At 73.1% G+C, this 54561-nt stretch carries 57 protein-coding genes (2 of these 57 only partly in view); 30 read left to right on the top strand and 27 right to left on the bottom strand.

All coding sequences use genetic code 11. From position 1 onward, the window contains the following. The 7 genes in view from ACQSSQ_RS02990 to ACQSSQ_RS02960 are tightly spaced (at most 55 nt apart) and all read left to right on the top strand, a layout consistent with a single transcriptional unit that may run on beyond the window. Positions 1-334, top strand: partial view of an NRAMP family divalent metal transporter gene (locus ACQSSQ_RS02990; RefSeq protein ID WP_431325548.1) — the 3' portion only. It extends 899 nt beyond the left edge of the window; only the last 334 of its 1233 coding nucleotides appear in the window; its start codon lies off the left edge, out of view; its stop codon occupies positions 332-334. Positions 335-350: 16 nt separating this feature from the next. Then, complete coding sequence (locus ACQSSQ_RS02985) at positions 351-743, top strand: hypothetical protein (RefSeq protein WP_431325547.1); 393 nt, start codon at positions 351-353, stop codon at positions 741-743. Beyond that, positions 727-1083 carry a PRC-barrel domain-containing protein gene (locus ACQSSQ_RS02980; RefSeq protein WP_431325546.1) on the top strand — a complete coding sequence of 119 codons (357 nt, stop codon included), beginning with the start codon at positions 727-729 and terminating at the stop codon, positions 1081-1083. Before ACQSSQ_RS02985 ends, ACQSSQ_RS02980 begins: the two co-directional genes overlap by 17 nt. Positions 1084-1138: 55 nt before the next feature. Beyond that, positions 1139-1666, top strand: a complete 528-nt coding sequence (locus tag ACQSSQ_RS02975; protein WP_431325545.1) for a hypothetical protein — start codon at positions 1139-1141, stop codon at positions 1664-1666. Beyond that, complete coding sequence (locus tag ACQSSQ_RS02970) at positions 1666-2697, top strand: iron-containing redox enzyme family protein (protein WP_431325544.1); 1032 nt, start codon at positions 1666-1668, stop codon at positions 2695-2697. Before ACQSSQ_RS02975 ends, ACQSSQ_RS02970 begins: the two co-directional genes overlap by 1 nt. Further along, on the top strand, positions 2694-2942 hold the full coding sequence (locus tag ACQSSQ_RS02965; protein ID WP_431325543.1) for a CDGSH iron-sulfur domain-containing protein: 249 nt from the start codon (positions 2694-2696) through the stop codon (positions 2940-2942). The genes ACQSSQ_RS02970 and ACQSSQ_RS02965 overlap by 4 nt, the downstream gene beginning before the upstream one ends. Next, positions 2939-4117 carry an alcohol dehydrogenase catalytic domain-containing protein gene (locus ACQSSQ_RS02960; protein WP_431325542.1) on the top strand — a complete coding sequence of 393 codons (1179 nt, stop codon included), beginning with the start codon at positions 2939-2941 and terminating at the stop codon, positions 4115-4117. The genes ACQSSQ_RS02965 and ACQSSQ_RS02960 overlap by 4 nt, the downstream gene beginning before the upstream one ends. Positions 4118-4139: 22 nt before the next feature. On the opposite strand, the gene ACQSSQ_RS02955 is transcribed toward ACQSSQ_RS02960, so the two are convergent. After that, positions 4140-4556 (bottom strand): CBS domain-containing protein, encoded by a 417-nt coding sequence (locus tag ACQSSQ_RS02955; protein WP_431325541.1) that lies wholly within the window; start codon positions 4554-4556, stop codon positions 4140-4142. Positions 4557-4706: 150 nt separating this feature from the next. Here ACQSSQ_RS02955 and ACQSSQ_RS02950 point away from each other — a divergent pair, with 150 nt between their 5' ends. Continuing rightward, positions 4707-5177 (top strand): DUF6328 family protein, encoded by a 471-nt coding sequence (locus ACQSSQ_RS02950; protein ID WP_431325540.1) that lies wholly within the window; start codon positions 4707-4709, stop codon positions 5175-5177. Between the two features lies 1 nt (position 5178). On the opposite strand, the gene ACQSSQ_RS02945 is transcribed toward ACQSSQ_RS02950, so the two are convergent. Continuing rightward, complete coding sequence (locus ACQSSQ_RS02945; RefSeq protein WP_431325539.1) at positions 5179-5865, bottom strand: GAF and ANTAR domain-containing protein; 687 nt, start codon at positions 5863-5865, stop codon at positions 5179-5181. Positions 5866-5944: 79 nt separating this feature from the next. Then, entirely contained in the window at positions 5945-7162 is a 1218-nt protein-coding gene (locus ACQSSQ_RS02940) for a glycosyltransferase (protein ID WP_431325538.1), read from the bottom strand. A gap of 130 nt (positions 7163-7292) precedes the next feature. Here ACQSSQ_RS02940 and ACQSSQ_RS02935 point away from each other — a divergent pair, with 130 nt between their 5' ends. The 7 genes from ACQSSQ_RS02935 to ACQSSQ_RS02905 are packed head-to-tail and all read left to right on the top strand — an operon-like array spanning position 7293 to position 14221. Then, entirely contained in the window at positions 7293-8363 is a 1071-nt protein-coding gene (locus ACQSSQ_RS02935) for a glycosyltransferase family 9 protein (RefSeq protein ID WP_431325537.1), read from the top strand. After that, complete coding sequence (locus ACQSSQ_RS02930; protein WP_431325536.1) at positions 8360-9559, top strand: glycosyltransferase; 1200 nt, start codon at positions 8360-8362, stop codon at positions 9557-9559. The genes ACQSSQ_RS02935 and ACQSSQ_RS02930 overlap by 4 nt, the downstream gene beginning before the upstream one ends. Further along, a complete protein-coding gene (locus ACQSSQ_RS02925; RefSeq protein WP_431325535.1) occupies positions 9556-10161 on the top strand; it encodes a D-sedoheptulose-7-phosphate isomerase in 606 nt (201 codons plus the stop codon). The genes ACQSSQ_RS02930 and ACQSSQ_RS02925 overlap by 4 nt, the downstream gene beginning before the upstream one ends. Then, positions 10158-11540, top strand: coding sequence for a PfkB family carbohydrate kinase (locus ACQSSQ_RS02920; protein ID WP_431325534.1), 1383 nt, complete (start codon positions 10158-10160; stop codon positions 11538-11540). The genes ACQSSQ_RS02925 and ACQSSQ_RS02920 overlap by 4 nt, the downstream gene beginning before the upstream one ends. A gap of 31 nt (positions 11541-11571) precedes the next feature. Beyond that, complete coding sequence (locus ACQSSQ_RS02915) at positions 11572-12255, top strand: SDR family oxidoreductase (RefSeq protein WP_431325533.1); 684 nt, start codon at positions 11572-11574, stop codon at positions 12253-12255. Continuing rightward, a complete protein-coding gene (locus ACQSSQ_RS02910) occupies positions 12252-13232 on the top strand; it encodes a glycosyltransferase family 9 protein (RefSeq protein WP_431325532.1) in 981 nt (326 codons plus the stop codon). Before ACQSSQ_RS02915 ends, ACQSSQ_RS02910 begins: the two co-directional genes overlap by 4 nt. Further along, positions 13229-14221 (top strand): GDP-mannose 4,6-dehydratase, encoded by a 993-nt coding sequence (locus tag ACQSSQ_RS02905; RefSeq protein WP_431325531.1) that lies wholly within the window; start codon positions 13229-13231, stop codon positions 14219-14221. Before ACQSSQ_RS02910 ends, ACQSSQ_RS02905 begins: the two co-directional genes overlap by 4 nt. Here the strand turns inward: ACQSSQ_RS02905 and ACQSSQ_RS02900 are convergent. Further along, positions 14193-15737: an HAD-IIIA family hydrolase gene (locus ACQSSQ_RS02900; RefSeq protein WP_431325530.1), complete on the bottom strand. Its 1545-nt coding sequence runs from the start codon at positions 15735-15737 to the stop codon at positions 14193-14195. The two genes, ACQSSQ_RS02905 and ACQSSQ_RS02900, sit on opposite strands and share 29 nt — an antisense overlap. Beyond that, complete coding sequence (locus tag ACQSSQ_RS02895) at positions 15734-17416, bottom strand: carbamoyltransferase family protein (protein ID WP_431325529.1); 1683 nt, start codon at positions 17414-17416, stop codon at positions 15734-15736. Before ACQSSQ_RS02895 ends, ACQSSQ_RS02900 begins: the two co-directional genes overlap by 4 nt. A gap of 80 nt (positions 17417-17496) precedes the next feature. On the opposite strand from ACQSSQ_RS02895, the gene ACQSSQ_RS02890 reads away from it, so the two are divergent. Both ACQSSQ_RS02890 and ACQSSQ_RS02885 read left to right on the top strand, forming a co-directional pair. After that, positions 17497-18801 carry a UDP-glucose dehydrogenase family protein gene (locus tag ACQSSQ_RS02890; RefSeq protein ID WP_431325528.1) on the top strand — a complete coding sequence of 435 codons (1305 nt, stop codon included), beginning with the start codon at positions 17497-17499 and terminating at the stop codon, positions 18799-18801. Then, positions 18789-19751 (top strand): glycosyltransferase, encoded by a 963-nt coding sequence (locus ACQSSQ_RS02885; protein ID WP_431325527.1) that lies wholly within the window; start codon positions 18789-18791, stop codon positions 19749-19751. Before ACQSSQ_RS02890 ends, ACQSSQ_RS02885 begins: the two co-directional genes overlap by 13 nt. Before the next feature lie 3 nt (positions 19752-19754). Here ACQSSQ_RS02885 and ACQSSQ_RS02880 read toward each other — a convergent pair whose 3' ends face one another. From ACQSSQ_RS02880 to ACQSSQ_RS02845, 8 genes are all read right to left on the bottom strand, one after another. After that, positions 19755-20030, bottom strand: coding sequence for a DUF4235 domain-containing protein (locus tag ACQSSQ_RS02880; RefSeq protein WP_431325526.1), 276 nt, complete (start codon positions 20028-20030; stop codon positions 19755-19757). Further along, positions 20030-21433 carry a cytochrome P450 gene (locus ACQSSQ_RS02875; protein WP_431325525.1) on the bottom strand — a complete coding sequence of 468 codons (1404 nt, stop codon included), beginning with the start codon at positions 21431-21433 and terminating at the stop codon, positions 20030-20032. Before ACQSSQ_RS02875 ends, ACQSSQ_RS02880 begins: the two co-directional genes overlap by 1 nt. Positions 21434-21473: 40 nt before the next feature. Then, the gene (locus ACQSSQ_RS02870) at positions 21474-21890 is read right to left on the bottom strand and encodes a DUF6098 family protein (RefSeq protein WP_431325524.1); all 417 of its coding nucleotides are present in this window, start codon (positions 21888-21890) and stop codon (positions 21474-21476) included. A 5-nt stretch (positions 21891-21895) separates the two neighbouring features. Then, on the bottom strand, positions 21896-22915 hold the full coding sequence (locus ACQSSQ_RS02865) for a DNA topoisomerase IB (protein WP_431325523.1): 1020 nt from the start codon (positions 22913-22915) through the stop codon (positions 21896-21898). Between the two features lie 9 nt (positions 22916-22924). After that, positions 22925-23740 carry a sigma-70 family RNA polymerase sigma factor gene (locus tag ACQSSQ_RS02860; RefSeq protein ID WP_431325522.1) on the bottom strand — a complete coding sequence of 272 codons (816 nt, stop codon included), beginning with the start codon at positions 23738-23740 and terminating at the stop codon, positions 22925-22927. A gap of 130 nt (positions 23741-23870) precedes the next feature. Then, positions 23871-24629, bottom strand: coding sequence for an MBL fold metallo-hydrolase (locus ACQSSQ_RS02855; RefSeq protein WP_431325521.1), 759 nt, complete (start codon positions 24627-24629; stop codon positions 23871-23873). Continuing rightward, the gene (locus tag ACQSSQ_RS02850) at positions 24626-25207 is read right to left on the bottom strand and encodes a hypothetical protein (protein ID WP_431325520.1); all 582 of its coding nucleotides are present in this window, start codon (positions 25205-25207) and stop codon (positions 24626-24628) included. The genes ACQSSQ_RS02855 and ACQSSQ_RS02850 overlap by 4 nt, the downstream gene beginning before the upstream one ends. 106 nt (positions 25208-25313) lie before the next feature. After that, positions 25314-25880 carry a MarR family winged helix-turn-helix transcriptional regulator gene (locus ACQSSQ_RS02845; protein ID WP_431325519.1) on the bottom strand — a complete coding sequence of 189 codons (567 nt, stop codon included), beginning with the start codon at positions 25878-25880 and terminating at the stop codon, positions 25314-25316. 56 nt (positions 25881-25936) lie between these two features. Between ACQSSQ_RS02845 and icmF the strand changes: the two genes are divergently transcribed. The 5 genes from icmF (at position 25937) to ACQSSQ_RS02820 (ending at position 33407) form a co-directional block, all read left to right on the top strand. Continuing rightward, positions 25937-29158, top strand: a complete 3222-nt coding sequence (icmF, locus tag ACQSSQ_RS02840) for a fused isobutyryl-CoA mutase/GTPase IcmF (RefSeq protein WP_431325518.1) — start codon at positions 25937-25939, stop codon at positions 29156-29158. Between the two features lie 117 nt (positions 29159-29275). Next, a complete protein-coding gene (locus ACQSSQ_RS02835; protein WP_431325517.1) occupies positions 29276-29827 on the top strand; it encodes a hypothetical protein in 552 nt (183 codons plus the stop codon). Between the two features lie 12 nt (positions 29828-29839). Continuing rightward, complete coding sequence (locus ACQSSQ_RS02830; protein ID WP_431325516.1) at positions 29840-30619, top strand: helical backbone metal receptor; 780 nt, start codon at positions 29840-29842, stop codon at positions 30617-30619. 53 nt (positions 30620-30672) lie between these two features. Continuing rightward, complete coding sequence (locus ACQSSQ_RS02825; protein WP_431325515.1) at positions 30673-32007, top strand: M20/M25/M40 family metallo-hydrolase; 1335 nt, start codon at positions 30673-30675, stop codon at positions 32005-32007. A 53-nt stretch (positions 32008-32060) separates the two neighbouring features. Continuing rightward, complete coding sequence (locus tag ACQSSQ_RS02820; RefSeq protein ID WP_431325514.1) at positions 32061-33407, top strand: anaerobic C4-dicarboxylate transporter family protein; 1347 nt, start codon at positions 32061-32063, stop codon at positions 33405-33407. A 1-nt stretch (position 33408) separates the two neighbouring features. Here ACQSSQ_RS02820 and ACQSSQ_RS02815 read toward each other — a convergent pair whose 3' ends face one another. The 5 genes from ACQSSQ_RS02815 to ACQSSQ_RS02795 form a co-directional block, all read right to left on the bottom strand. Then, on the bottom strand, positions 33409-33741 hold the full coding sequence (locus ACQSSQ_RS02815; RefSeq protein WP_431325513.1) for a hypothetical protein: 333 nt from the start codon (positions 33739-33741) through the stop codon (positions 33409-33411). Then, the gene (locus ACQSSQ_RS02810; protein WP_431325512.1) at positions 33710-33874 is read right to left on the bottom strand and encodes a hypothetical protein; all 165 of its coding nucleotides are present in this window, start codon (positions 33872-33874) and stop codon (positions 33710-33712) included. The genes ACQSSQ_RS02815 and ACQSSQ_RS02810 overlap by 32 nt, the downstream gene beginning before the upstream one ends. After that, on the bottom strand, positions 33871-34032 hold the full coding sequence (locus ACQSSQ_RS02805; RefSeq protein ID WP_431325511.1) for a hypothetical protein: 162 nt from the start codon (positions 34030-34032) through the stop codon (positions 33871-33873). Before ACQSSQ_RS02805 ends, ACQSSQ_RS02810 begins: the two co-directional genes overlap by 4 nt. Positions 34033-34045: 13 nt before the next feature. Further along, positions 34046-34978: a coiled-coil domain-containing protein gene (locus tag ACQSSQ_RS02800; protein ID WP_431325510.1), complete on the bottom strand. Its 933-nt coding sequence runs from the start codon at positions 34976-34978 to the stop codon at positions 34046-34048. A gap of 62 nt (positions 34979-35040) precedes the next feature. Next, positions 35041-35868 (bottom strand): isocitrate lyase/PEP mutase family protein, encoded by an 828-nt coding sequence (locus tag ACQSSQ_RS02795; RefSeq protein ID WP_431325509.1) that lies wholly within the window; start codon positions 35866-35868, stop codon positions 35041-35043. Positions 35869-35938: 70 nt separating this feature from the next. On the opposite strand from ACQSSQ_RS02795, the gene ACQSSQ_RS02790 reads away from it, so the two are divergent. The 3 genes from ACQSSQ_RS02790 to ACQSSQ_RS02780 all read left to right on the top strand — a co-directional run bounded on the left by ACQSSQ_RS02790 (position 35939) and on the right by ACQSSQ_RS02780 (position 37691). Continuing rightward, complete coding sequence (locus ACQSSQ_RS02790) at positions 35939-36409, top strand: MarR family winged helix-turn-helix transcriptional regulator (protein ID WP_431325508.1); 471 nt, start codon at positions 35939-35941, stop codon at positions 36407-36409. Beyond that, the gene (locus ACQSSQ_RS02785) at positions 36406-36744 is read left to right on the top strand and encodes a hypothetical protein (protein ID WP_431325507.1); all 339 of its coding nucleotides are present in this window, start codon (positions 36406-36408) and stop codon (positions 36742-36744) included. Before ACQSSQ_RS02790 ends, ACQSSQ_RS02785 begins: the two co-directional genes overlap by 4 nt. Positions 36745-36833: 89 nt before the next feature. Continuing rightward, the gene (locus tag ACQSSQ_RS02780) at positions 36834-37691 is read left to right on the top strand and encodes an SDR family oxidoreductase (protein ID WP_431325506.1); all 858 of its coding nucleotides are present in this window, start codon (positions 36834-36836) and stop codon (positions 37689-37691) included. A gap of 13 nt (positions 37692-37704) precedes the next feature. Here the strand turns inward: ACQSSQ_RS02780 and ACQSSQ_RS02775 are convergent, their stop codons facing one another. Together ACQSSQ_RS02775 and ACQSSQ_RS02770 are read right to left on the bottom strand one after the other, a co-directional pair. Continuing rightward, positions 37705-38724, bottom strand: a complete 1020-nt coding sequence (locus tag ACQSSQ_RS02775; protein ID WP_431325505.1) for a P1 family peptidase — start codon at positions 38722-38724, stop codon at positions 37705-37707. 18 nt (positions 38725-38742) lie between these two features. Then, complete coding sequence (locus ACQSSQ_RS02770) at positions 38743-40545, bottom strand: acyl-CoA dehydrogenase (protein WP_431325504.1); 1803 nt, start codon at positions 40543-40545, stop codon at positions 38743-38745. 217 nt (positions 40546-40762) lie between these two features. On the opposite strand from ACQSSQ_RS02770, the gene ACQSSQ_RS02765 reads away from it, so the two are divergent. Beyond that, entirely contained in the window at positions 40763-42022 is a 1260-nt protein-coding gene (locus ACQSSQ_RS02765; RefSeq protein WP_431325503.1) for an exonuclease domain-containing protein, read from the top strand. Here the strand turns inward: ACQSSQ_RS02765 and ACQSSQ_RS02760 are convergent. Both ACQSSQ_RS02760 and ACQSSQ_RS02755 read right to left on the bottom strand, forming a co-directional pair. Beyond that, entirely contained in the window at positions 41973-43625 is a 1653-nt protein-coding gene (locus ACQSSQ_RS02760; protein ID WP_431325502.1) for a thiamine pyrophosphate-binding protein, read from the bottom strand. The genes ACQSSQ_RS02765 and ACQSSQ_RS02760 overlap by 50 nt on opposite strands. Further along, positions 43625-44395 carry a cyclase family protein gene (locus ACQSSQ_RS02755; RefSeq protein ID WP_431325501.1) on the bottom strand — a complete coding sequence of 257 codons (771 nt, stop codon included), beginning with the start codon at positions 44393-44395 and terminating at the stop codon, positions 43625-43627. The genes ACQSSQ_RS02760 and ACQSSQ_RS02755 overlap by 1 nt, the downstream gene beginning before the upstream one ends. A gap of 87 nt (positions 44396-44482) precedes the next feature. Between ACQSSQ_RS02755 and ACQSSQ_RS02750 the strand changes: the two genes are divergently transcribed. Both ACQSSQ_RS02750 and ppk2 read left to right on the top strand, forming a co-directional pair. After that, complete coding sequence (locus ACQSSQ_RS02750; protein WP_431325500.1) at positions 44483-45160, top strand: GAF and ANTAR domain-containing protein; 678 nt, start codon at positions 44483-44485, stop codon at positions 45158-45160. Positions 45161-45188: 28 nt separating this feature from the next. Further along, positions 45189-46082, top strand: coding sequence for a polyphosphate kinase 2 (gene ppk2 / locus ACQSSQ_RS02745; RefSeq protein ID WP_431325499.1), 894 nt, complete (start codon positions 45189-45191; stop codon positions 46080-46082). Between the two features lie 3 nt (positions 46083-46085). On the opposite strand, the gene ACQSSQ_RS02740 is transcribed toward ppk2, so the two are convergent. Genes ACQSSQ_RS02740 through ACQSSQ_RS02720 form a run of 5 tightly spaced genes read right to left on the bottom strand, consistent with a single transcriptional unit; the run spans position 46086 to position 52793 of the window. After that, complete coding sequence (locus ACQSSQ_RS02740) at positions 46086-46982, bottom strand: hydroxymethylglutaryl-CoA lyase (RefSeq protein WP_431325498.1); 897 nt, start codon at positions 46980-46982, stop codon at positions 46086-46088. Then, a complete protein-coding gene (locus ACQSSQ_RS02735) occupies positions 46979-47605 on the bottom strand; it encodes an isochorismatase family protein (protein WP_431325497.1) in 627 nt (208 codons plus the stop codon). The genes ACQSSQ_RS02740 and ACQSSQ_RS02735 overlap by 4 nt, the downstream gene beginning before the upstream one ends. Beyond that, the gene (locus ACQSSQ_RS02730) at positions 47602-49473 is read right to left on the bottom strand and encodes a hydantoinase B/oxoprolinase family protein (protein ID WP_431325496.1); all 1872 of its coding nucleotides are present in this window, start codon (positions 49471-49473) and stop codon (positions 47602-47604) included. Before ACQSSQ_RS02730 ends, ACQSSQ_RS02735 begins: the two co-directional genes overlap by 4 nt. Before the next feature lie 3 nt (positions 49474-49476). Continuing rightward, positions 49477-51564, bottom strand: coding sequence for a hydantoinase/oxoprolinase family protein (locus ACQSSQ_RS02725; protein ID WP_431325495.1), 2088 nt, complete (start codon positions 51562-51564; stop codon positions 49477-49479). Between the two features lie 26 nt (positions 51565-51590). Then, the gene (locus ACQSSQ_RS02720; protein WP_431325494.1) at positions 51591-52793 is read right to left on the bottom strand and encodes a CaiB/BaiF CoA transferase family protein; all 1203 of its coding nucleotides are present in this window, start codon (positions 52791-52793) and stop codon (positions 51591-51593) included. A gap of 135 nt (positions 52794-52928) precedes the next feature. On the opposite strand from ACQSSQ_RS02720, the gene ACQSSQ_RS02715 reads away from it, so the two are divergent. Continuing rightward, on the top strand, positions 52929-53618 hold the full coding sequence (locus ACQSSQ_RS02715) for a GntR family transcriptional regulator (protein WP_431325493.1): 690 nt from the start codon (positions 52929-52931) through the stop codon (positions 53616-53618). 169 nt (positions 53619-53787) lie between these two features. Further along, positions 53788-54561 carry the 5' portion of an acyl-CoA dehydrogenase family protein gene (locus tag ACQSSQ_RS02710; RefSeq protein ID WP_431325492.1) on the top strand. It continues 375 nt past the right edge of the window, so only the first 774 of its 1149 coding nucleotides appear in the window; it begins with the start codon at positions 53788-53790; its stop codon lies beyond the right edge, outside the window.

Raw genomic sequence — 54561 nt, 5'->3', positions numbered from 1 at the left:
GTACTTCGGGTGGCAGTGGGGCAAGTACGTCCGCCCGCTCACCGCCGCGCGCTTCCACGCCGTGCTGCTCCTGGCGGTCGTCGCCGCCGTGCTCGTGCTGATGACGACCGTCGACCCGATCACGGTGACCGAGTTCTCGGTCGTGTTCTCCGCGATCGCCCTGCCGCTCACGTACCTGCCGATCCTCGTCGTCGCGAACGACCGCACCTACATGGGCGAGCACGTCAACGGCCCGGTCGCCAACACGCTCGCCACCGTCTTCGCGGCGGTCATCGTCGTCGCCGCCGTCGCCGCGATCCCGCTCATGGTGATCACGCGGATGGGTCAGGGATGAAGGGAAGGAGACCACCATGAGGACCACGGACGTGCACCTCGACACGCTCCTCTCGCTGATGGACCGCCAGATCCTCGACCGCCGGGGCCGGATGGTCGGCAAGGTCGACGACGTCGTGGTCGAGAAGCGCCCGGACGGCCGCTGGATGGTCACCGGTCTCCAGACCGGACCCGGCGCGCTCGGACCCCGGCTTCCCGGCTGGATCGCGCGCCCGATGGTGGGTGCCTGGCGCCGGCTCTCGCACCGCGACGATCCGGCGACGATCCCGATGGGCCTCGTCGCCGACCTCGGCTCCGCGGTGACGCTGTCGATCACCCGGGCCGAGACCGACGTCGACGGGTTCGAGGACTGGGTGCGCGAGCACGTCGTACGACCGATCCCGGGAGCGAGCGATGACCCAGAGCACTGAGCCCGTACGCCGCCGGCTCTCGCAGCTGCTCGGCCTCGAGGTGGTCGGACCCTCGGGAGAGCACCTCGGCTGGGTCAACGACGTCCGCGCCGTGCTCCCCGCGGGCACGACGGGCTACACCGCGATGGCGCTGGAGGGTCTGGTGGTCTCGCACCGCACCGCCGGCTCGCTGCTCGGGTACGACCGGCGTGCCGAGCAGGGACCCGCGCTCCTGCGCGCCCTGGTGTTCGCGCTGCACCGCCACGCGACCTACGCAGCGTTCGACGACGTGGACGAGATCGACCTGGAGGCGCGGCAGATCCGGCTGAGCCGCGCGCCCGTGCCGCTGCGCCAGGCCTGACGGCCGCAGGTGTGAGCGGTACGACCCGGGGGTACATGGCTGCCAGGAGGTGCCCATGCCCGGTTCCCGCGAGGTCGTTCTTCTCGACCCCCCGGACCTCGTCGACGACTACCTGACCGTACGACTCACCGCCCTCGGGCGCGTGGCCCGCGTGACCAGCCGTGCCTTCGACGACACCGTGCGGCTGGAGGAGCTCCTCGACCGCACGGTCGTCACCGACCTCGTCGTGTGGCTGCCCAGCACCGGCGACGACACGCTGGTGAGACGCGCCGTCGAGGCCCTGATGGCCGGGGTCGCGACGAGCGGGGGGTCGGTCGTCGCGCTGGCGGGACCGACGGTTCCCCCGGAGCGCGTCGACTGGTTCCGCTCGCTCCACGACGCCTACCCGGCCGTGCAGCTCCACCTGCTCCGCCACGACCCGCTCGCCGGGGCGTTCTGGGACTGCCGCGGCGAGCTCCAGACCCTCGCCACCCAGGGCAACGTCCCGCTGCCGGTCCTCGCGTCGGCCGTGGCCGACGTGATGACCGAACGGACGCCCGGCTTCGCAGAGACCACGCTGACCGCCACGCAGGAGATCGCCTGATGCTGCTCCCACGACCTCGAGGGCCCCTGAGCGCTCGCCTCCGCCACCTCCTCCTCGAGGGGACCGAGGAGCTGGAGGAGCTCGACCGTGCCGCGGGCCGTGCGGCCATGACGCCGCCCGGCTCCGTGCTCGACGACGAGGACCTGCAGCTGAGCCTCTGGATGATCTACGAGCTGAGCTTCCGCGGCTTCGAGGACGTCGACGACCGCTGGGAGTCGGCACCTGAGGTCGCGGGGCTCCGCGCGGTGCTGGAGCGCCCGTTCGAGGAGGCGCTCCGCGACGCGACCGAGGGCTGGGTCGACCGTGCGCTCGCCGTCGAGGGAGACGTCGCGGACCAGGTGTTCGCGCTGACCGAGGGTTTCGACGAAGGACCCGACCTGTCGCGGTTCGTCCGCCGAGACGCGACGCCGGAGCAGGTGTGCGACTTCCTGCGCCAGCGCAGCATCTACCACCTCCGGGAGGCCGACCCGCACACGTTCGTGATCCCGCGGCTGACCGGTCCGGCCAAGGCGCACCTGGTCGAGCTCCAGTACGACGAGTACGGCGGTGGACGGCCCGGGTTCCTGCACCACGAGCTGTTCGCTGTCACGTTGCGCGAGGCCGGTCTCGACGACGCGTTCGGCGCGTACCTCGACGAGGCCGACGCCCCCACGCTCGCGGCCACGAACGCGATGTCGCTGTTCTGCCTGCACCGTCGCCTCCGGGGAGTGGCGATGGGGCACCTCGCCGCCTTCGAGGCCACCAGCTCCATCCCCTGCCGACGGATCGCCGCGGGTCTGCGTCGTACCGGCTTCAGCGACCTCGCGGCGCGCTACTACGACGAGCACGTCGAGGCCGACGCGGTCCACGAGCAGCTCGCCGCCCGCGAGATCTGCGGCACGCTCGTCGACGCGGGCGACGTCACCGCACGGGACGTGATCATGGGCGCGGCCGCGTGCCTGGTCCTCGACGCCCGGCAGTCGGAGGCGCTGATGGCGCGGTGGGACGAGGACGGCGCCGGCAAGGCCGAGGCGATGGAGGCGGTCCGATGAGCGCCGACCGGCTCGGCGGCCCCGTGCCCGAGGTCGTGCTCTGCCCCGGCGGCCCGGCGCTGATCCGCAGCGACGTCCCCGCGGTCGACGTCGTCGTCCCCGACGACCAGCCCGCCGTGAACCGTCCGGTGGTCGCGTTCTGCCGGTGCGGGCGGACCGGGCGCGAGCCCTGGTGCGACGGCACCCACAAGCTGGCCCGCGGGTCGGCCTCCAAGCAGCTCCCCACGAGGAAGGACGAACGATGAAGGCAGTCACCTGGCAAGGACGACGTGACGTGCGCGTCGAGGACGTTCCCGACCCGCGCATCGAGGAGCCGACCGATGCGGTGATCCGCGTGACGAGCAGCGGTCTGTGCGGCTCCGACCTGCACCTCTACGAGGTGCTCGGACCCTTCATGACCCCGGGCGACATCCTCGGGCACGAGCCGCTCGGGGTGGTCGAGGAGGTCGGCTCCGCGGTCACGGACCTCTCGGTCGGCGACCGGGTCGTCGTCCCGTTCCAGATCTCGTGCGGGAGCTGCTGGATGTGCGACCGCGACCTGTACAGCCAGTGCGAGACCACGCAGGTCCGCGACCAGGGCAAGGGTGCCGCGCTGTTCGGCTACTCCGCGATGTACGGCCAGGTGCCCGGAGGGCAGGCCGAGTACCTCCGCGTCCCGCTCGCCTCGTCGACGGCGGTCCGCGTGGAGCACGGCCCGTCCGACGACCGGTTCGTCTACCTCTCCGACGTGCTGCCCACCGCGTACCAGGCCCTCGAGTACGCCGCGGTGCCCGACGGCGGGACGCTGCTCGTCCTCGGCCTGGGGCCGATCGGGCAGATGGTGTCGCGGCTCGCGGTCCACCGCGGCGTCCGCGTGATCGGCGTCGACCTCGTCGACGACCGGCTCGCCCGTGCGGCCGCGCACGGGGCGGAGGTGATCGACTCGCGGGAGGGCCACGTCGGCGACCGGGTCCGGGACCTCACGGCCGGTCGGGGGCCCGAGAGCGTGGTCGACGCCGTCGGGATGGAGGCCCACGGGTCACCGGTCGCCCAGGCGGCCCACACCGTGGTCGGTGTGCTGCCCGACGTCCTCTCGAAGCCACTGATGGAGCACGTCGGCGTCGACCGGCTGGCGGCGCTCACGACCGCGATCGACGCGGTGCAGCGCGGAGGCACGATCAGCCTGTCGGGCGTGTACGGCGGAGCCGCCGACCCGCTGCCGATGCTCGAGCTCTTCGACAAGCAGGTGCAGCTGCGCATGGGCCAGGCCAACGTGCGCCGCTGGATCCCGGACCTGCTCCCGCTCGTCCAGGACCCGTCGGACCCGCTCGACGTCGAGGGCTTCGCCACGCACCACGTGCCGCTGGACGAGGCGCCGTCGGCCTACGCGATGTTCCAGCGCAAGGCCGACGGCGCCCAGAAGATCCTCTTCCGACCGTGACCGAGGCGACGGCCGCGAGGGGTCATTCCTGGGAGATCTCGTGCAGCACCCGGCCCACCGCCTCCGGGTCGAGCGACCGTGCGACGTCGGCCTGAGCGACCATGCCCACCAGGTCGTGGCCGTCGATCACCGGCAGGCGTCGGATCTCGTGCTGCGCCATCGTGCGCAAGGCCTCCTCGGCGGAGTCGTCGGCCCCGATCGTGACCGGCTTGCCCTGCGCCAGCGAGCCCGCGGTGACCGAGGACGGGTCGCCGCCGTCGGCGATGCAGCGGACCACGATGTCGCGGTCGGTCAGCATCCCCTTCAGCCGCTGGTCCTCGCCGCAGATCGGCAGCGCGCCCACGTCGAGGTCGCGCATCTTGCGGGCCGCGTCCTGCAGGGTCTCGTTCTCCTGGACGCACTCGGCGCCCTCGGACATGAGGTCTCGTGCCGTCGTCATCGTCGTCTCCGTTCCTCGTGGCGGCTCGTTCCGGACGTCGGGATCGGTACCCGGCGCCGGGGGCGACCATTCGCGCCCTTGCCGACGGTCGCGTGCGTCCTCCAAGGTGGACGGGGACGGGGCTGCGCCGGCCCGGGGACGAGGACGTCGATGACCGAGGACCATCGGGTGCAGGGTGAGACGCGCGACGAGCGGCTCACGAGGAACTGGAACGAGCTGCTGCAGGAGCTGCGGGTGGCGCAGACCGGTGTCCAGATCCTCACCGCGTTCCTGCTGACGATCCCGTTCACCTCCCGCTTCGACGACCTCAGCGACGGGCAGGAGCACGTCTACCTGGCCGTGCTCTCCGGGTCGGTGGCCGCCACCGCGCTCCTGGTGGCGCCGGTGGCCATGCACCGCGCCCTGTTCCGGAAGGGGCAGCGGCCCTGGCTCGTGAGCGCGGCGCACATGTGCGCGATCCTGGGCCTGACGGCTCTGGCCGTCACGGTCTCCGGCGTCATGTGGCTGGTCTTCGACGTCGTGGTCGGGCCCGCCTGGGCCTGGGTCGCCTTCGGCTGCTCGGCCGTCCTCTTCGGCTCGTTGTGGATCGCTCTGCCGCTGCTCAACCACCGCGCGCGGTGACTCAGGGGTCGGACGGGAGGCGCCGCGTGGCCACCAGGCTCTCGGCGACCACCCGCAGCTTGAGGTTGTGGTTCTGCGAGTAGCGCTTGAGGACCTCGAACGCGCGGACCTCGTCGAGACCGAACCGCTCCATCAGGATGCCCTGCGCCTGACCGATGAGCTTGCGGGCGTCGAGGGCGAGGCCGAGCTGGGCCTCCTGCTCGGCGCGCGCGAGCGCGATCGCGGCATGGCGTGCGAACAGGTGGGCCAGAGCCGCGTCGTCGTCGCTGAAGAAGCGGGGTGACCTCGAGTAGAGGCAGACGACACCGATCCGCCGGTCGTCGTGGACCAGAGCGACCGCGAGCATGCTCTTGAACCCCAGCCCGACGACCGCGTCCGCCCACCGGGGCCAGTGCACGTCGGAGGTGAGGTCGCCCGAGCGCAATGTCTGGTCCCAGCTGTCGCTGAAGCACGGGCCCTCGCCGAGCTCCTGCTGGAGGGCGTCGGCCTGGGTGACGGCCTCGCTCGTCGCCGCCACCGTGTCCAGCTGACGGCCGGCGCGGATCATCGTGACGCCGGCATGATCCATCTCGAGCGTGTCGCGCAGATAGTTGATGACCTGGTCTGCCGTCGCGCGCGGCGACTCGGCCGCGTGGAGCTCGACGGCAAGGTCGGTCAGCTCCTGGGGGTCGATCGTCTCGTCCGCCATGTCGTCCCTCGTTCCTGGAGAAGCAACACGTATGACGGCAGAAGATTAGACCGGCCTCGGCCCGTCCCGCCAGAGTGGATCAGGCACGATCGGCGACCTCGGCTCCTGTGGCCTCGCGGGCGCAGTGGGCGCAGCAGAACATCTGCTCACCGACCTGCTGCCCGTGGCCGATCACGCGGCAGCCGCAGTGCGCGCAGCGTGGTGCCAACGCATGGATCGCGCACTCGAAGCTGTCGAACACGAGGGTCTCGTCGTCGGCGGTGGTGATCGTGAACGCGCGGTCGTACCGGTTGCCGCACACGCTGCAGGTGGCCATGGGTCTCACTGTTCCTTCCGGTGCGGGAGACATCTCCTGCTTCCCGCGGGGCAGGGGCACGGTCGGGCGCCGCGGCGGTGGCTCTGGCACGTCTGGCGCCTGCGGCCCGTCGACGAGATCGACGATCCGCGACTGGATCTCGACGTCGTGACCGACCGGGCGACGCACCGCGAGCGCGCCTGGGAGCTGCGTGAGGGCATCGACGACCCCGAGCACCCCCGCGCGCCCTTCGCGGACGTGCCGCGCGACCCGCCGGGCGACGGTGCGCGCCGGGAGCCGCATGACCGCCGTCAGGACGTCGTTGCGCGCGAGGCGGCGTCGCCGCGCGGCCTTCGCACTCGGGGGCGCGGGGACGTGGCGGACGACGACGTCGTCGAGGTAGCACAGCCGGTGCCCCGCCTCGGCGAGGTCGAGAGCCACCCGCTCCTCCTCCCCGTAGATGTGGACGAGGGAGTCGAACCCGCCGACCTCGAGGAGCGCGTCCCTGCGCACCACGACGGCGCAGGCCATGAAGCCCAGCACCGTCGTCCCGGGCTGCGACGCCGGCCTCGGGAGCGGCGAGCGGGCCAGCACCTCGCAGAACGGATCGGGCGTCGCGTCCTTGCCGACCAGGACACGGGCCGCGACCAGGCCGATGGAGGGGTGCGCGTCCAGGACGTCGGCCGCCAGGGACAACGACCCGGGCGTCCACCACGAGTCGTCGTCGGCGAAGGCGACGTACGGCGACCGGGCGGCCCGCGCCCCGATGTTGCGGGCCACCGCACCGGCGTTCTCGACGAGCTCGATCACGCGCGCGTCGGGCGCGATCCGGCGCGCCGTCGCGGGCGAACCGTCGGTGGAGGCGTTGTCGACGACGATGAGGGGACGGGAGCTGCGGGCGAGCGAGCGCTCGAGGCGGGACCGCCCGTCATGGGTGATCACCACCGTCGTGACCCGGTCGTCCGTCTCGGGCTCGCGTCGCGCTGCGGAGGACGTGGTCATGCGCGGACAGTTCCCAGCCGAGCCCCGACCATTCGAGCGCAGGACCGACTTCCCTGCCAGCACCTCCTGAGGTCGAGGCGTTTGTCCGGCGAACCGTTTCTCGCGGGACCTTTGGGGGAACCGAGACGCCATGGACGACTCGACGCGCGGCGCACCCCGCCTGCTCGCCGTCCGGCTCGACAGCGCCGGCGACGTGCTCGTCTGCGGGCCTGCGATCCGGGCGATGGCAGCGGCCGGCGAGGTCGACGTGCTCGCCGGGCCGGCCGGGGCCGACGCAGCCCGCCTTCTCCCCGGGGTGCGCGAGGTACACGTCTGGACCTGCCCGTGGATCGTCGCCGACGCCCCGTCGACCGACGCTGCGTCGATCGACGCCGTCGTGGCGTCGCTGTCCGCAGGTTACGACCACGCGGTCGTCTTCACCTCCTTCCACCAGTCGGCGCTCCCGACCGCCCTCGTGCTGCGGCTCGCCGGCGTGGACCGGGTCACCGCCTACAGCGAGGACTACCCGGGATCCCTGCTCGACGACCGGGTGGCCCCGCTCGGCGACGTACCGGAGGCGGAGCGTGCGCTGCACCTCGCCGCCCGCGCCGGTTTCGCGCTGCCGGCCGACGACGACGGGCGTCTTCGCGTCCGCCTGGGACGACCGCCCCAGGCCCTCGACAGGAGCCGGTTCGTCGTCGTCCACCCGGGGACCAGCGCCCCTGCCCGGGCGTGGGACCCTGACCGCTGGCGTACGTGCGTCCAGGCGCTCACCGCCGCCGGCCGCCGCGTCCTGGTGTCCGGCAGCCCGTCGGAGCGGGACCTGACGGCGTACGTCGCCGGGGACGACGGCGTCGACCTCGGCGGCCGGACCACCCTCGCCGAGCTCGCGGAGCTGCTGTCGCGCGCCGACGCGCTGGTCGTCGCGAACACCGGGCCGGCCCACCTCGCGGCCGCCACCGGGACACCGGTCGTCTCGCTCTTCGCCCCCACGGTGCCGCTGCGCCGCTGGGCGCCGTACGGCGTGCCGCTCGCCGTGCTCGGCGACCAGCACGCCCCGTGCCGCGGCACGCGTGCCGTGCAGTGCCCGGTCCCCGGCCACCCGTGCCTCGGATCGGTGACTCCGGACGACGTCGTCGAGGCCCTCGAGGACCTGCTGCGCGAGACCTCCGGGTCCCGTTCGACGAACCCCCCTCCGACGAAGGATGAGGTGACTGCATGAGGATCGCCATGGTCTCCGAGCACGCCAGCCCGCTGGCGACGCTGGGAGGCGTCGACGCCGGCGGGCAGAACGTGCACGTGGACGCGCTGGCCGCGGGACTGACCGCTCGGGGGAACGACGTCGTCGTCTACACCCGCCGCGACTCGCCCCGGCTCCCCGAACGGGTGACGGCCCCGGCCGGCTACACCGTCGAGCACGTCCCGGCCGGCCCTCCGAGCGAGGTGCCGAAGGACGAGCTGTGGCCCTTCATGGGCGACTTCGCGGCGTACCTCGCCCAGCGGTGGGGAGAGGACCCGCCCGACGTCGTGCACGCGCACTTCTGGATGAGCGGTGCCGCGGCGACGTGGGCGGCGCACCGCGTCGGGGTCCCGATGGCCCAGACGTTCCACGCCCTCGGCTCCGTCAAGCGGCGTCACCAGGGCGGGGCCGACACGAGCCCTGCGGACCGCATCGCCGTCGAGACGGAGCTCTGCCGCTCCGTCGACCTCGTCGTCGCCACCTGCACCGACGAGGTGCGCGAGCTCGTCGCCCTCGGGATCGACACGGCGCACGTCCGGGTCGTCCCGTGCGGGGTCGACACCACGCTCTTCCGCCCGGTGCCGCCCGTCCCTCACGACCGGCCGCGGCTGCTCAGCGTCGGCCGTCTCGTCGAGCGCAAGGGGGTCGCCGACGCCGTCGTGGCCCTCGGGGACCTTCCGGGCGTCGAGCTGCACGTCGTCGGCGGCCCGTCCCGCGACGCGCTCGACCTCGACCCCGAGTTCCAGCGCCTCGAGGCGATCGCCGACGAGCACGGCGTCCGCGACCGGGTCGTCTTCCACGGCGGTGTCGCCCGCGAGGAGATGCCCGAGGTGTTCGCCGCGACGGACGTCGTCGTGGCGACGCCGTGGTACGAGCCGTTCGGCATCGTCCCGGTCGAGGCGATGGCCTGCGGCCGTCCCGTCGTCGGCAGCGCCGTCGGCGGCCTCCTCGACACGGTCGAGCCCGGCGTGACCGGCGAGCTCGTCCCGCCTCGCGACCCGGGCGCTCTCGCCCGCGTCCTCGGCGACCTCCTCGCCGATCCCGAGCGGCGTGCCTCCTACGCCGAGGCAGGCGCCCGCCGCGCCGCGGCGTACGCCTGGGAGGACGTCGCACGACGGACGGAGGACGCCCTGCGCGACCTCGTCCTCGCCGACCGCAACGAGGTGGTGCCCCGATGAGCACGACACAGCACGTCGCCCGGCTGCACGACGCCCTCGCGGGCTTCGACCAGGGTTGCACGGTCCTGGAGAGCTGGGGCGCGGCCCTCACGCAGGTGCTGACCGCTGGTGGCCGCCTGCTCGCCGCCGGCAACGGCGGCAGTGCGGCGCAGGCCCAGCACCTCACGGCCGAGCTCGTCGGCCGGTACCAGGGTGAGCGCCGTCCGTTCTCCGCGATCTGCCTCAGCGCGGAGACGTCGAGCCTCACCGCGATCACCAACGACTACCCGCCGGAGGAGCTCTTCGCCCGTCAGGTCGAGGCTCACGGTCGACCGGGCGACGTCTTCGTCGGGCTGTCGACGAGCGGGTCGAGCGCGAACGTGGTCAACGCCGCGCTGCGCGCCCGCGCCTGCGGGCTCGACGTCTGGGCGCTCACCGGCCCGGCGCCCAACCCGCTGGCCGATGCCGCCGACTCGTACGTCGCGATCGACGCCCCGTCCACGGCGACGGTGCAGGAGATGCACCTCGTCGCCCTCCACCTGCTGTGCGAGGTGTTCGACGAGCACCTGCGTCAGGAGGAGCCCTCGACCCTCGTCGCCGATCTCGCCGAGGCGCGTCGGTGAGCCCGCGCGTCCTCGTCCTGGGTGAGGCCCTGCTCGACGTCGACGTCAGGGGGCGGGCGTCGCGGCTGTCGCCTGATGCTCCGGTGGCCGTCGTCGACGACCCGGTGGAGCGCCCGCGACCCGGCGGCGCGGCCCTGGCGGCGGCGCTGGCCGCCGCCGACGGCGCCGAGGTCGTCCTCGCCACCCCGCTGGGCGACGACGCGGACGCGCAGGTCCTCCGTACGCTCGTGCCGGCGGGTGTCGAGGTGGTGCCGTTGCCGGCCGAGGGGGGCACGCCCGTCAAGCGACGGGTGCTCGCGACCGGCCAGGTCCTCGTCCGGCTCGACACCGGCGGGACCAGCGGCACCTGGGACGAACCGCCCGCGGAGCTCGAGGCGGCCGCCAGCGCCGTCGACGCCGTGCTGGTCGCCGACTACGGACGCGGCCTCACGACGCAGCCGGCGTTCCAAGCGCTCGTGTCGCGTCTGGCCGAGCGGGTGCCGGTCGTCTGGGACCCGCACCCGCGCGGAGCCGCACCCGCCGCGGGGACGTGGCTGTTCCTCCCCAACCAGAGCGAGCTCTCGGCGCTCGAGGGAGCCGACCTTTGCGGCATCAAGGACGTCGGAGACGCCGCCCGGCGGGTGCTCGGGCGCCTCGGGCCGCGGGCGCTCGCCGTGACGCTCGGCGATCGCGGCGCCCTGCTCGTGCAGGGCGACGCGCCGTCCGCCGTGTACGCCGTCGACGCGGTGGACGGGCACGACACCTGCGGCGCCGGGGACCGCTTCGCGGCCGCCGCGACCGTGCGGCTCGCGCGCGGAGACCTGGTCTCCGAGGCCGTCGAGCACGCCGTCCACGCCGCGGCGGCGTTCGTGGCAGGCGGTGGTGCGGCGGCGTACGGGAGCTCGGGTGAGGCCGCTGCGGCTGCGGGCGAGCGCTCGACCGGCGGTGGCGACGGGCACGAGGTGGTCGCGCGGGTCCGGGCGGACGGCGGCGTCGTCGTCGCCACCGGGGGATGCTTCGACCTGCTCCACGCCGGGCACGTCGCGACGCTGGAGGCCGCGCGCCGCCTCGGCGACTGCCTCGTGGTGCTGCTGAACTCCGACGACTCCGTCCGCTCCCTGAAGGGACCCGGACGTCCGCTCGTCCCGGCGCGCGACCGCGCCCGGGTGCTCGCCTCGCTCGCCTGCGTCGACGCGGTCGTGGTCTTCGAGGAGGATCGGCCGGACGACGCGCTCCGCGACCTTCGCCCCGACCTGTGGGTCAAGGGCGGCGACTACGCCGGCGGACCGCTCCCGGAGCAGCAGGTCCTCGACACCTGGGGCGGGCGGAGCGTGGTGCTCCCGTACCTGAGCGGCCGGTCGACGACCCGCCTGGTCGCGGCCGCCAACGGGCACGCGTGAGCGCGGCCCGACCGACACGAGAGGAGACACGATGAGTGTGGGGACCGTTCTGGTCACAGGAGGTGCGTCGGGGCTCGGCGCCGCTGTCGCCGAGGCTGTCGACAAGGCCGGCGGACGGCCGTACGTCCTGGACGTGGTCGCACCCGACAGCGCGTACGACCGCACGGTGGTCGATCTCGCCGACACCGCTGCGGCGACGCGGGCGGTGGAGGAGGCGATCGAGCGGACCGGCGGGCTCCAGGCCGTCGTGACGTGCGCCGGCACCGATGCGTGCGGCAAGCTCGAGGACGTCCCGCGCAGCCAGTGGGAGCACGTGGTGGCCGTCAACCTGCTGGGCACCGCCGCGGTGATCCGGGCCGCGCTCCCCTCGCTGCGGGCCGAGGGCGGCCGCATCGTGACGGTCGCCTCGACGCTCGGGCTGCGGGCGCTGCCGGACGCGACGGCGTACTGCGCGTCGAAGTTCGGCGTCGTCGGCTTCACCCGCGCCCTCGCCGCGGAGCTCGCCGGCGACGTCGGGGTCACCATGCTCGTGCCGGGCGGCATGCAGACCGCGTTCTTCGACGGCCGCACCGAGCAGTACCGGCCGCCCGCCGACGCGATGCTGAACGCTCCCGAGGACGTCGCCCGAGCGGTCGTCTTCGCGTTGGAGGCGCCTGCCGGGTGCGAGGTCCGCGAGATGGTGGTGACCCCCGCCGTCGAGCCCTCGTGGCCGTGACTCCTCCATCCCCGCGGCCGCGGGTCGTGGTGCTGCGCGGGCTCGGCCTCGGCGACGTCCTCGCCGCCGTGCCCGCGCTGCGGGCCCTGCGCACGGCGCTCCCGGACGCCGAGATCGCGCTGGTCGGCCCGCGCGACCCGGCTGCCCTGCTGCGCGACGCCGGTCTCGTCGACACGGTGGTCGCGCACCAGGGTCTCGGCCCGCTCCCTCGGGCGGTCCACGGCGCCGACGTCGCGGTCAACCTGCACGGACACGGACCCGAGAGCCACCGACTGCTGCTCGCGACCGGCCCTCGCCGGCTCGTCGCGTTCGGCGACGCAGCGTCCCGCACGGCCGGACCCACGTGGGAGTCCGACGAGCACGAGCGGGCGCGGTGGTGCCGGCTCGTGGCGTCGGCGTTCGACGTCGCGGCCGACCCCGACGACACGCTCCTCGCCGTGACGCTCCCCGAGCCGTCGGTCCGCGACGCCGTGGTCGTCCATGCCGGTGCCGCCGCAGGATCGCGGCGCTGGCCCGCCGAGCGGTGGGCCGCGGTGGCCGCACGTCTCGACGCGGACGGGCCGGTCGCCCTCACCGGCTCCCCCGCCGAACGTGGCCTCGCCGAGCAGGTCGCCACCCTCGCCGGGCTCCCGCCGGGGTCGGTCGTGGCCGGGACCACCGACGTACGGGCGCTCGCCGCCCTGGTCGCCTCGGCCCTGCTCGTCGTCTCCTCCGACACCGGGGTCGCGCACCTGGCGCCCGCGTTCGGGACGCCGTCGGTGACCCTGTTCGGCCCGACGTCCCCCGCCGCCTGGGGACCTCCCGAGGGCGGCCGGCACCACGTGGTCTGGCACGGCGCCGGCCACCGCGGCGACCCGCACGGCGCCGCACTCGACCCGGCCCTCGGGGCGATCGGGGTCGACGAGGTCGTCGCAGCGGCCCGTGCGGCTCTGCGGGCGGGATTGCCCCCTGCGGGCCTGGGTACCGCTCGCGCATGACCGACCCGTCCCTCTCCGGCGCCCACGTGCTCGTCACGGGGGGCGCCGGGTTCCTCGGTTCCGCCCTGTGCGAGACGTTGCTCGCCGGGGGTGCGCGCGTCACGTGCGTCGACGACGAGTCCACCGGCACCGTCGCGAACCTCGCGTCCGCCGTGGCGGACCCCGGTCTCCGGGTCGTGGTGACCGACGTCGCCGACCTCGACCTCGCCACCGCCCGAGGCGACCACGGCCGCGTCGACGTCGTCCTGCACCTCGCTGCCACGGCGTCGCCGGTGCACTACCTGCGGATGCCCGAGCACACCTTGCGCTCGGGGAGCGCGGGGACCCTCCGTGCTCTAGAGGTGGCCGCCGCCGACGACGCCCGTTTCGTGCTCGCCTCGACGTCGGAGGTGTACGGCGACGCCGAGGTGAGCCCTCAGCCGGAGGCGTACTGGGGCAACGTGAACCCGATCGGCCCGAGGGCGGTCTACGACGAGTCGAAGCGCTTCTCCGAGGCCGCGGCGTTCGCCTTCCGGCGCTCGCGCGGGGTCGACGTCGGGGTCGTCCGGATCTTCAACACCTACGGTCCGCGGATGGGTCTCGACGACGGGCGGGTCGTGCCGACGTTCCTCGCGCAGGCGTGGCGCGGCGAGCCGCTGACGGTGCAGGGGGACGGCGCGCAGACACGCTCGTTCTGCTACGTCGACGACACGGTCCGGGCGCTGGTCGCGATGGCGACGGCCGACGAGCCGGGGCCCGTCAACGTCGGCAACCCGCACGAGCTCACGATGCTCGAGCTGGCCGAGCGCGTCCTGTCCGTGACGGGCTCGCGCTCGGAGATCGTCCACGTCGACCTCCCGCAGGACGATCCCGCACGGCGCTGCCCGGACATCTCCCGGGCACGCGAGACGCTGGGCTGGAAGCCCGAGGTGGACCTCGAGGACGGGCTGGCGCGGACCGCCACCTGGGTGCGCGACCAGATCAGCGTGCCTGTGCCGCCCAGAGGATGACCGCCTCGACCGCGGACCGCAGGTCGGGTCGGACGAACGGGGCCGCCGCGACCTCCTCGGGACGGGTGGCGTCGTTCGGGACGAGGATTCCCCGCGCACCGGCGGCCCGGGCGGCGTCCACGTCGGCGCCGATGTCCCCGATCACGACGCAGCGCTCCGGGGGCACGTCCAGCTCGGCGCACGCCTCGAGCACCATCCGTGGAGCCGGCTTGCGGCAGGTGCAGCCGTCCTCGGGCGCGTGCGGGCACATCTTCACGACGTCGAACGGACCGAGCAGCTCCTCGACCCGGGAGTTCACGGCGTCGACCTGCGCACGCTCGAGGAAGCCGCGCCCCACGCCCGACTGGTTCGTGACGACGCCGACGTACGCTCCCGCGCCGCGCAGCCGTGCCACGGCCTCCTCGGCCCCGTCGACCGGCTCGACCTTCTCCGGGTCGCCGTTGTAGGGGACGTCGCGGACGAGCGTCCCGTCCCGGTCGAGCAGCACGAGCCACCGGTGCGACGGCCACGGCTCCGCCTGACGGTGCACCACCGCTCCGCGGGCCGCGTGCCAGGTTGCGGCCGGAGGGATCGCCGCGCTGGTCCAGAGCATGCGTGCGGTCTCGCGTCGCGAGCGCGACCCGGGGAGCCAGCGGGCCAGGAAGAGCTCGACCGTCCCCGCGGCCCACCCGGCGAGGGCGACCCAGGCGGTCCGACGGCGGCGTGCGGCGAGCGCGACCACACCGACCGCGCCGAGGGCGGTCACCGCGGCGTGGCGCCGCAGGCGGCCGTGCGGGGCCTCCGCTCGCGCACGCCAGTCGGGTCCGTGCAGCGCGCGCATCAGCCGGTCGTCGGCGTTGCCGCGCTGGGCGCGGACACTGACGCCGGCCCGCTCGGAGCGGACCGGGTGGACCACCCGCCGCCGGCCGGTGACGAGCCGCGCGCCGGTCGCCGCGACCCGCAGGGCCAGGTCGGCGTCCTCGCGGTAGGCGCGGGTGAACCGCTCGTCGAAGCCGCCGGCCGCGACCAGCGCGACCCGGCGGTAGGTCATGTCGGCGGTGATCCACCGCGACGTCGCCAGGGCCGCCGTCGACCGCGCGAAGTCGTCAGGACGCCGGTCCGTGGGCAGCGGCACCTCGACCCGTCCCTGGATCCCCGCCACGGCCGGTCCTGCGGACTCCAGGTCGTGCACCAGGTGCGCGGCCCAGCCGGGCTCCGGCTCGACGTCGTCGTCGAGGAACGAGATCCACGGCGTCCGGGCCCCGGCCGCCCCGAGGTTGCGCGCCGCGGCCGGACCGCGGCCGTACGACCGCACGACGCTCAACCACGGACGCGTCCCGTCGAGCGGCAGCGCCGGGACGAGGGAGTGCAGCGGGCGCTCGTCGTCGGCCGGCCGGTCGTCCACCACGACGACCGCCTCGACGCCGGGGTGCGACGGCGCGAGGAACGTGGCGAGGACCCTGGCGAGCGAGGGCCGGCCGACGGTAGGGACGACGACGGTCGTGTCGGCGGTGACCACGCCGGCGGGCGCCCTCATGCGCCGGCCCCGCGGCCGTCTGCCCCGCGGCCGTCTGCCCCGCGACCGTCCGCCGACGGGCGCGTGAGGACGTACGGGCCCATCACGAGCATCTCGACCGGAGCGGACCCGAACAGCTCCAGCGCGTCGCGCGGCGAGTCCACCATCGGGCGGCCCGCCGTGTTGAGGCTGGTGTTCACGAGCACCGGGACGCCGGTGCGCGCCTCGAACGCGTCGAGCAGCGCCGCGACACGGGGCTCCGACGCCCGGTCGACGGTCTGCACCCGCGCGGTCCCGTCGACGTGCACCACGGCGGGGATGCGGTCACGCCACTGCGGCCGGACGTCGTGGACGAAGAGCATGTGCGGCGACGGGAGCGGGCCACGGGTGAAGATCGCCGCGGCCTTCTCCTCGAGGACCATGGGGGCCACCGGCCGGAAGCTCTCGCGTCCCTTGACCGCGTTCAGCCGGTCGAGGTTCTGCGGGTCGCGCGGGTCGGCGAGCAGCGAGCGGTGGCCCAGCGCCCGCGGGCCGAACTCGCTGGCGCCCTGGAACCACGCGACGATCCCGCCTGCCGCCAGCCGGTCGGCCACCGTCGACGCGAGGTCCGCAGGGCGCTCGACCGGCCAGTGCGCGGTCCGCAGCGCGGCTTCGATCTCCTGGTCGTCGAACCGGCTCCCGAGGTCGGCCCCCGGCATCGGCGTGGTCGGGCCGTTCCCGGCCGCGACGGTGAGCGCGGCGCCCAGGGCGGTCCCGGCGTCGCCCGCGGCGGGCTGCGGCAGGATCGCCTCGTACGGGGTCTCGGCGTGCAGACGCGTGTTGGCCACGCAGTTGAGCGCCACGCCGCCGGCCAGTGCGAGCCGCTCCCCACCGGTCTGGTCGTGCAGCCACCGTGCGAGGTCGAGGAGGGTGTCCTCCAGCACGCGCTGGGCGCTGGCGGCGAGGTCCGCGTGGTCGCGCGTCCACGGCTCGCCCGCGGCGCGCTGCTTGGCCAGCGCCGACCAGTGGACCGGCTCGGTGACGAAGCCGCCCGCGCCGTCGGCGTGGATCCGCTCGCGCAGCGCGTCGGCGTGACGGGGCGTGCCGTACGACGCGAGGGCCATCACCTTGTACTCGTCGCTGCTGCGCAGGAAGCCGAGATGCTCGGTGAGGTCCTCGTACAGCAGACCGAGCGAGTGCGGGAGACGCTGCCCGGCCAGCGCGTGGAGGCGACCGCCCTCGTACCGTCCCGCGAGGTGGCTGGTCGCCTCGCCCCGCCCGTCGAGGACGAGGACGTCGGTGTCGCGGTCGGTGAGCCCGAGCCCCGCGGAGGCGGCGTGCGCGACGTGGTGCGCCACGAACTGCACCGCTGCCGGGTCGAGACCGGGCAGCGCGGTGGCGAGGAAGCCGGGGACGTGGTCGGCGTAGGTCTGGCGCAGCCCGTCCCACGGGTCGTGCAGGCCGAGCGCGTCGATGGGCTCGGCGAGCGCCGGGTCGTACGCGTAGACGACCGCGTCCAGGTCCTCGGCGTCGAGGTCCGCCTGCGCGAGGCACCAGCGCATCGCCTGCTCGGGCAGCTCCCACGCCGCGAACGGCACCGGTCGCTTGCCGTGCTTGCGACGGCTGAACCGTTCCTCCTCCGCGGCACCGACGACTCGTCCGTCGACGACCAGGGCCGCCGACGGGTCGTGGAACAACGCGTTCACTCCGAGCACCTTCATGGTGGTCCGTTTCCCCGCTGGCGGTCGGCGAAACGCTGCGCCCACGCATGAGCGCCCCACCTCTCGGGCACCGCAGGGCCGTGAGAGCTTCGGTGATCGGGACGGGATACCTCGGCGCGACGCACGCGGCGTGCCTCGCTGCGGCGGGGCACGACGTGGTCGCCCACGACGTGGACCGCGACCGCCTCACGGCTCTGGCCGAGGGCCGACTGCCGTTCCACGAGCCGGGCCTGGCCGAGCTGCTCCGCGAGGGCGTCTCGAGCGGGCGGCTGCGGTTCACCACCGACGTCGCCGACGTCGCGGACGCCGAGGTGCACTTCCTCTGCGTCGGCACGCCGCAACGACGCGGAGGGCGCGGCGCCGACCTCGACGCGCTCCGTACGGCGGCGGCCGACGTGGCGCGCCACGCGCGGCGGGAGTGCCTGGTCGTCGGACGCTCCACCGTCCCGGTCGGGACCGCCGACGACCTCGCCGAGATCCTCGAGGCCGAGGCACGGGTGCCGGTCTCGCTCGCGTGGAACCCCGAGTTCCTGCGCGAGGGCCGCGCGGTTGCCGACTCCCAGCATCCGGACCGGCTTGTGCTCGGCGTGCGCGACGACGCGTCGTACGCCGTCCTCACCGAGGTGTACGCGCGCTGGGTCCGGCAGGGCACCACGGTGGTGCGGACCGACCTGCGGACCGCCGAGCTCGCGAAGGTGTCGGCGAACGTGATGCTGGCGGCGCGGATCTCCGTGGTCAACGTGCTCGGCGAGGTGTGCGAGCGCTCCGGCGCCGACATCGACGACCTGGTCCGCATCCTCGGCGCCGACCCCCGCATCGGGACCGACGTGCTCGACCCGGGCCTCGGCTACGGCGGGAGCTGCCTCCCCAAGGACACCCGCGCGTTCGTCGCGCGAGCGGGCGAGCTCGGCGTCGAGTCCGCCGCGCTGCTGCACCAGGTCGACCTGGTCAACATGCGTCAGCGGTCCCGGACCGTCGACCTCGTGCGCGGCCTGTGGGGCGAGCATCGCCGCGTGGCCGTGCTCGGCATCGCGTTCAAGCCCGGCTCGGACGACGTGCGCGACTCCCCCGCGCTCGACGTCGCGACGACGCTGCAGCACCTCGGTGCGCAGGTGCGGGTCCACGATCCCCGGGCGCTGCCGTCGGCGGCACGGGTCGCCGACGGCCTCGGGTACGCCGCCACGGTGGAGGAGGCCTGCTCCGACGCGGACGTCGTCGCGGTGCTGACGGCGTGGGAGGACTACGCCGGGCTGGATCCCGTGGCGCTGCGCGAGGGCGTGGCCTCACCGGTCGTCGTCGACGCGCGCACGTGCCTCGACGCGGACAAGTGGAGAGCCGCCGGATGGTCGTTCCACGGCCTGGGGAGGTCGGCGTGCGCGTCCTGATCTGGCACGTCCACGGCTCGTGGGCGACGTCCTTCGTCCAGGGCCCGCACGACTACCTCGTCCCCGTGAACGCGGCCCGCGACGCCGACGGCCGCGGCCGCGCACGGACCTGGGACTGGCCGTCGTCGGTCCGGGAGGTGACGGCCGAGGAGCTGGCGGACGTCACGCTCGACGCGGTGGTGCTGCAGCGCCCGCACGAGGAGGGGCTGCTCCGGGCCTGGACGGGGCTGCGGGCCGGTGTCGACCTCCCCGCCGTGTACGTCGAGCACAACACGCCTCCCGGTGACGCCGTCCGTGCCCGGCACCCGTACGCCGACCGGCCCGACGTGCCGGTCGTGCACGTCACGCCGTTCAACCGGGCGTACTGGGACTGCGGCAGCACACCGACGTACGTCGTGGAGCACGGCATCCCCGACCCGGGCCACCGCTTCACCGGCGAGTGGCCCCGTGCGGCGGTCGTGATGAACGAGCCCGTACGACGCACCCGCGTGCTCGGGACGGACCTGCTCCCGGCGATCGCCCCCGCGGTGCCGCTCGACGTGTTCGGGATGGGCGTCGCGCCGCTCGCCGAGGCCGACTGGGCCGCAGGGCGGGTGTGGGCGTTCGAGGACCTTCCGCAGGAGAGGATGCACGAGGAGGTCGCGCGCCGGCGCGTCTACGTGCACACGGCACGCTGGACCTCGCTCGGGCTCTCGTTGCTCGAGGCGATGTTCCTCGGGCTGCCGGTGGTCGCGTTCGCCGGGACGGAGGCGCCCCGTGCGGTCGGCGACGGCGGCGTCACGTCGACCGACCCTCGTACGCTCCGCGAGGCGGCCGCCCGCTTCGTCGCCGAGCCCACCCTCGCCGAGGAGACGGGAGCGGCCGCACGCGAACGCGCTCGAGCCCGGTTCGGGCTCGAGCGCTTCCTCGCCGACTGGGAGGCCGTCCTCGACGAGGTCCGAGCCGCGTGAGGCTCAGCTGCCGGGCCACTCCCCGGTGACCCGCTGGAACCCCTTGGCGCCCGCACGGTCGATCGACGCCTTGACGACGGAGTAGATGACGCCCTGGATGGCCGAGGCGACCAGGATCTCGCGCCAGCTGTACGAGTCCGCCGCGAGCGGGTTGGGCGCCTCGTCCTCGTCGGAGAACCTCTTCCAGACCTGCTTGAAGAGCGCTCCGGCGATCAGACCGCCGGCGATGCCGGTCAGGAGTCCGATGGGGCGGTAGGCCAGCTTCGCTGCCTTGGGCATCAGGTGTTCCTCTCGTCGTCGTTGTCGCCAGGTGCGGGACCCGGTTCTCCGGGGTCGCTCGGGTACGGCTCGTTGGGACGCGGGGCGCCGGGATTGGTCCGCGGGTCGGTCCCGGGATCGGTGACGGGGTCGTCCCCGCCCGGCTCCGTCTTCGGGTCCTTGCCCCCGCCCCCGGACCCGGGCAGGCCGACGAGCACCGCGCAGCGCGGCTCGGGAGGCATCCGGCGGGACGCCACCCCTGTCTCGAGCACGACGGGGACGTCCTCGGCGATGCGCGGCACCAGCAGGGTCAGGCAGGCCAACGTGACGTCCTCCCCGGGGCAGCGGTGGCCCCTCTCGCGGTCGCCCCCGCCCTGGGGCACGAGCTCGTACGGCCCGACGTCCCGCCGCGCGAAGCGCTCCGGTCGGAACGCGTCCGGGTCGTCCCACAGCCTAGGGTCGTGGTCGGTCCCCCACAGGTCGAGGACGACCAGCGACCCCTTGGGGATCTCGTGCTCCCGGTACGCCAGGTCCTCCGTGGCCACGGAGCCGAGGAACGGCGCGAACCGACCGTGCCGGCGGACCTCCTGCGCGACCCAGAGCGGGTCGAGGTCGCCCGAGCGGATCCCGGACCGCACCTGCGGCCACAGCGCGAGAGCCCGCGCCGTCGCCGCGGCGAACCAGGCCACCGCGACCGTCGGACGGACGACGTTGAGCGCCTCCACCGTCGCGACCTCGAGCGGGAGGAGCACACCGTCGTCCCCGCGCCAGCGCGCGACCTCGCCGAGCGGCGCCGCCGTCTCCGTGGCGCGGGCGGCACGGACCTGCGGCAGCATCCACCGCTCGGCACGCCGCCGCGCCAGCCGCGCCCGGACCTGCCTGCGGCCGACCGAGCCGAAGCCGTCGACCATCGCGACCATGTCCGCGGCGCGGGCGTCGAGGTCGTCGACCTCGACGCCCGCCCACCGGCACACCGCGGCGAGCTGGAGCCGGGCGACCTCCTCGAAGAGGTCGACGGTCCCGGTCCGGCCGCGGACGGCGGCCTCCCACCCGCGCCCGACGTCCTGCGCGATCGCGAACGCGGCGGCGCTGTCGAGGAGTGTCGCGAAGCCGTGCTTGCGGCGGCGGTGGGACGGCCCGTCCAGCGTGTGGACCGCCGCCTTCCCGAACAGCGACGCGACGATCGGCGGGGGCAGCGCTCCCTTGCGCCGCAGACCGGACGTCTCGTAGAAGAAGCGGGCGCCGTCCTCGCCGCGCAGGCACGTCACGCGCCGGCCCATCACACGGGTCCGGACGACCTCCGACCCGTTCGACCGCCGCTGTCGGTCCCAGAAGGGATAGCCCGCCGCGAGCAGCTGCGCAGAGTGGTCGAGCAGCCCGAACCGGGCCTGGTCACGAACCTTCTCCATCACGGTGGCAGTCATGTGCTGCGGGTGCCCGGCCGCCTGCGAACCATGCGCACGGTCAGGTCTCGTCGCGCGAGTCGTTCCCCACGTCGAAGGTCGCCTCGTACCGCTCCCGCGCCTCGTCCACGGCGGACTTCCCGATCGCGGCCACCGCCGACATCTCGTTGACGAGCGGCTCGTGGTCCGGCCCCGTGCCGACGCGGCGACCCCGCAGGAGCCACGGGAAGCGCCCCTCCTCCCCGAGCTCCGCGTACTTGCAGAGACGGCGCGCGATCCAGTCCGCGGGCGCCCGGTCCCACCACGGCTCGGGATCGACCGTGGTCACCGACCACCCCGGCATGTCCTGGCCGCTCTCGTAGTCACGGCTGGGCCCCTCGTCCAGGTCGTGCTCGGGGCCCTGGGAGTAGCGGAGGTACAGGCCGGGGTTCTCCTCGACCAGCGTCACCACGCGGTCGAAGTCGTCGATCTCGTCCATCGGACTCACTCGCTCCTCCCGTCGGCCAGCAGGGTCAGCACCGCCTGCTCGAGCGCGGGACGATCACGCTCCTCGTCGATCGCCGGTCCGATCCGCCGCAGGGTCGGAGCGATCGTCACGCCCTCCTCGAACAGCTCGACGACGCGGGGGTTCACGTACGACGCCCGGGCCACCGCCGGGGTGTTGCCGAGCACGTCCGACACCTCCCGCATGGTCGCGGCGACAGCACGACGGCGCGCTGTGACCGACGCAGCCCCCTCGTCCCTCGACGCGAGCGAGACCGCGGCCAGCACGGTCGCGTGCCAGGTGCGGAAGTCCTTGGCCGTCATGTCGGCGCAGACGCGCTCCTGCAGGTACGCGTTCACGTCCGCGCTCGACAGCTCGCTCCACCGCCGCCGCTCCTGGAAGGCGAGCAGCGTGTCGCCCTCCCGTCGGCGCCGCATCGGTCCGACGACCTCGTACGCGAGGGGGTCGGCGACCACGACGCGCTGCGCGACGCCCGCCTTGCCCTCGTACGCGAACTCCATCGTCGACCGGTCGCGCCGCAGCGTGACGTGGTCCTTGCGCAGGGTCGCGAGCCCGTACCCGCCGCCCTGCGCGGCGTAGCGGTCGTTGCCGACCCGGAAGAGGCCGCGGTCGAGGAGGCGGAAGGCCGCGCCCAGGGCCCGGTCCCGGGGCACGCCCTTCTCCGCGAGGTCGCGCAGCACCCGTTCGCGTCCTTCCGGGAGCCGGTGCGCGACCTCCAGCACGCGCTCGTGCTTCTGCTCCTCCATCCGCTCGCGCCACAGGGGGTGGTAGAGGTACTGGACGCGCCCCGCGGCGTCGCGCCCCGTCGCCTGGAGGTGCCCGGACGGCCAGCGGCAGATCCACACCTCCTCCCAGGCAGGCGGGATCGCGAGCGCGACGCACCGCTCACGGTCGGGGCCGACGAGAACACCGCCACGCTCGTCGAGGTACTGGAAGCCCCGCCCCGCGCGCCGGCGGGTCCATCCCCGCTCGGTGCGCGAGACCGTCCGGAACCTCATCCCTCGACGCTAGGCCGCGAGCATGCCGTCACCGAGCTGCTCACGCAGCTGCGCCGTGATGCGGCTCAGGATGCGCGAGACCTGCATCTGCGTGACGCCCAGCTGGCCCGCGATCTGCTCCTGCGTCCACTCGTGGAAGTACCGCAGGGCGAGCGTCTGCCGGTCGCGCTCGCTCAGCCCGCGCACGAGCGGCGCCAAGGACGCCTTCTGCTCGGCGCGCGTGAACGCGTCGTCGACGTCGCCGAGGACGTCGGCGAGGGTGCCGACGCCGCTGCTCCCGGGGGCGTCGAGCGACGAGGGGTGGTAGCAGCCGTCGGCCGCCAGCGCCTCGTCGACCTCCTCGACGGGGAGCCCGAGACGATCGGCGATGTCGTCGGAGGTCGGCGTGTCGCCGAGCTCCTGGACGAGCTCCTCGATGCAGGCGGTGACCTGCGCGCGGGTCTCCTGGACCCGGCGCGCCGGACGCACCATCCAGCAGCTGTCCCGGAACCAGCGGCGAACCTCGCCGCGGATGGTCGGGACGGCGTAGGTGAGGAAGTCGTGACCGCGTTCGGGGTCGAACCCGCGGGCCGCCTTTGCGAGCCCGACGTAGGCGACCTGCTCGAGGTCGTCGATGTCGACACCGCGGTTGCGGTACTGAGAGGCGACCGCACGGGCCACACCCATGTTGACCTCGACCAGGCGTGCCCTGAGCACGTCGACGTCTGCGTCGTCGCACGCGGCGAGGTCGTCGCAGAGCGCGGTGGTGACGACCCTTCGGTCTTCGCGACTGAGGTCGCGGGAGGGGTCGTGCGGGCGCTCGAGAATCGGGTCGGAAACTGACATGCCACGCTCCGATGAAAGTGCTGGAGAGTGGCGCGCTGTTTGACCACCAAGGTCGTTCACCTCCTTCCTAGCAGGGTTCACCCCCGCTGTCGACCCAACCTCGGTCGAGGGAGACCCGGCGGCGGACCGCTCAGGGGCGCCAGAAGCCTGCGGTTGCAGCCGCCTGAGCCGCTGCGTCACGCATGCTGCCGGTCCAGACGGACCCGTGACCTGGGAAGAGCGTGCCGGCGTCGACCTCCGCGATCACGTCGAGCGCGTCGGTGGTGGCACCGCGGTCGTGGGAGAACGGACGCACGATGAGCTGGGGTCCGTGCAGCCGCGACACGGCGTGCCCGGTGATGACGGCGTCCCCGCTCACGAGCACGCCTGAGCCCGGGATCGCGTACGCGGTGTGGCCGTCGGTGTGCCCGGGGGTCGGAACCGCCACCGGAGCGCCCGGGAGGTCGAGCCGCGCGGCGTCGTACGACTCCACCTGCGCGAGGCCTGTGCGGTCGGTGCCACCGAGACGCGTGATGTCGAGGACCCAGCCGACCGCTCCGCGTCGCCACAGGACGAACGGGATCTGCGCCGGGGAGAGCTGCTGCAGGTAGTCACGCCGCGCGTGCGGGACCTCGACCGCCCCGGTGTACGCATCGATCCCGTGAGCGGCCGCGATCCGCGCCGCGCCACCGAGATGGTCGACGTGGGCGTGGGTGAGCAGGATCGCGCGGATGTCGCCCATCTGGTGGCCGATCTCGCGGACGGAGCGCTCGACGTCGACGACGTTGCCCGGGTAGCCACCGTCGATGAGCGTCAGGTCGTGGCCGTCCTCGACGAGGACCCAGTTCACGTGGTGGGTGGAGACGAGGTACGCGTCGCCGACCCGCGTGATCGTGTACGGAGTGGTCATCGGTGCTCTCCCCGCTCGTCGGTCACTGCGGTACCGGGCACGTCCCCGGCCACGGGGGCACGCTCCGAGCGGGCGCGGACCATCTCGTAGCGGGCCACGCCCCACGCTACGGCGTCGCGGAGCCACGACGTGGCCGCCGGATCGGTCACCGCGACCCGCATCGACCGGGACATCCGCGTGGCCGACCAGAAGCAGAGCGGGACGGGACCGAAGGCGCACGCGAGGACCACGAGGATCAGCCCGATCACCACGCCGTCCCCGGCATCCCCCATCAGGACGACGGGAGTGATCCACAGCGCGGCCGCGAGGACCGCGCACGACACCAGCGCGATCTCCGCGCGCGTCCAGCGCTCCTGGACGCGGAGCACGAGGACGGTCACGCCGGCGACCGCGAGCAGCGCCACGAGCAGCGAGACGGGCTGGAACGCCATCGGGACCAGGAGCACGACGAAGGCCGGTCCGGCCACGTAGAAGGACGCGATGAGGACGCCGAGCCCCCAGGACGGACCGATCACCGCACCGGCGAACGCGAGCGCCTCGAGTGCCGTCACGGGCTCGCTGGTCCGTGCAGAACTCACCCCGACGCCTCCGTCACCCGCACCCCGACACAGTGCCGAGCCCCCGCTCACGGCGCGGCACCAGGGCTGAACCCGCGGCGAACTTAGTGGGTCGCGGCGCGGACCGTCAACCGACGATCGAGGGTTCTGGACGCGGTTGCGCAGGGCCCTGCGCGTCGGGGCTCTGCTCTTCAGGAAAATCACCCGCGGCGGCGCGCAGCCGCTGCAGCAGCGCGAAGGTGTCGTCCTGCTCGGCCGCGCTCAGGCCGGTGATCGCGAAGTCGATCGCGGTCAGCGCCGCCGTGGCCTCGGCGACGAGCTCGCGTCCGGCCGGGGTGAGCGACGCCAAGGTCCGTCGCCGGTCGGCCGGGTCGGACTCGCGGCGCACCAGTCCCTGGGCCTCCAGCCGGTCGATCGCGTTGGTGACCGAGGTCGGGTGAACCATCAGGCGCTCACCGATCTTGCTCAGCGGGAGCGCACCCGTCTGGCTGAACGTGAGCAGCACCAGCACCTCGTACCGCGCGAAGGTGATCGCGTACGGCTTCAGGGCGGCGTCGAGCTCGGCGAGGAGCAGCTGTTGGACGCGCATGACGGAGGTGGCCAGCCGCATCGCCGTGGCGTCGCCGAAGTGCGACTCCCACAGGTCGCCGGCGCGCTCGACGGGGTCGAACGGCAGTCGGGGCTGGGCTGGCATGACGCTCACCCTACCGGCGCTCGACATTATTAGGAAGTCCAACTATTTTATGTCCTATGGAATCTGAGGACGCCCTCCGCGTACGGATCGTCACCGCCTCCAGCCTGTTCGACGGTCACGACGCGTCGATCAACATCATGCGCAGGATCCTGCAGTCGCAGGGGTGCGAGGTGATCCACCTCGGGCACAACCGCTCGGTCGCCGAGGTCGTGGACGCGGCGATCGAGGAGGACGCCCACGGTGTCGCGGTGTCGTCCTACCAGGGCGGCCACGTCGAGTACTTCGAGTACCTCGTGCAGCTCCTCGCCGAGCGGGGCGCCGGCCACGTGAAGGTCTTCGGCGGCGGTGGCGGGGTCATCGTCCCCGCGGAGATCGCGCGGCTGCGCGAGAGCGGCGTGCTCATCTTCTCCCCCGAGGACGGCCAGCGGCTCGGGCTGCCGGGGATGATCGCCGAGGTCGTCGAGGCGTGCCGTGCCGACCTCTGGGCGCAGGCCCGCCCGGAGCCCGACGCCGTGCTCGCGGGCGACCGCGTCGCCCTGGCGCGCGCCCTCACCGGCGCCGAGCAGGGCCGCCTCGACGGCGCGCTCGCCGACGCCGTACGCGCCGCGGCGGAGGCGTCCTCGGCTCCCGTCCTCGGCATCACCGGCACCGGTGGGTCCGGCAAGTCCTCGCTCACCGACGAGCTCGTCCGACGCTTCCGCACCGACCAGCAGGACAAGCTGCGCATCGCGGTGCTGGCCGTCGACCCGACCCGCCGTCGCGGCGGCGGGGCGCTGCTCGGCGACCGGATCCGGATGAACGCCCTCGACGGCGTCCACACCTTCTTCCGTTCGCTGGCGACGCGCGGCGCCCACGAGCTTCCCAGCACGCTCGACGACGTCCTGGCCGTGGTGAAGGCGGCCGGCTTCGACCTCGTGATCCTCGAGACTCCTGGCATCGGTCAGGGCGACGCCGCCGTCGTCCCCTACGTCGACGCCTCGCTGTACGTGATGACGCCGGAGTTCGGCGCCGCGTCGCAGCTGGAGAAGATCGACATGCTCGACCTGGCCGACGTCGTCGCGATCAACAAGTACGAGCGCCGCGGCGCGGCCGACGCCCTGCGCGACGTGGGCCGACAGCTGGTCCGCAACCGCGAGGCCTTCGTCAGCCGCCCCGAGGACATGCCGGTGTTCGGCACGTCCGCGGCCACCTTCAACGACGACGGTGTCACGGCGCTCTTCCAGGAGCTGGTCCGGCTCCTCGGCGAGCACGGGCTCACGCTCGACGACGGCGCCCTCCCGCGCGTCGACGTCCGGCACTCGACGCGGTTCGCGCAGGTGGTCCCCGCGGCACGCGTCCGCTACCTCTCGGAGATCGCCGAGACGGTGCGCGACTACCACGCCGCCACCGAGCGGATCGCCGACACGGCACGGCGCGCCCAGGCGCTCGCGTCGGCGGCCCACGACCTCGACGCCGCAGGCCTGTCCGCGGACGACGCACGCGCGCTCGCCGAGCAGACCCGTGCCGACCTCCCGGACGACGTCCGTGCGCAGATCGACGGGTGGCCGTCGGTCGTGGCGTCGTACCAGGGCGACGAGCAGGTCGTCACGGTGCGCGACCGCGAGATCCGGACGACGCTGGTGCGCGAGTCGCTGTCGGGCACCCGTGTCCCGCGGGTCGCCCTGCCTCGTACGACCGACCACGGCGACCTCGTGCGCTACTGGCGCCGCGAGAACCTGCCGGGCCAGTTCCCGTACACGGCGGGCGTCTTCCCGTTCAAGCGCGACGGCGAGGACCCGGCACGCATGTTCGCCGGCGAGGGCGACCCCTTCCGCACCAACCGCCGCTTCAAGCTGCTCTCGGCCGACGGCGAGGCGACTCGGCTGTCGACCGCGTTCGACTCCGTCACGCTCTACGGGCGCGACCCCGACGAGCGGCCCGACGTCTACGGCAAGGTCGGCACGTCCGGCGTCTCCGTCGCCACCCTCGACGACATGAAGGCGCTGTACGACGGCTTCGACCTCGTCGCGCCCACCACGTCGGTCTCGATGACGATCAACGGACCTGCACCGACCGTGCTCGCGTTCTTCCTCAACACCGTCATCGACCAGCAGCGCGACCGCTTCCGGGAGGAGCAGGGCCGCGAGCCCTCGGCGGAGGAGGACGCCGAGCTCGTCGCGTACGCCGTCGGCACCGTCCGCGGCACGGTGCAGGCCGACATCCTCAAGGAGGACCAGGGCCAGAACACCTGCCTTTTCTCGACCGAGTTCAGCCTGCGGATGATGGCCGACATCCAGGAGTGGTTCATCCAGCACCGGGTGCGCAACTTCTACTCGGTCTCGATCTCGGGCTACCACATCGCCGAGGCCGGGGCGAACCCGCTGAGCCAGCTCGCGTTCACGCTCGCCAACGGCTTCACCTACGTCGAGTCCTACCTCGCGCGCGGGATGGACGTCGACGACTTCGCCCCCAACCTGTCGTTCTTCTTCTCCAACGGCATGGACCCGGAGTACTCCGTGATCGGCCGCGTCGCCCGCCGCATCTGGGCGGTCGCGATGCGCGACCGGTACGGCGCCAACGAGCGTTCGCAGAAGCTGAAGTACCACGTGCAGACGTCGGGCCGATCGCTGCACGCGCAGGAGATGAGCTTCAACGACATCCGCACCACGCTGCAGGCAGTGATCGCGATCTACGACAACGCCAACAGCCTGCACACCAACGCCTACGACGAGGCCGTCACGACACCGACGGAGGAGTCGGTGCGCCGCGCGCTGGCGATCCAGATGATCATCAACAAGGAGTGGGGTCTCGCGATGAACGAGAACCCGCAGCAGGGGTCGTACGTCATCGACGAGCTCACCGACCTCGTCGAGGAGGCGGTGCTCGCGGAGTTCGACCGGATCACCGAGCGCGGCGGGGTCCTCGGCGCGATGGAGACCGGCTACCAGCGCGGACGGATCCAGGACGAGTCGATGCTCTACGAGCAGCGCAAGCACGACGGGTCGCTCCCGATCATCGGTGTCAACACCTTCCGGAACCCGCGCGGCGAGGAGGAGCACGGCCCGCTGGAGCTCGCCCGGGCGACCGAGGACGAGAAGCGCTCGCAGCTCGCCCGCGTCCGCGCGTACCAGGAGGCCCACCGCGAGGAGGCGGAGGCAGCGCTCGCGCGGCTCAAGGAGGCGGCCGCCTCGGACGAGAACGCGTTCGGCGTGCTCATGGACGCCGCACGCGTGTGCTCGCTGCAGCAGGTCACCGAGGCGTTCTTCGAGGTCGGTGGGCAGTACCGGCGCAACGTCTGACGGTGCGCCGACGGATCGTCCCGCGCGTCGTACCGCGCATGACGACGCGCCAAGTGGGTACACGAACCGGCAGTGCGGCCGCACCCCCGAGCGGCCTTAACCGATGAGGAGCGCGTCATGGACTGGTGGGTATGGGTGATCATCGCGGTGGTCGTCGTGCTGATCGCGATCGCGATCTGGCTGGGCATGCAGAGCTCACGCAAGCGCACCGCCGAGCGGCACCGCCAGGAGGCTGCCGAGCTGCGCGAGAAGGCTGAGGCGACCCGTCTCGAGGCCAGCCGCCGCGACGCCGAGGCGTCGCGTGCCCGTGCCGATGCCGAGGAGGCGCGCGTCGCGGCCGAGGAGCGCGAGCGTGAGGCGCGCGAGCACCAGGAGCACGCGCAGCGCACGCGCTCGGAGCTGGACGACCAGCTGGCGAAGGCCGACGAGCTCGATCCCGACGGCGGCCGTGACGCACGGACGACCGCCGACGACGGCCAGGGGTGGGACGACCGAGGCGCGGACGACCGCGGTGCCGACGACCGCGGTGCCGACGACCGTGGTCTGCGTCCCGACCGCACCCGCGCGACCGACGACACGGTCGACGTGACCGAGACCTACGAGGTCCCGCGCGACGACCTGCGCACCGACCCGCGCCGCGGCGATGCCGGCGGCACGCGCCAGGGCTGAGCGACGGAGGTCATGAGCCGCGACGACCTGGGGGCGGAGGTGCGTGTCACGCACCCCGCCCGCAGGGTCGTCTCGCTCGTGCCCTCGCTGACCGAGGCGGTCGCCGCCACCGGGGACGCCGCACTGGTCGGTGCGACGGACTGGTGCACGCGGCCCGCCGACCTGGACGTCACCCGGGTCCGCGGCACCAAGAACCCCGACGTGCAGGCCGTGGTCGACCTCGCGCCCGACCTCGTCGTCGCCAACCAGGAGGAGAACCGGGCGCTCGACGTGCGCCGCCTGCGCGAGGCGGGTGTGCCCGTCTGGGTGACCCGGATCGAGACCGTGGACGAGGCCTTCACCTCGATGCGCCGGCTCTTCACCGACGCGCTCGGGTGGGAGGTCCCGCCGTGGCTGGTGGAGGCCGAGCAGGCCTGGGCGCCGCCCGCCGCGCCGGCCGACGCCGTACGCCCGCGGGTGGCCGTCGCCGTCTGGCGCGACCCGTGGATGGTGGTCGGACGCGACACCTTCACCGGGGACCTGCTCGGCCGGCTCGGGTGGGACCACGCGTACGCCGCCGCGTCCGACCGCTACCCGCACGTCGCCCTCGCCGACCTCGACCGAGGCGACCTCGACCTGGTCCTGCTCCCCGACGAGCCCTACGTCTTCGGGCCGGACGACGGCCCTGAGGCGTTCGAACGCGTGCCGACGGCGCTGGTCTCCGGACGCCTGCTCACCTGGTACGGCCCCGCGCTCCTCGAGGCCGCCAGGGAGCTCCCGGCGGCCGTCCGGGCCCACGGCACGCGCGCGTAAATCACCCGGCCGGGGTGACACCTCGACCACCCTCCCGGGTCTACCGTCTCGCCATGGACGATTCGACGTTGCGCCCGAAGATCGCCTCGGTGATGCCCCAGATCAAGGACGACCTCGAGGCGATGGTGGCCATCCCTTCGTGCGCGTTCCCCGGATTCCCGTCGGACCCGGTCCACGCCATGTCGCAGTACGTGGTCGACGCGTTCGGTCGCTACGGGGTGCAGGCACAGGTCACCCCGATCACCGGCGGCTACCCCGCGGTGACCGCGGAGATCCCGGCTCCCGAGGGCAAGCCGACCGTGCTGCTGTACGCGCACTACGACGTGCAGCCCGCACCGAAGGAGCAGGGCTGGGACACCGAGCCCTTCGTCCCGACGTGGAAGGACGGCCGGCTCTTCGGGCGCGGCGCCGCCGACGACAAGTCCGGCATCGCGATCCACCTCGCGACCCTCGCGGCCTTCGACGGAAAGCCCCCCGTCGGCGTCCGCCTCGTGATCGAGGGCGAGGAGGAGACGATCAGCCACCTCGAGGCGTGGGTGGAGGCCAACCCGGACCAGGTGCAGGCCGACGTCATGGTCGTCGCCGACATGGGCAACCTCACCGTGGGCGAGCCGGTGCTGAGCATCGGGCTGCGTGGCCACGTCAAGGCCGTCGTCGAGGTCCGTACGCTCGCTCAGCCGGTGCACTCCGGGCTCTTCGGTGGCGCGGCGCCCGACGCCTGGATGGCGCTCATCAAGATGCTGGCCACCCTCATCGACGACGAAGGCAACTGCCTCGTCGAGGGCATCGCGTCGGGCGCGTGGGAGGGCGCCGACTACTCCGAGGAGATGCTGCGCACCAATGCCGGCGTCCTCGACGGAGTCGACCTGGTCGGTTCCGGGACGGTCGCCTCGCGGCTGTGGTCGAAGCCGTCCATCAGCGTCCTCGGCATGGACGCGACTCCGGTCGCCGAGGCGTCGAACGTGCTGCAGCCGACGGCGCGCGCCGTCGTCGCCATGCGGATCCCGCCGGGCCAGGACGAGAAGGAGGCGGTCGAGAAGCTGATGGCGCACCTGCGCGCGGCCGCCCCGTGGAACGTCCAGGTCGACGTCCACCAGGACAAGGTCTCGCCGCCGTTCTCCCAGGAGACCGACGGTCGGGCGTTCGGGCTGATGCGCGACGCCCTCGCCACCGCGTACGGGCGCGAGGTCGAGTCCGTCGGCTCCGGCGGCTCGATCCCTCTGCTTGACACCCTGCGCGACGCCGCGCCTCAGGCCGACTTCGTGCTGATCGGCGCCGAGGACGCCGCACTTGCCAACATCCACGGTCCCAACGAGTCCGTCGACCCCTCCGAGATCGAGAACATGGCCCTCGCCCAGGCACTGCTGATCCAGGCACTCGCCGAGTAGTCGCTCCCATCCCCCACCGGCCGCCGGGCGGCCGGCGTACGAAAGGCACGTGCGTGGACACCTTCCTGCTGATCCTCCAGGCACTCGTCGTCGTCGGCGCCATCTACATGGGCGTCAAGGTCGGCGGCGTCGGGCTCGGTCTCTGGGGCGCCGTCGGCGTCCTGGTCCTGGTGTTCATCTTCGGTGCGCCTCCGGGCAGCATCCCGAGCGACGCGATCATGGTGATCATCGCCGTAATCACGGCGGCGTCGGCGATGCAGGCGGCCGGCGGCATCGACTACCTGGTGTTCCTCGCGGAGAAGGTGATCCGCGCACGGCCCAAGCTCGTGAACTACCTCGCGCCGCTGATCACCTTCGCGTTCTGCGCCGGCGCGGGCACCGGCAACATCATCTTCCCGCTGCTGCCGGTCATCTACGAGGTCGCGTACGAGCGTGGCATCCGCCCGGAGCGTCCGCTCTCGACCTCGGTCGCGGTCTCCGGCTTCGCCCTGGCGGCCAGCCCCGTCGCGGCGGCCATGGCGGCGTTCGTCGGGCTCACCGGCAACCAGCCCGACGCGTTGAGCCTCGGCGAGATCCTGCTCATCACGTTCCCGGCCGTGCTGCTCGGCACCATCGTGGCGGCGGTGATCCAGAGCCGCGTCGGGCACGACCTCAAGAACGACCCCGAGTACCAGCGCCGCCTCGCGGCCGGGCTGATCCATCCCCCCGCCGCGGAGACCGGAGAGGTGAAGGGCGCGGACGTCCCGGTCACCGCCAAGCGTGCCGCGGGCGTCTTCTTCGCGGGCGTGTTCGTGGTGGTGCTCCTCGGGGCGTTCGACGAGCTGCTCCCGTCGTACGAGGTCGACGGCGAGACGGTCACCCTCTCGCTCACGACGCTCCTCATCATGGTGATGCTCGCCGTGGCCCTCGCCGTGATGTACGTCGGCAAGGTGAAGCCGGGCGCCGTGCTCGACGCCCCGCTCACGAAGTCCGGGCTCACCGCGATCATCGCGCTGCTCGGCATCGCCTGGCTCGCGAACACCTTCATCACCGGGAACGAGGAGACCGTCATCGGCGGTCTGACCGACATCGCGAAGGAAGCCCCGTGGTTCCTCGCCATCGGGCTGTTCCTCGTCGCCGCCGCGACCACCAGCCAGTCGGCCGCGGTGAACACGATGATCCCGCTGGGCATCAGCCTCGGGATCGCGACGCCGACCCTCGCGGCGTACCTGCCCGCGATGGGCGGCGTGATGACGCTCCCCGCCAACGGCTCTCAGCTCGCGGCCGTGGAGATCGACCAGACCGGCTCGACGAAGATCGGCAAGTACGTCCTGAACCACTCGTTCATCCTGCCGACCCTCGTCATGGCGATCGTCTCGGTGCCGACCGCCCTGCTCATCTCGCGGCTCTTCCTCGAGTAGGTCACCCGCGGCGTCGCGCGGCGAGGGTCGTCCGCGCCTCCCGGAGGAGGAGCTCCGCCTCCGGGAGGCCGCCGTCGCGCGACAGGACGACACCCGGCACGACGGGCAGAGCACGCGGGTCGAGCGGGCGGGTCACCGATCGCGCGACCGGCGTCCTGGTCGGCGGGCCGACCGGGGGACCGACCGGCGGCCCCGCCGGCGGCGTGACGACGATCGTGGCGACGATCCGGAGCAGCTTCACGCCGAGCAGGCGCGCCACGAGGTCGGCGCGGACGACCGCACCGACCGCGAGCGTCGGTTGCTCACCCTCGGGTGGAGGGGCTCCGCGTGCCATCCGGATCGCCGTACTCCTCGATGCGCTTCCCGGCCCGGCGGGCAGCCGCGACGATCTGCTCGTACCGCTCCCGGCCGGCTCGCGTCCCGAGGACGTAGCCGATGCCGAAGACCGCGAGCGTCCGGAGCCTCACTGGGTGCGCTGCTTCTCTCGGATCGCGCTCACCGCGGCGCTGGCCGCGGACAGCCCGATCACCCCCACGGTGGCGAGGGCGCCGCCACGGAGCTTGCTGCCTCCGGGGACCTTCTCGAGGGCTCGCTGCCACGGGGACTTGCGGTGGAACATCTTCACGGGTTCTCTCCGTTCAGCTTCGGCTGCGTGAGGAGCGCCGGATGGCGTTCACGAGCTGCGTCTTCGTCTTCTGGGAGGTGTCCTCGACCCCGAGCGACCTGGCGAGGTCCACGAGCTCCGCCTTGCTGCGGCGCGAGAGGCTCGTCGGGATCTCCTGGGTCCGCTCGGCGCGCACGGCGGCGGCGGTGCTGGCTGCGACCGCCTCGCGAGCGGCGGCGGCGCGCGCACGCGTCTGGTCGGCCTCGCCGGCCTGCTCCTGCGCCCGCGCGACGAGCTTGTCCGCCTCCTCGCGCGCCTTCTTGGCGGCCTCCTCCGCGGCGGCCGTCGCCTCGTCGGCGAGCTGGCGCGCCTCGTTCATCGCCGCGTGCGCGGAGTCGATGCGCTCCTGGGCGTCCTGAGCGGCGGAGTCGGCCTCGGCGCGAGACTGCTGCACCTCGCGGTCCGCGGCCTCACGCACCTTCCCGAGGCGGGCCTGTGCCTCGTCGTCGGCCTCGCGACGCTCGGCCTCGACCATCGCGTCAGCGCGACGGCGTGCCTCCTGCACGCGCTGCTGAACGCGGTCGTGCGCTTCCTTCTGCGCCGCCCGGACCCGCTCGCGCGCCGCCTTCTCGACGGCGGCGGCCTCGTCCGCACGCTGCTTGGCGTCCTGCGCTCGCGCGAGGGCGTCCTGCTCCTCGCTGCGGGCGCGCTCGACGGCCGTGTGAGCGCGGGCGAGCCGGGTCTCGACCGAGTCGGTCCCCGGCACCTTGTCGGCGACGGCTGCCGTCGCACGACGGAGCTGGTCGACGACGCTGTCCCGAGACTCCGTGGCGGCGTGGGACGCCGCGGACGGGACCTGGTCGACGTTCACCGCCTTCGAGACGAGCCACGCGGCGTTGCGCGGCAGGTCCTTCAGACCGCCGGCGACGCGCGTCGAGGCCCGACGCAGTGTTCCCTGACTCGACATGTGATCTCCCCCTGGGGCTCGTTGCCCTGCCCACTACCCCAGCACGGTCGATCCATGCAGGCTCAGGGGATCCGCGATGAAAACCTCCGCTGCAGGTCAGCGTGTCCGAGGGCCGACATCGTGAACGACAGGTCGTGCTCGCCGTGCAGCGAGCGCAGCGTCGTCTCGACGTACGCGAGCGCTGCTCGGGCGAGGCTGCCGCCGACGCTGACCCGTGCGACACCGAGCTGTCCGAGCTCGCCGACGCTCGGCATCGCGGCGGTCAGTCCGGCCACCACGTTGAGCGGTGCGGGCACCGCTGCGACGAGCCGGCCGATCGTGTCCGCGTCCCCGACACCGGGCACGAACACGCAGTCCGCACCGGCCTCGACGTACGCCTCGGCGCGGCGCACCGTCTCCGCGAAGGCGTCGGGAACGCCGACCAGGTAGGTGTCGGTGCGGGCGTTGAGGACGAAGGTTCCTCGAGGCGCTGCCTCGCGCGCCGCCTCCAGGCGCGCGTGCGCCTTCTCGACCTCCAGCAGCTCCCCGTCGCGCACGTCCTCGAGGTTGGCACCGACCACGCCCAGTCCGACCGCCTCGGCGACGGTGCGGGCGACGTCGTCGGCCTCGGGGCCGTAGCCCGACTCGAGGTCGGCGGTGACGGGCACCCCGGCGACCGCGACGATCTGCGCGATGCGCTCCATCATCGGCCCTCGCTCGAGGGCGCCGTCGCGGACGCCGTGGCTGAAGGCGATGCCGGCGCTGGTGGTCGCGAGCGCCGCGAAGCCGGCCTCCTCGGCGAGGCGCGCGCTGCCGCCGTCCCAGACGTTCGGCAGGACGAGCGGCGCCGAGGTGTGGTGCAGGGCGAGGAGGTCCGCGGCGCGGGCGTGCCAGCGTACGTCGTCAGTCATGGCCGCACTCTAGGAACCGGCACCGACACCACGATTTCGTTAGCGCCCTAACGATCAGTACACTCATCACGTGGACGTCACCGACCCTCTCGCACTGGAGCACCAGGTGTGCTTCGCGCTCGCGGTCGCCTCGCGGGCCGTCGTCGCCGCCTACCGCCCGGTGCTCGAGCCGCTCGGCCTGAGCCACCCGCAGTACCTCGTGATGCTGGCCCTGTGGGAGCGCGACGGGCAGTCGCTCAAGGACCTGAGCGCGACGCTGCACCTCGAGCCCGCGACGGCCTCACCGCTCGTCAAGCGCCTGGAGGCCGTCGGCCTGGTCGTGCGCGAGCGGTCTCCCCATGACGAGCGTGCCCTGACGATCTCGCTCACCGACACCGGCCGAGCCCTGCGCGAGGAGGCCGTGCAGGTCCCGGCCACCATGCTCGAACGCCTCGGCATGTCGCTCGAGGAGCTCGAGGGCGCCAACACCTTCCTCCACCGGCTCATCGCCTCCGCCCAGCAGGCGTCCGACCCCGTCCCGACCAGGAGCACCCCCGCATGACCGAGAGCACGAAGTCCGCCCCCGCCCCGAAGACGCGCGAGCAGCGCGAGGCCGAGCTGCGCGCGCTGCGGGTCGTCCAGCGCCGGGTCGCCGCCATCGGGTTCTTCGCGATCACGGTCCACGGCATCTTCGGGTGCATCGGTCTGGGCTTCGTCCTGGACAACCAGGGGCGCCACGGCGACGCGATCGCGATCACGTTGATGTCCGGGGTGATCGCGGCGCTCACGTACGCGGGTGTGCGCGTGATCCTGCAGCGCTCGCTCTGGTCGCCGGTGTGGATGGTCGTCGCGGCGCTGCCGACCGTCGTGGGGCTGGTCTGGCTGTTGCAGCGCTGAGCGGCGCCTGCCTCGACGCTGCGGCGCGGAGTCGGTTGCACGGAGCGACCATCTGACATGACGGGCGGGCCCTCGGGTACGGGTTCGGCATGGATACGCCGTCGTTCCCTCCGCAGCAGCAGCACCCTCCCGGTTCCACCGCGGCGATGGTCCCGGTCCCCGACCACGGCGAGGAGTCGTACCGCGGCTCCGGCCGGCTCGGCGGGATCCGCGCGCTCGTGACCGGCGGCGACTCCGGCATCGGGCGTGCCGTGGCGATCGCGTTCGCGCGCGAGGGCGCCGACGTCGCGATCTCCTACCTCCCGGAGGAGGCGGAGGACGCGGAGGACACCGCCACCCGCGTGCGCGAGGAGGGCCGACGGGTGGTTCTGCTCCCGGGCGACATCACCGACCGCGACACGGCGCAGAGCCTGCCGCAGCGCGTCGTGGACGAGCTCGGGTCGCTCGACGTGCTGGTCAACAACGCCGGGTTCCAGATGGCGCGGGGCGACGGCATCGAGAGCATCACTCCCGACCGCCTCGACCGTGTCCTGCGGACCAACCTCTACGCCCTGTTCTGGATCACCCAGGCAGCCGTCCCGCTGATGAAGCGCGGCTCGAGCATCGTGAACTGCACGTCGATCCAGGCGTACGACCCGTCGCCGACGCTGCTCGACTACGCGGCGACCAAGGCGGCGATCAACAACGTGACCGCCAACCTGGCGACCATGCTGGGACCGAAGGGCATCCGCGTCAACGCGGTCGCGCCCGGACCGATCTGGACCCCGTTGCAGCCGGCCACGCAGCCGGTGGAGAAGGTCGAGAGCTTCGGGAAGGACACCCCGCTGGGCCGGGCGGGCCAGCCGGCCGAGGTAGCGCCGGCGTTCGTGTTCCTCGCGTCGCCGGCCGACGCCAGCTACGTGACCGGCAGCGTGCTCGGGGTGACCGGGGGCAAGCCGGTGTTCTGAGGCCCGGGCACCGTCAGGACGGCGCCACGATGCCGGCGGCGCGCAGGCGCTCGCGCACGGCCTCGCCCGGGACCGCGTACGCCACGCGTCCGCGGAAGCCGCGCGTCGTGGTCGCTGCGAGGACGGAGTTGAGCAGCGCCTCCTCGACCGCGTCCATCGTGGCGCCGAAGAGCGGGTCGAGGTCGGCGTCTGCCGGAGGGCGTCCCGACCCGACGGAGAACGTCAGCGCGTAGTCGCCGCTGCCGTGCGCGTAGCTCGCACCGACCCTGCCCATCGCGAAGACCGCCCGGCGGGCCACCCGGTCGAGCTGACGCGCGTCGAGCGGCGCGTCGGTCGCGACGACGATCATGCACGAGTTGCCGACGGTCTCCACGGGAGGTTCACCGAGCAGGTCTTGCGAGGGCATCGCGACGCCCGCGACGGTCAGGACCCCGCCGAAGTTCGCCTGGACCAGAGCGCCGACGGTCCGCGGGGCACCCGCGAGCTCGACGACCCGCGACGACGTGCCGATCCCGGCCTTGAACCCGAGCGCGGTCGTCCCGGTCCCCGCACCGACGCACCCCTCGGCGACGGCTCCTGCGCTCGCGGACGCCAGCGCCGCCTCCACGTGCACCGCCCCGACCGCGCGCGCCCGCACGTCGGACAGGAAGCCGTCGTTGGTCTCCCCGACGACGGGGTTCAGCGTGGTCACGTCCTCGTACCCGGGCAGCGCCAGCACGTGCGCCACCAGCGCGTCCGCCACCGCGAAGGCCGAGAGCGTGCTGGTGAGCAGCACCGGCGTCTCGAGCGCGCCCAGCTCGACCAGCTGCGTGGCGCCCACCAGCTTGCCGAACCCGTTGCCCACCGCCAGGCCCGCCGGGAGCCACCGCCGCGCGGCACCGAGCGCGTCGGGGACGATCGCGGTCACCCCGGTCCGCAGGTCGCCCTCCGCGAGGGTCGCGTGGCCGACGCGCACGCCGGGGACGTCGGTGATCGCGCCGAGCGGCCCGCGCGGATGGGGACCGAGGGCGAGGGGCAGCTCGTCGACACGCACGCCGACGACGTTAGCGGGCTACAGCACCTCGACGTCGAGATCCAGCGTCGTCCGGTCGCGCGCGGCGACGAGGTCCAGGCGCGGGCCGACGGTCGGCAGCTCGTAGGTGAAGAAGTAGCGCGCCGCCACCCGCTTGCCGTCGTAGAACGTGCCCTGCCGGTCGCCGGTCGCCAGCAGCTGCTCGAGCCAGATCCACGCGACGACGACGTGCCCGGCAGCCTCGAGGTACGCCGAGGCGTTCGCCAGGGCGACGGCCGGGTCCCGGTCGGCCCACGCGATGCCGGTGACCTCCACGAGCCGGCCGAGCGCGGACTCCAGCGCGTCGCTGTACGTCGCCGCGTCGCCGCCGGCCTTGCGGGCACGGGCGACGGTCGCACCGATGGTCTCCGCGAGCAGCGCGAGGCCCGCCCCGCCTCCCGCGACGACCTTGCGGCCGAGCAGGTCGAGCCCCTGGATCCCGTGCGTCCCCTCGTGGATCGGGTTGAGCCGGTTGTCGCGGTAGAGCTGCTCCACCGGGTAGTCGCGCGTGTAGCCGTAGCCGCCGTGCACCTGGATGGCGAGGTCGTTGGCAGCCAGGCACCACTGCGACGGCCAGGACTTGGCGATGGGGGTCAGCACCTCGAGCAGCGCGTGCGCCCGCTCACGGTCCGCCGCGGAGGGAGCGGTCGCCTCCTCGTCCACCAGGCGCGCGCAGTAGAGGACGAGCGCGAGCCCGCCCTCGACGTACGCCTTCGACGCCAGCAGCATCCGCCGGACGTCCGCGTGGTCGATGATCGGCACCGGCGGCGCGAGCGCGTCCTTCCCGTCGACCGGCCGCCCCTGCGTCCGCGTCTTCGCGTAGTCGAGCGCGTGCAGGTACCCCGTGTAGCCGAGCGCGACGGCGCCCGCGCCGACGCCGATCCGCGCGGCGTTCATCATGTGGAACATGTACGCGAGGCCGTGGTGCTCCTCGCCGACCAGGAAGCCGACCGCTCCCGGGCGCCCGCCCGGGGTGGCGAACCCCTCGCCGAAGTTGAGGAGCGTATTCGTCGTCCCGCGGAAGCCCATCTTGTGGTTGAGCCCGACCAGCGCCACGTCGTTGCGCTCTCCCGGATCCCCCGCGTCGTCGGGGAGGTGCTTGGGCACGATGAACAGCGAGATGCCCTTCACGCCGGCGGGGGCGTCGGGGGTCTTGGCGAGGACCAGGTGGACGATGTTCTCGCCGAGCTCGTGGTCGCCGGCCGAGATCCACATCTTGGTGCCGGTGAGGCGGTAGGAGCCGTCGTCCTGGCGCACCGCGCGGGTCGTGATGTCGGTGAGCGAGGACCCGGCCTGCGGCTCGGACAGGCACATCGTGCCGTACCAGCGACCGTCGATCACGGGCCTGGCGTAGGTCTCGACCTGCTCCGGCGTGCCGTGCGTCAGGATCAGGTGCGCGTTGCCCGCTGCCAGCGACGGGTACGAGTGGACCGCGACGCTGGCGGCCTGGAACCACATGGCCGAGGCCCGCTGCAGGGTGAAAGGCAGCTGCGCGCCGCCGTGCTCGGCCCCGAAGGCTAGACCCGGGAAGCCCGCGGCGTTGTACGCGTCGAGCGCCTCCGCGACGCCGGGGAGCATCTCGACCCTGCCGTCGGCGCCCACGCGGGGCTCGTCGACGTCGAGGGCGCGGCTCAGCGGGGCGAACTTCTCGGTCGCGATGGCCTCGGACAGCTCGAGGACGGCGTCGAAGGTGTCGCGGTCGTGCTCGGCGTACCGCTCGCGCCTGGTCAGCTCGGTGACGTCGAGCCACTCGTGGAGGAGGAACTCGAGGTCGCGGCGCGAGAGGATCCGTGAATCGGCCATGGACCGATACTAAGCGCTTGCTTACCTCGCAGGGGCGCGGGTCTCACAACCCGACGGTAGGGCGGCGCCCGGCGACGAGCTGGGCGAACTACCCGGCGCCGGTGCGTGTCGGGGCGCCAGCAGGCGTCATGACCCTCGTGGGGGGGACGGTAGCCAGTCGACCTGTCGGTCCTGACGGCTACGGTGCTGGCACGACCCGAGGAGTACGCGAGGTGCCATGTACGCCGTGATCGACACCGAGACGACCGGACTCACCCCGGCGTTCCACCACCGCGTGGCCGAGGTGGCAGTCGTCCTCGTCGACGGCCAGGGCAGGGTCGAGGGCGAGTGGTCCAGCCTGATCAACCCCGAGCGCGACCTCGGGCCCCAGCGCATCCACGGCATCCGCGCCGTCGACGCCGTCCGGGCGCCGCGCTTCGCCGAGGTGGCCGGGCACCTGGTCGACCTCTTCCGCGGCCGCACGCTGGTCGCGCACAACCTGCCCTTCGACCTGACCTTCCTCGTCGCCGAGTTCGAGCGGCTGGGCCTCGACTTCCCGGTCACGCACGAGGTCGGACTCTGCACGATGACGCTGAGCAGCGACCTGCTGCCTGGCTCGGGCCGTTCGCTCGGCGAGTGCTGCGCCGCCGCCGGCGTGCCGCTCGAAGGCTGGCACGCTGCCGCCGCCGACACGCGGGCGACCGCCGGGCTGCTGGCGCACTACCTCGATCGCGTCGGCACGCCTCCCCCGTGGCAGGACGTGCTCGACCGCAGCCGAGCACTCGCCTGGCCGGAGGTGCCGGCCCAGCGCTTCCGGACCGCGCCTCGCCCCGACGACACCACGCTCCCGCCACCCTCGGGCTTCATGGCCGGGCTCGTCGACCACCTCCCGCGCGACCCGGCGTCGGAGCTCGCCGATCCCTACCTCGCCGTGCTCGACCAGGCGCTGGCCGAGCACGCGCTCGCCCCTGGCGACTCGGGCGTCCTGGCGGCCGTCTCCCGCTCGCTCGGCTTCAGCGCTCCCGACGTGGTCCGGATGCACCGCGACTACCTCGGCGCGCTGGCCCGCCTCGCCACCCGCGAGCGCCCACTGACCGACGCCGAGCACGGTGACCTCGAGCGCGTCACGGCCGCGCTCGGTCTCGAGGCGTCCGACCTCGAGGCGGCGCTGGCCGGCGCCGCGGTGCCCGCCGTGGCCGCCCCGTTCGCCCTCAAGCGCGACGCACGCGTGGTCTTCACCGGCGAGATGGCCGAGCCCCACGACGCGTGGGCTCGGCGGGCCGTCGACAGCGGCCTGACCGTCCTCGACGGCGTCACCACGGAGGTCGACGTCGTGGTGGCCGCCGACGCCTACACGATGTCGGTCAAGGCCAAGAAGGCCCGCGGATACGGCATCCCGGTGATCACGGTCGAGGAGTTCGCGCGGCACCTCGCCGACCGGCCAGGCGTCAGTGCCCCCGGAACGCCTCCTCGAGCCACCACGACGGGGCGCTCGTGATCTTGGCGTCGACGAGCAGCGGCCGGTCACGCGAACCCTCGAGCCACCGCGCGACACCCGCCAGGTCGTCCGTGCCGCGCACCGTGACCGCGTCGAGGCCGTAGCCGCGTCCGATCGCCGCGACGTCGGTCGGCGGGAACTCGACCGTGTCCAGCCGGTGGCCCCCCGGACCGAAGTGGTGCACCTCCGCGCCGTACGCCTCGTCGTCGTAGACCACCACCACCATGGGCAGCCCGAGCCGCACGACGGTGTCGAGCTCCGCGGCGCCCATCAGCGCGCCACCGTCGCCCAGTGCGGCGACCGGGAGCCGGTCGGGCTGCGCGAGGGCGGCGCCGATCGTGGTGGCGAGGCCGAGCCCGATCGACTGGAACGCCTGGGTGAAGCAGAAGCCTCGCTCGTCCGGCACCGCCAGGTAGGCGCTCGGGTAGCCCATGAAGTTGCCGGAGTCGACGCCGACCACCCGCTCGCGCGGGAGCAGGTCGTCGAGGGCGAGCGTGAGCGTCCGCGGGTCGATCCGGGCGGGCTGCCCGGCCGCGTCGGTCGTGCTGTCGTCGTCGTACGGGACGTCGCGCCAGCGACCCTCCGCCACGATCCGCGCGCCGACCTCCGCCGTCCGGTAGCCCTCGCGCGAGCCGAAGAGGCGCTCGGCGGCCGCGCGGGCCGTCGCCCCGACGTCCCCGACGACGCCGAGGGCGCCGGGACGGTGCACGCCGATCGACGCCGCCTCGTCGTCGACCTGGACCACGGTCGTCCCCGGTCCGATCAGCCGCCCGTGGCGCATCGTCCACATGTTGAGGGCGCATCCCCACCCCACGACGAGGTCGGCACCCGCGATGAGCTCGGCCGCGAGCGGGGTCGAGAACCCTCCGGACACGTCGAGCGACCACGGGTCCGCGACGAAGAGCCCTCGCGCCACCGCCGACGTCGCGAGCAGCGCGCCGCAGCGCTCGGCGAGCAGTGCGAGCTCGGGTCCCGCGCCGCGAGCACCGCGTCCGGCGACGAAGACCGGTCGCTGCGCCGAGGCGAGGGCGTCGAGCAGCGTCCCGAGGTCGTCCTCCGACGGCGCCCGGCCGTGCCGGTCGGGTCCGTCGGTCGGCGTCCGGTCGCCCGCATCGGCGGCGCTCTCCTCGCCCTGCACGTCGAGCGGCACGTTGAGCAGGACGGTACGCCTCTGGTCCCGCGCCAGCGCCACGGCAGCGCGCGCGTCGGCGACCGCGCTCGCCGCGGAGCCGATCCGCACCGGCACCGCGCCGACGGCCTCGGCGAGCGCCGTCTGGTCCACGTAGAAGTTCGACCGCGGCTGCGTCACCTCCGCCGCGACCACGACCAGCGGTGTGCGGCTCTTCGCGGCCTCGGCGACGCCGGTCATCGCGTTCGTGAGCCCGCACCCCTGGTGCAGGGTCACCGCGGCGACCCGGTCGCTGGTGCGGGCGTACGCGTCGGCGGCCGTCGCCGCGCCGCCCTCGTGGCGCGTGGCGACGAACCGCGCACCGGCGGCGACCATCGCGTTGGTCAGGTGGAAGTTGCCGGACCCGACGACGCCGAAGACGTGGTCGACCCCCGCCTCGACGAGGGCACGACCGACCGCCTCGGCGACCAGCATCAGCGCTCCACGAGCGCGAGCACCCGCGCAGGCGACCCCGAGCCGCCGACGATCCGCAGGGGCGTCGCGACCACGACGGCGCCGGTGGCCGGGAGCCGGTCGAGGTTCTGCAGCTGCGCGAGGCCGTACTTGCCGTTGCCGAGCAGGAACGAGTGGCAGGGGAACGCGGGCTCGAACGAGTGCGCTGCGCCGGCGTCGGTGCCCACGGTCTCGACACCGATACCCTGCAGCGGCGACTCCTCCGCGACCCAGCGGGCACAGTCGGCGGACATCCCGGGGCTCGTCGGCCCGGTCTCCGTGTTGTTGATCATCTCCTCCTGGGTGACCCGGGAGGACCAGCCGGTCCGGCACAGCAGCCAACCGCCCTCGGGGAACGACCCGTGCTCGGCCTGGAACGCCTCGAGGTGCTCGACCTCGATGAGGAAGTCGGGGTTCTTCGCGACCTCGTCGGTGACGTCGAGCACCACCGCCGGCGCGACGAACGCGGAGACCGGCACGGAGTCGATGTCCGCCAGGTCCCGGCCCGTCACCCAGTGGTTGGGCGCGTCGAAATGGGTGCCGGTGTGCTCCCCGGAGCGGAAGTTGTTCCAGTACCAGGCCGGGCCGCGGTCGTCGTACCGGCTGATCTCCTCCAGGGTGAACCGCTGGGTCTGGCCGAGCTCCGGCGGCAGCTCGAGGATCGGGGTCTCGTGCGAGAGCGGGGCGGTGAGGTCGACGATCTCCACCGATCCGGAGGTGAGTGCGGCGGTGAGGGCAGTGAGGACGGACATGCTGCTCCGAGGGGTCAGGGTTTCGCGTGTTCGAGCACACTAGTGGTTGAGTCAGCCTGAACGGCACATCACCGAGGAGGATCCCGGATGGCGGAGCACGACGAGATCGTGAGCGCGGTGGTCCGCGAGCTGAGCGCGATCCGAGGCCTCGAGCCGTCGATCGAGAAGGTGACCGAGTCGGCCCGGCTCCTGTTCGGCGCCGACCAGGCCGGCGTCACGTTGATCCAGGGCCGCGGCGAGCTCGTGACGGCCGGACCCACCGACGAGGTCGTCACGGCGCTCGACTCGCTCCAGCACGAGCTCCACCAGGGCCCCTGCGTCGACGCGGCGACCGAGCAGCACATCGTCGTCTCGCACGACCTCGGAGCCGACCCCCGCTGGCCGGCCTGGGGTCCGCAGGCCCACGCACGAGGCGTGAACAGCATGCTCGCGGCCGACCTCCAGGCCGACGGACGCCGGATCGGCGCGCTCAACCTCTTCGGCTCCCGCGTGAACCAGTTCCGGGACACCGACAGTGCGCTCCTGGTGTCGTTCTCCGCGCACGCGTCCGCGGCCCTGGCAGCCGCCCACACGATCGAGTCCCTGACCTCGGCGCTGGACACCCGCACCGTCATCGGGCAGGCCGAGGGCATCATCATGGAGCGCTTCGGCGTCGACGCGGTCACGGCGTTCGCGATCCTCAAGCGCTACTCCCAGGACTCCAACACACGTCTGCGCGAGATCGCCGAGCTCGTCGTCGAGACGCGCCAGCTGCCGTCGGCGTAGGTTGGCAGGACAGCACGAGGGGGCCGTCATGATCCAGAACTTCCGCGAGTACCTCGACGACCTGATCCGGGCGGGCTACACGGTTCGACACGACGGGCACGGCTCCGACCCTGACCTGATCGACCCGGGCGGCAACCCGATCGAGACGTGGCGCGAGGACTACCCGTACGACACCCGGATGGACCGTGACGTCTACGAGGCGGAGAAGTACCGCCTCCAGGTCGAGCTGCTGAAGTTCCAGTACTGGGCGCAGGACAGCGGCACCAAGCACGTCGTGCTCTTCGAGGGTCGCGACGCCGCCGGCAAGGGCGGCACGATCAAGCGGTTCACCGAGCACCTCAACCCTCGCAGCGCCCGCGTCGTCGCGCTCACGAAGCCGACCGAGACCGAGACGGGGCAGTGGTACTTCCAGCGCTACGTCGAGCGGCTGCCGACCGCCGGCGAGATCGTCCTGTTCGACCGCTCCTGGTACAACCGCGCCGGCGTCGAGCGCGTCATGGGCTTCTGCACCGACGCCGAGTACCAGCAGTTCATGCACCAGGCGCCACTCTTCGAGGAGATGCTCATCGAGAGCGGGGTCTCGCTGACCAAGCTCTGGTTCTCGGTGACCCAGCACGAGCAGCGGACCCGGTTCGCGATCCGCCAGATCGACCCCGTACGCCGGTGGAAGCTGTCGTCGATGGACATCGAGTCGCTCGACCGCTGGGACGCCTACAGCGACGCGAAGGAGGCGATGATGCTGCACACCGACACCGACATCGCCCCGTGGACGGCGATCAAGAGCAACGACAAGAAGCGCGGCCGCCTCAACGCGATGCGCTTCTTCTTGAGCCAGTTCGACTACGCCGGGAAGGACACCGCGGTCGTGGGCTTCCCCGACCCCAAGCTCGTCCGTCGCGGCCGCGAGTCGATCGGCGACTGACCCTCAGGCCGGGAACGGCCCGGCGTGCAGCAGCGCACTCGGCAGCCGGCGCCCGATCTGCTCCTGGAGCCACTGCGCCGACTCGATGAGCGCGGTCAGGGACAGTCCGGTCGCGATCTCCGAGCGGTCGAAGGTGTAGACGAGGTCCTCCGTCGCGACGTTGCCGGTGGCGTTCGGCGCGAACGGGCAGCCCCCCGTGCCGCCGATGCTGGCGTCGAGCACGTCGGCCCCCGACGCGACGCCGGCGAGGGCGTTGGCCACGCCCGTGCTGCGGGTGTCGTGCAGGTGCAGCCGAGTCCGGGTGCCGGGAGCGACGCGGGCGCCGAGGAGCGCCATCCGAGCGGTGACGTCGGCGGGGACGGCGACGCCGATGGTGTCGGCGAGCGCCACCTCGTCCGCGCCGGCGTCGGCGACCCGGGCCAGGACCTCCTCGAGGCGGTCGAAGCTCACCTCGCCCTCGAACGGGCAGCCGAACGCCGCACCGACCGTGACGGTCGTGACCAGCCCGGCCTCCCGCCCCGCCGCGACGAGGTCGCGCGCGGCCTCGCACGCCTGCGCCGTCGTGGTGCCCTGGTTGCGTCGGCAGAAGGTGTCGGTCGCGACCACGACGACGTTGATCTCGTCGACGCCGGCCGCGAGCGCGCGGTCGAGGCCGCGGCGGTTCATCACCAGCCCCGCGTACGAGACCCCGTCGACGCGCGGCACCCCCGCCATCACCGCCTCGGCGTCGGCCATCTGCGGGACGCGCGACGGGTTCACGAAGCTCACCGCCTCGATCCGGCGGGCCCCCGCCGCGACCGCGCGCGCGACGAGCTCGGTCTTGACCTCGGTGGGCAGGACGACCGACTCGTTCTGGAGGCCGTCGCGCGGCGCGACCTCGCAGATCTCGACGGCGCTCACCGCAGGCTCCCCAGGTAGTCGACCGCCTCCCCCTCCGACACGACCTGCGCGTACTTCGCCTGCAGGTCGTAGAGGTTGGCCTCGTGCGGTCCCGGGGCCCGGTCGGCCACCGCGTCGCGGACGACGACGGGCACCAGGCCGTGCTGGAGCGCGTCGACCGCGGTCGCCCGGATGCACCCGCTCGTGGACACCCCGACGACGAGGACGGTGTCGACGCCGGCGGACGCCAGGGTCGAGGAGAGCGTGGTGCCGAAGAAGGCGCTCGCGTACTGCTTGACCACGACCGTCTCCCCCTTGGCGGGTGCGACCTGCTCGACGATCTCGCTCAGGGGTCCGCCGCCGACCAGCCCGCGGAGCGCGGGCAGCTTGCGGAGGAAGACCCCGCCGTCCGTCCCCTCGGCGTCGTACGCGACCCGCGTGTGGACGACCGGGACGCCCGCCGCGCGGGCGGCGTCGAGGACCCGGCGCGCCGGCCCCAGCACGTCGGCCGAGGGCAGGCACAGCGGTGATGCGGCGTCGAAGTACGCGCGCATCAGGTCCACCACGACCAGCGCTGGGCGTCGACCCGGGGGAAGGTCGACGCCCAACGCCGGCGGGAAGGCGTCGTCGTCGACGCCGGTCACAGGGCCACCGGGGGCTTGGGGGCCGGGAGCCCGGTCTCCTCCTCGCAGCGCGCGAGGATCTCCTCCAGCGGCGGGCCGGAGTTGAAGGTCGGCAGGACCTCGGGGCGTCCGGCCGACAGCTCCGCGCGCAGCGCCGACGTCGCGTCCGCGTCGACGGTGCCCGCGTCGTCGCAGACCACCCCGTAGCGGCGGGCGCCGTCGGCGCTCACCAGTCCCCGGCGTACCTCGAGGCCGACCAGCTCGGGGTCGCGGGCGAGCGGGTCGCCCCAGCCGCCCCCGCCCCAGGTGACGAAGTGGAGCACGTCGCCGGGCGCGACCGCGACGTCGTGGATCTTGCTCGGGAGGATCTCCTTCGTCCCGTCGACGCGGTCGATCCACTTGCGGCCCCGGGCTCCCGGGTCGCCGCCGTTGACGCCCCACGGGTAGGTCAGCCACCGGTCGTCGTGGATGGCGATGGTGCCGGGCTCGAGGAACCGGTACGCGACGTCCACCGCGTTGCCGCCGCGGTGGAGGCCGGCGCCGCCGGTGTCGGAGACGGTCTCCCACGCCTCCACCCGCAGCGGGTAGTACGACTCGAGGTACTCGCAGGGGATGTTGACGAACGACGGCCACAGCGAGTGGCCGTCCGGCCCGTCGCCGATCGGACGACCGGGGATGCCGCCGAAGCCGATCGAGTACAGCTGGAACCACTCCCCCTTGCGCTCTCCCTCGCTGTAGTTGCCCGAGTACATGAAGTGCGGCGAGGACGAGAAGCCGGCGGCGTTGAGGAGGTCGGGGTTGGTCTGGCCGAGGAGCCCGCCGAACAGGTCGAACACCCGGCCGATGCCGTGGTTGCGGGCGTTCAGGGCCGCGGGGAACTTCGGTTTCCAGAACGAGTCCTCCGGGATCTCGACGTCGACCAGGGGATAGAAGCCGTCGTTCCAGAGGATCTGCGGGTCCGCGACGGTGATCATGTAGATCCCGAAGAACATCCGGACCAGGTTCTCGTTGATGAAGTAGTTGATCGGCCCCTTCGCCTGCGGACTGCTCCCGGTGAAGTCGAGGAGCACCTTGTCGCCGTTGCGGGTGAGGCTGAGCTTGAGCTCGTACGGGCCGTAGCCCACGCCGTCGTCACAGATGTAGTCGGTGAACGACAGGGTCTCGCCGTCCTTGAACACCATCTGGAGCAGCGCCTTCATCGCCCGGTAGTTCCGGTCGAGCAGCGCGTCGAGCGCCGAGGTGTAGGTGTCGGCCCCGAAGCGCGCGCAGAGCTCCTGCACCCGCCGCGACGCGGTGCTGCAGGCGGCGACCAGGCCGTTGAGGTCCGCGCGGTTCCAGTCGGGCTTGCGTACCTGGTTGAGGATGATCCGCAGCGCGTCCTCGTCGAGCACGCCCGCCTTGTAGAGCTTGAAGGGCGGGATGACGACGCCCTCCTCGTAGATCGTGCGCGCGTCGGTCGGCATCGACGCCGGCGTCTTGCCGCCGACGTCGGACATGTGCCCGAACATCGACGCCCACCCGACGATGCGGCCCTCGAAGTAGACCGGCATGACCACGAGCCAGTCGTTGGCGTGGCTGATCGCGGCGCCGCACGAGTACGGGTCGGAGGTGAGGAGGACGTCGCCCTCCTCGATCGTGCCGGAGAAGTTCTCGAGGAAGTCCGGGATCGAGAGACCGAACTGGCCGACGACCATCTTGCCCTCGGGGTCACCGATCAGCGGGAACTCGTCGTGCTGCTCGCGGATGCCCGGCGAGAGCGCCGTGCGGAACAGGACCTCGTCCATCTCGTAGCGGGCGTTGCGCAAGGCGTTCTCGACGAGGTCCAGCGTGACCACGTCGACGTCGACGGTGGGGAGCGGCTCGGTCGCGGTCTGGATGATCTGTGCCATGTCTCAGCCCTCCGCGCCGTCGGCGGCGCTCTGGTCGATGGGTCGGATGAGGAGGCTGCCGCTCGGGTGGACGGTGGCGGCGTGGCCGGGCAGGACGAGGGTCGTGGAGTCCATCTCGGTGATCACCGCGGGACCCGTCACGACGTTGCCGGCGAGCAGCTGGTCGCGCTGGTAGAGGCCGGCGTCGACCGCGCCCCCGTCCACCCAGATGCTCTCGGTGCCGACCCGGGCGCCCGACGCGTCGGCCTCCCCCGCGGCGAGCACGGGAGCGGCCACGGCCGGACGGGGCCCGCTGGCCGTCGCGCGGACGGTGACGATCTCGTGCTCGTTGTCGAGGAGGAAGGAGAAGAGACGTTCGTGCTCGGCGTCGAACGCCGCGCGCAGCGAGTCGAGCCCACCGCCGCTGCCGTCGAAGGCCGAGGCGTCGACCGCGACCGGGATCTCGAAGCCCTGGCCGTGGTAACGCAGGTCAGCCGCGTAGGTGACGGTCAGATCGGACTCGCTCAGACCGTCGCGGATCAGCGAGGCGCGGGCGTCGTCGGCGAGCTCGACCAGCTGGTCGCGCAGCGCGTCGTCGTCGAGGCTGGAGAAGGGACGCATCAGCGTACGGACGGCCTCGTCGCGCATGCTCGTGGTCGCGTCGCCGTACGCGCAGAGCACGCCGGGCGACGGCGGGATGATCACCGGCCACGCCCCGGTGAGGCGGCCGAGCGCGTTCGCGTGGAGCGGACCCGCGCCGCCGAAGGCGACGAGCGCGAAGTCGCGCGGGTCGAACCCCTGCTGCACCGAGACCAGGCGCAGCGCGCCCAGCATGTTCTCGTTGACGATGTCGATGATCCCCTCGGCGGCCTCCTCGACGCTGCCCAGGTCGGTCGCCTCGACGATGGTCTGCACGGCGGCGGTCGCGGCGTCCCGGTCGAGGGTCACCTCGCCACCGGCCAGCGACGTCGGGAGGTAGCCGAGGACAACGTTCGCGTCGGTGACCGTCGGCTCCACCCCGCCCTGCCCGTACGCCGCCGGTCCCGGCACGGCGCCGGCCGACTGGGGACCGACCCGCAGGGCCTGCGTCAGCGGCGGGACGTGGGCGATGGACCCGCCGCCCGCACCGACCGTCCGGACGTCGACCGAGGTCGCGCGCACGGCGAGGTCGCCGACCTTGGTCTCGCGACCGATCCGCGGGACCCGGTCCTGGACGAGCGCCACGTCCGTCGAGGTCCCGCCCATGTCGAAGGTGAGGAAGTCGGAGAACCCGGCCTGCTCGGCGACCCACGCCGCGCCGGTGACGCCGCCGGCCGGGCCCGACAGCAGGAGCGACACCGGGTTGTCGGCAGCCGTCGCGGCCGAGGCGAGGCCGCCGTCGCTGCGCAGGATGTAGAGCTTGCCGCCGACACCGGACTCGGTGAGCTGCTCGCCGAGGTTGGCGGTGTAGCGGGCCACACGGGGCTGGACGTAGGCGTTCGCGACCGTGGTGAGGGTGCGCTCGTACTCGCGCAGCTCGGGGAGGACCGCCGACGAGACGGAGACCGTGAGGTCCCCCAGCACCTCCGAGGCGACCTTGGCGACGCGCCGCTCGTGCTCGGGGTTGGCGTAGGAGTTGATGAGACTGATGCTCAGCGCCTCGACGCCCTGCGAGCCCAGCTTCTCGAGCGCGGCGCGGACGTCGTCCTCGTCGAGGTCCTCGACCACCGACCCGTCGCTCGCGATGCGCCCGCCGACCTCGACGGTGTCCTCGAGCGCCGCGAGCGGCTCGGGCTTCGGCCAGATGATCCAGCCCGCGAGGCCGCCGGGGACGAACGACCGCGCGATCTGCAGCACCTGCCGGAACCCGCGGGTGGTGACCAGACCGACACGCGCGCCCTTGCCCTCGAGGATCGCGTTCGTCGCGACCGTCGTACCGTGCATGACGTCCCCGACCTCGTCGAGCCCGATGTCGGCCGCGGCGCAGGCCTGCATGATCCCGCGGAGGACGCCGATCGACTGGTCGTGCGGCGTGGAGGGCGTCTTCGCCCGATAGGTCTCGCCCGAGCTCTCGTCGACGAGCAGGATGTCGGTGAACGTACCCCCGACGTCCACGCCGAGCCGATAGGTCATGTGGTGCCTCCTCGATCGTGCAGCCTTCAGATCACGCCGGCCTCGCGCAGCGTGGTGAGCTGGTCCTCGTCCATCCCGAGCAGTCCTCGGTAGACGTCGTCGTTGTGCTCGCCGAGCTCCGGTCCGAGATGGCGGACGGACCCGGGCGTCTGCGAGAGCTTCGGTGCCACGTTCTGCACCGCGAACTCGCCGAGATCGGGGTGCTGGAGACGGACGATCGCCTCGCGCGCGGCGAAGTGCGGGTCCTCGAGCATGTCGCGGGCGCGATAGATCCGCCCCGCCGGCACGCCGCCGTCGTTGAGCCGCTCGAGCAGGTCGTCGGCGTCGATCTGCGCGGTCCAGCGCGCGATCCGGGCGTCGAGCTCGTCCATCGACGCGCCGCGCGCGCCGTGGGTCGCGTACCGCTCGTCCTCGGCGAGCCCGGGCTCTCCCATGACGTCGGCCAGCCGTCGGAAGACGGTGTCCTGGTTGGCGGCGATGAGGACCGTCTCGCCGTCGCGCGTCGGGTAGACGTTGCTCGGCGAGACGTTGGGGAGGACGGTGCCGGTCCGCTCGCGCTGGTAGCCCGCGATCTGCCACTCCGGGACCATCGACTCCATCAGCGCGAGCACCGACTCGTAGATGGCGGCGTCGACGACCTGACCCCGACCAGACCGCTCCCGGGAGTGCAGCGCGACCAGCGTCCCGACGCAGGCGAAGGTCGCCGCGAGCGAGTCGCCGAGCGAGACCCCGGTGCGCGCCGGCGGCTTGTCAGGATCGCCGGTCACGTAGCGGATGCCGCCCATCGCCTCGCCGATCGAGCCATAGCCGGCGCGGGCGGCGTACGGCCCGGTCTGCCCGAAGCCGGTGACGCGGGTGACGACGAGGCCGGGGTTGATCTCCCACAGCGACTCGGGCGACAGTCCCCAGCGCTCGAGCGTGCCCGGGCGGAAGTTCTCGACCAGGACGTCCGCGTGCGCGACGAGCTCGCGGACGATGTCCTGCCCTCGCGCGTCGCGGAGGTTCGCGGTCACCGAGCGCTTGTTGCGCGCGACGACGGGCCACCACAGCGAGGTGCCGTACGGCTTCTCCCTGCCCCACTGCCGCATCGGGTCGCCGTGCCGCGGGTCCTCGACCTTGATCACGTCGGCCCCGAAGTCACCGAGGAGCTGCCCGCAGAACGGGCCCGCAAGGAGCTGCCCCATCTCGACCACGCGGACGTCGGACAGCGGTGCGGGAGGAGCAGACACAGACCAGGACCCCACTCTCGTATACAAAACGCGAGAAGAATGCCTGCGAACTTAGGCCGATCCGGGCGCCCGGTCAAGGGCTCGGCGCAGGATTGTATGCAACTGCCAGAATTCGGGCTGCTACCCTCCAAGACCATGACGACGAGGGCCACGGACGGAGGCATCACCGCCGAGCGGGTGTACGAGGAGATCCGCGCGCAGATCCTCTCCGGGCGCCGCTTCGGCGGCGAGTGGCTCCGCGAGGAGGACCTGGCCAGCGAGCTCGGCGTCAGCCGGACCCCCGTCCGCGAGGCGCTCCGCCGGCTCGCGGCCGACGGGCTGGTGCGCCACGAGCGGCACCGCGGCGTGCAGGTCCTGAGCTGGAGCGTCGGCGACCTCGAGGAGATCTTCACGATCCGGGGTCTGCTCGAGCCCTTCGGCGCCCGCCTCGCCGCGACGGCGCAGGACCTCGACCTCGACGCGCTCGACGCCCTCGCCGTGGCGATGGACCGCGCGGCCGAGCCCGACCGCGACCCCGAGGCGCTGACCGAGCTCAACAACACCTTCCACACCGCCATCGTCGTGGCCTCCGGCAGCGAGCGGCTGCGCTCGCTGCTCTCCTCGATCGTCCAGGTGCCCCTGGTCCAGAGCACGTTCGCGCACTACACGCCGACGGCGCTGGCGCGCAGCCTCGCCCAGCACCACGAGATCGTCGAGGCGCTGCGGGCCGGCGACGCCGACTGGGCCGAGTCGGCGATGCGGTCGCACATCCGGCACGGCTGGGTCGCCCTGCGCGAGCGGGTCCCCGAGACCCCGGGCGCGGACGGCACTGCCGCGCGTCCCTGACGTTTCTCATCACCCTTCGAAACCGCCCGCGACCTGCCCCGAAGGCTCGCGGCGCTCTGTCATGCCCTCGAATCTACATTTTCTAATCTCTTGTAAAAACTGTGCTGATCCCGCTACGGTCCTGTCACCGGCCTCTGCTCTGAGGCGCAACCACGAGGAGGCCCAGACGATGACCACCCGCACGCTGTACGACGCGGAGCACGAGGCGTTCCGCGAGACCGTCGCGGCCTTCATCGAGAAGCACGTCCAGCCCCACGCCGAGCGGTGGGAGGCGGAGGGCAAGGTCGACCGCGAGCTGTTCACCGCCGCGGCCGCGGACGGCATCCTCGGGTTCTCGATCCCCGAGGAGTACGGCGGCGGCGGTGTCGACGACTTCCGGTTCAACGCGATCATGGGCGAGGAGATCGCCCGCAACCCTGTGTCGAGCGGCATGGGCTGCGTCGCCCTCCAGAACGACATCGTCTTCCCCTACTTCACCGACCTCACCAACGACGAGCAGAAGCAGCGCTGGCTCCCCGGGATCGCGCGCGGCGAGCTGATCACGGCGATCGCGATGACCGAGCCGGGCACGGGCAGCGACCTCGCCGGCATCCGCACCCGTGCCGTCCGCGACGGCGACGACTACGTCGTCAGCGGCGCCAAGACCTTCATCTCCAACGGCCAGAACGCCGACCTCGTCGCCACCGCCGTACGGACCTCCGACTCACGGCACGGCGGGCTCAGCCTGATCGTGGTCGAGGACGGCATGCCGGGCTTCACCCGCGGCCGCAACCTCGAGAAGATCGGCCTGCACGCGCAGGACACCAGCGAGCTGTTCTTCGACGACGTCCGCGTCCCGGCGGCCAACCTCCTCGGCGCCGAGGGCGAGGGCTTCCTCGGGCTCGTCCGCAACCTGCCGCAGGAGCGCATCTCGATCGCGGCCGCATCCGTCGCCGCTGCGGAG

The sequence above is a fragment of the Mumia spirodelae genome (assembly GCF_050632745.1).
Classification (GTDB): domain Bacteria; phylum Actinomycetota; class Actinomycetes; order Propionibacteriales; family Nocardioidaceae; genus Mumia.
This window is presented reverse-complemented; position numbering and strand designations above follow the sequence as displayed.

Excerpts from the sequence above, each read along its gene's own strand:
- ACQSSQ_RS02965 (WP_431325543.1), top strand. The coding sequence starts at position 2,694 with ATGAGCGCCGACCGGCTCGGCGGCCCCGTGCCCGAGGTCGTGCTCTGC.
- ACQSSQ_RS02800 (WP_431325510.1), bottom strand. The coding sequence starts at position 34,978 with ATGTCGAGTCAGGGAACACTGCGTCGGGCCTCGACGCGCGTCGCCGGC.
- ACQSSQ_RS02930 (WP_431325536.1), top strand. The coding sequence starts at position 8,360 with ATGAGGATCGCCATGGTCTCCGAGCACGCCAGCCCGCTGGCGACGCTG.
- ACQSSQ_RS02770 (WP_431325504.1), bottom strand. The coding sequence starts at position 40,545 with ATGGCCGATTCACGGATCCTCTCGCGCCGCGACCTCGAGTTCCTCCTC.
- ACQSSQ_RS02785 (WP_431325507.1), top strand. The coding sequence starts at position 36,406 with ATGACCGAGAGCACGAAGTCCGCCCCCGCCCCGAAGACGCGCGAGCAG.
- ACQSSQ_RS02915 (WP_431325533.1), top strand. The coding sequence starts at position 11,572 with ATGAGTGTGGGGACCGTTCTGGTCACAGGAGGTGCGTCGGGGCTCGGC.
- ACQSSQ_RS02955 (WP_431325541.1), bottom strand. The coding sequence starts at position 4,556 with ATGACGACGGCACGAGACCTCATGTCCGAGGGCGCCGAGTGCGTCCAG.
- ppk2 (WP_431325499.1), top strand. The coding sequence starts at position 45,189 with ATGATCCAGAACTTCCGCGAGTACCTCGACGACCTGATCCGGGCGGGC.
- ACQSSQ_RS02835 (WP_431325517.1), top strand. The coding sequence starts at position 29,276 with ATGGACTGGTGGGTATGGGTGATCATCGCGGTGGTCGTCGTGCTGATC.
- ACQSSQ_RS02865 (WP_431325523.1), bottom strand. The coding sequence starts at position 22,915 with ATGAGGTTCCGGACGGTCTCGCGCACCGAGCGGGGATGGACCCGCCGG.
- ACQSSQ_RS02860 (WP_431325522.1), bottom strand. The coding sequence starts at position 23,740 with ATGTCAGTTTCCGACCCGATTCTCGAGCGCCCGCACGACCCCTCCCGC.
- ACQSSQ_RS02780 (WP_431325506.1), top strand. The coding sequence starts at position 36,834 with ATGGATACGCCGTCGTTCCCTCCGCAGCAGCAGCACCCTCCCGGTTCC.
- ACQSSQ_RS02760 (WP_431325502.1), bottom strand. The coding sequence starts at position 43,625 with ATGCTGGTCGCCGAGGCGGTCGGTCGTGCCCTCGTCGAGGCGGGGGTC.
- ACQSSQ_RS02750 (WP_431325500.1), top strand. The coding sequence starts at position 44,483 with ATGGCGGAGCACGACGAGATCGTGAGCGCGGTGGTCCGCGAGCTGAGC.
- ACQSSQ_RS02900 (WP_431325530.1), bottom strand. The coding sequence starts at position 15,737 with ATGAGGGCGCCCGCCGGCGTGGTCACCGCCGACACGACCGTCGTCGTC.
- ACQSSQ_RS02875 (WP_431325525.1), bottom strand. The coding sequence starts at position 21,433 with ATGACTGCCACCGTGATGGAGAAGGTTCGTGACCAGGCCCGGTTCGGG.
- ACQSSQ_RS02985 (WP_431325547.1), top strand. The coding sequence starts at position 351 with ATGAGGACCACGGACGTGCACCTCGACACGCTCCTCTCGCTGATGGAC.
- ACQSSQ_RS02970 (WP_431325544.1), top strand. The coding sequence starts at position 1,666 with ATGCTGCTCCCACGACCTCGAGGGCCCCTGAGCGCTCGCCTCCGCCAC.
- ACQSSQ_RS02935 (WP_431325537.1), top strand. The coding sequence starts at position 7,293 with ATGGACGACTCGACGCGCGGCGCACCCCGCCTGCTCGCCGTCCGGCTC.
- ACQSSQ_RS02725 (WP_431325495.1), bottom strand. The coding sequence starts at position 51,564 with ATGACCTATCGGCTCGGCGTGGACGTCGGGGGTACGTTCACCGACATC.
- ACQSSQ_RS02945 (WP_431325539.1), bottom strand. The coding sequence starts at position 5,865 with ATGGCGGACGAGACGATCGACCCCCAGGAGCTGACCGACCTTGCCGTC.
- ACQSSQ_RS02730 (WP_431325496.1), bottom strand. The coding sequence starts at position 49,473 with ATGGCACAGATCATCCAGACCGCGACCGAGCCGCTCCCCACCGTCGAC.
- ACQSSQ_RS02825 (WP_431325515.1), top strand. The coding sequence starts at position 30,673 with ATGGACGATTCGACGTTGCGCCCGAAGATCGCCTCGGTGATGCCCCAG.
- ACQSSQ_RS02980 (WP_431325546.1), top strand. The coding sequence starts at position 727 with ATGACCCAGAGCACTGAGCCCGTACGCCGCCGGCTCTCGCAGCTGCTC.
- ACQSSQ_RS02855 (WP_431325521.1), bottom strand. The coding sequence starts at position 24,629 with ATGACCACTCCGTACACGATCACGCGGGTCGGCGACGCGTACCTCGTC.
- ACQSSQ_RS02815 (WP_431325513.1), bottom strand. The coding sequence starts at position 33,741 with ATGGCACGCGGAGCCCCTCCACCCGAGGGTGAGCAACCGACGCTCGCG.
- ACQSSQ_RS02975 (WP_431325545.1), top strand. The coding sequence starts at position 1,139 with ATGCCCGGTTCCCGCGAGGTCGTTCTTCTCGACCCCCCGGACCTCGTC.
- ACQSSQ_RS02905 (WP_431325531.1), top strand. The coding sequence starts at position 13,229 with ATGACCGACCCGTCCCTCTCCGGCGCCCACGTGCTCGTCACGGGGGGC.
- icmF (WP_431325518.1), top strand. The coding sequence starts at position 25,937 with ATGGAATCTGAGGACGCCCTCCGCGTACGGATCGTCACCGCCTCCAGC.
- ACQSSQ_RS02830 (WP_431325516.1), top strand. The coding sequence starts at position 29,840 with ATGAGCCGCGACGACCTGGGGGCGGAGGTGCGTGTCACGCACCCCGCC.
- ACQSSQ_RS02870 (WP_431325524.1), bottom strand. The coding sequence starts at position 21,890 with ATGGACGAGATCGACGACTTCGACCGCGTGGTGACGCTGGTCGAGGAG.
- ACQSSQ_RS02765 (WP_431325503.1), top strand. The coding sequence starts at position 40,763 with ATGTACGCCGTGATCGACACCGAGACGACCGGACTCACCCCGGCGTTC.
- ACQSSQ_RS02880 (WP_431325526.1), bottom strand. The coding sequence starts at position 20,030 with ATGCCCAAGGCAGCGAAGCTGGCCTACCGCCCCATCGGACTCCTGACC.
- ACQSSQ_RS02950 (WP_431325540.1), top strand. The coding sequence starts at position 4,707 with ATGACCGAGGACCATCGGGTGCAGGGTGAGACGCGCGACGAGCGGCTC.
- ACQSSQ_RS02940 (WP_431325538.1), bottom strand. The coding sequence starts at position 7,162 with ATGACCACGTCCTCCGCAGCGCGACGCGAGCCCGAGACGGACGACCGG.
- ACQSSQ_RS02715 (WP_431325493.1), top strand. The coding sequence starts at position 52,929 with ATGACGACGAGGGCCACGGACGGAGGCATCACCGCCGAGCGGGTGTAC.
- ACQSSQ_RS02755 (WP_431325501.1), bottom strand. The coding sequence starts at position 44,395 with ATGTCCGTCCTCACTGCCCTCACCGCCGCACTCACCTCCGGATCGGTG.
- ACQSSQ_RS02960 (WP_431325542.1), top strand. The coding sequence starts at position 2,939 with ATGAAGGCAGTCACCTGGCAAGGACGACGTGACGTGCGCGTCGAGGAC.
- ACQSSQ_RS02795 (WP_431325509.1), bottom strand. The coding sequence starts at position 35,868 with ATGACTGACGACGTACGCTGGCACGCCCGCGCCGCGGACCTCCTCGCC.
- ACQSSQ_RS02925 (WP_431325535.1), top strand. The coding sequence starts at position 9,556 with ATGAGCACGACACAGCACGTCGCCCGGCTGCACGACGCCCTCGCGGGC.
- ACQSSQ_RS02895 (WP_431325529.1), bottom strand. The coding sequence starts at position 17,416 with ATGAAGGTGCTCGGAGTGAACGCGTTGTTCCACGACCCGTCGGCGGCC.
- ACQSSQ_RS02845 (WP_431325519.1), bottom strand. The coding sequence starts at position 25,880 with ATGCCAGCCCAGCCCCGACTGCCGTTCGACCCCGTCGAGCGCGCCGGC.